At 72.9% G+C, this 55,636-nt stretch carries 49 protein-coding genes and 2 pseudogenes (1 of these 51 cut by a window edge); 34 read left to right on the top strand and 17 right to left on the bottom strand.

What is annotated here, in order from left to right; genetic code table 11:
• Nucleotides 1-240, top strand: the 3' portion of a protein-coding gene (locus tag ABTZ54_RS17520; protein WP_351663817.1) for a maleylpyruvate isomerase family mycothiol-dependent enzyme. The gene continues 423 nt to the left of window position 1, outside the view; 240 of the gene's 663 nt are visible here — the last part of the coding sequence; the start codon falls outside the window, past its left edge; it ends in the stop codon at nucleotides 238-240.
• 18 nt (nucleotides 241-258) lie between these two features.
• On the opposite strand, the gene cynS is transcribed toward ABTZ54_RS17520, so the two are convergent.
• Both cynS and ABTZ54_RS17510 read right to left on the bottom strand, forming a co-directional pair.
• Nucleotides 259-729 carry a cyanase gene (gene cynS, locus ABTZ54_RS17515; RefSeq protein WP_351663815.1) on the bottom strand — a complete coding sequence of 157 codons (471 nt, stop codon included), beginning with the start codon at nucleotides 727-729 and terminating at the stop codon, nucleotides 259-261.
• Nucleotides 730-815: 86 nt separating this feature from the next.
• Nucleotides 816-1,439, bottom strand: a complete 624-nt coding sequence (locus ABTZ54_RS17510; RefSeq protein ID WP_351663813.1) for a carbonic anhydrase — start codon at nucleotides 1,437-1,439, stop codon at nucleotides 816-818.
• A 139-nt stretch (nucleotides 1,440-1,578) separates the two neighbouring features.
• Here ABTZ54_RS17510 and cynR point away from each other — a divergent pair, with 139 nt between their 5' ends.
• The 3 genes from cynR (at nucleotide 1,579) to ABTZ54_RS17495 (ending at nucleotide 4,253) form a co-directional block, all read left to right on the top strand.
• The gene (cynR, locus tag ABTZ54_RS17505; protein ID WP_351663811.1) at nucleotides 1,579-2,505 is read left to right on the top strand and encodes a transcriptional regulator CynR; all 927 of its coding nucleotides are present in this window, start codon (nucleotides 1,579-1,581) and stop codon (nucleotides 2,503-2,505) included.
• A gap of 942 nt (nucleotides 2,506-3,447) precedes the next feature.
• Nucleotides 3,448-3,906 carry an SRPBCC domain-containing protein gene (locus tag ABTZ54_RS17500; protein ID WP_351663809.1) on the top strand — a complete coding sequence of 153 codons (459 nt, stop codon included), beginning with the start codon at nucleotides 3,448-3,450 and terminating at the stop codon, nucleotides 3,904-3,906.
• Nucleotides 3,903-4,253, top strand: a complete 351-nt coding sequence (locus tag ABTZ54_RS17495) for an ArsR/SmtB family transcription factor (protein WP_351663807.1) — start codon at nucleotides 3,903-3,905, stop codon at nucleotides 4,251-4,253. The genes ABTZ54_RS17500 and ABTZ54_RS17495 overlap by 4 nt, the downstream gene beginning before the upstream one ends.
• 221 nt (nucleotides 4,254-4,474) lie before the next feature.
• On the opposite strand, the gene ABTZ54_RS17490 is transcribed toward ABTZ54_RS17495, so the two are convergent.
• The 4 genes from ABTZ54_RS17490 to ABTZ54_RS17475 form a co-directional block, all read right to left on the bottom strand.
• Nucleotides 4,475-5,134, bottom strand: a complete 660-nt coding sequence (locus ABTZ54_RS17490) for a CBS domain-containing protein (protein ID WP_351663805.1) — start codon at nucleotides 5,132-5,134, stop codon at nucleotides 4,475-4,477.
• A 26-nt stretch (nucleotides 5,135-5,160) separates the two neighbouring features.
• Nucleotides 5,161-6,519: an MBL fold metallo-hydrolase RNA specificity domain-containing protein gene (locus ABTZ54_RS17485; protein WP_351663803.1), complete on the bottom strand. Its 1,359-nt coding sequence runs from the start codon at nucleotides 6,517-6,519 to the stop codon at nucleotides 5,161-5,163.
• A 139-nt stretch (nucleotides 6,520-6,658) separates the two neighbouring features.
• Nucleotides 6,659-7,663: a nitroreductase family protein gene (locus tag ABTZ54_RS17480; RefSeq protein ID WP_351664253.1), complete on the bottom strand. Its 1,005-nt coding sequence runs from the start codon at nucleotides 7,661-7,663 to the stop codon at nucleotides 6,659-6,661.
• Between the two features lie 118 nt (nucleotides 7,664-7,781).
• The gene (locus ABTZ54_RS17475) at nucleotides 7,782-8,432 is read right to left on the bottom strand and encodes a CBS domain-containing protein (protein WP_351663802.1); all 651 of its coding nucleotides are present in this window, start codon (nucleotides 8,430-8,432) and stop codon (nucleotides 7,782-7,784) included.
• Nucleotides 8,433-8,824: 392 nt separating this feature from the next.
• Here ABTZ54_RS17475 and ABTZ54_RS17470 point away from each other — a divergent pair, with 392 nt between their 5' ends.
• The 3 genes from ABTZ54_RS17470 (at nucleotide 8,825) to ABTZ54_RS17460 (ending at nucleotide 13,415) form a co-directional block, all read left to right on the top strand.
• The gene (locus ABTZ54_RS17470; RefSeq protein WP_351663800.1) at nucleotides 8,825-9,754 is read left to right on the top strand and encodes a universal stress protein; all 930 of its coding nucleotides are present in this window, start codon (nucleotides 8,825-8,827) and stop codon (nucleotides 9,752-9,754) included.
• A gap of 105 nt (nucleotides 9,755-9,859) precedes the next feature.
• Nucleotides 9,860-11,602, top strand: coding sequence for a sensor histidine kinase (locus ABTZ54_RS17465; protein ID WP_351663798.1), 1,743 nt, complete (start codon nucleotides 9,860-9,862; stop codon nucleotides 11,600-11,602).
• Nucleotides 11,603-12,011: 409 nt separating this feature from the next.
• Nucleotides 12,012-13,415, top strand: coding sequence for a CLIPPER-2 domain-containing protein (locus ABTZ54_RS17460; protein WP_351663796.1), 1,404 nt, complete (start codon nucleotides 12,012-12,014; stop codon nucleotides 13,413-13,415).
• A 32-nt stretch (nucleotides 13,416-13,447) separates the two neighbouring features.
• On the opposite strand, the gene ABTZ54_RS17455 is transcribed toward ABTZ54_RS17460, so the two are convergent.
• The gene (locus ABTZ54_RS17455) at nucleotides 13,448-14,152 is read right to left on the bottom strand and encodes a response regulator (protein WP_351663794.1); all 705 of its coding nucleotides are present in this window, start codon (nucleotides 14,150-14,152) and stop codon (nucleotides 13,448-13,450) included.
• Between the two features lie 90 nt (nucleotides 14,153-14,242).
• Here ABTZ54_RS17455 and ABTZ54_RS17450 point away from each other — a divergent pair, with 90 nt between their 5' ends.
• Nucleotides 14,243-14,782 (top strand): hypothetical protein, encoded by a 540-nt coding sequence (locus ABTZ54_RS17450; protein WP_351663792.1) that lies wholly within the window; start codon nucleotides 14,243-14,245, stop codon nucleotides 14,780-14,782.
• A gap of 28 nt (nucleotides 14,783-14,810) precedes the next feature.
• Here ABTZ54_RS17450 and ABTZ54_RS17445 read toward each other — a convergent pair whose 3' ends face one another.
• The 3 genes and pseudogenes from ABTZ54_RS17445 to ABTZ54_RS17440 all read right to left on the bottom strand — a co-directional run bounded on the left by ABTZ54_RS17445 (nucleotide 14,811) and on the right by ABTZ54_RS17440 (nucleotide 16,197).
• Nucleotides 14,811-15,557, bottom strand: a complete 747-nt coding sequence (locus tag ABTZ54_RS17445; RefSeq protein ID WP_502997256.1) for an aldo/keto reductase — start codon at nucleotides 15,555-15,557, stop codon at nucleotides 14,811-14,813.
• 56 nt (nucleotides 15,558-15,613) lie between these two features.
• Nucleotides 15,614-15,808 (bottom strand): annotated as a pseudogene (locus ABTZ54_RS35715) (aldo/keto reductase); the annotation flags it as partial.
• 74 nt (nucleotides 15,809-15,882) lie between these two features.
• Complete coding sequence (locus tag ABTZ54_RS17440) at nucleotides 15,883-16,197, bottom strand: hypothetical protein (protein WP_351663790.1); 315 nt, start codon at nucleotides 16,195-16,197, stop codon at nucleotides 15,883-15,885.
• Nucleotides 16,198-16,483: 286 nt separating this feature from the next.
• Between ABTZ54_RS17440 and ABTZ54_RS17435 the strand changes: the two genes are divergently transcribed.
• The gene (locus ABTZ54_RS17435; RefSeq protein ID WP_351663788.1) at nucleotides 16,484-16,969 is read left to right on the top strand and encodes a protein-tyrosine phosphatase family protein; all 486 of its coding nucleotides are present in this window, start codon (nucleotides 16,484-16,486) and stop codon (nucleotides 16,967-16,969) included.
• Between the two features lie 204 nt (nucleotides 16,970-17,173).
• Nucleotides 17,174-17,644, top strand: a complete 471-nt coding sequence (locus ABTZ54_RS17430) for a PH domain-containing protein (RefSeq protein ID WP_351663786.1) — start codon at nucleotides 17,174-17,176, stop codon at nucleotides 17,642-17,644.
• 17 nt (nucleotides 17,645-17,661) lie between these two features.
• On the opposite strand, the gene ABTZ54_RS17425 is transcribed toward ABTZ54_RS17430, so the two are convergent.
• Entirely contained in the window at nucleotides 17,662-18,621 is a 960-nt protein-coding gene (locus ABTZ54_RS17425) for a GlxA family transcriptional regulator (protein ID WP_351663784.1), read from the bottom strand.
• Nucleotides 18,622-18,737: 116 nt separating this feature from the next.
• On the opposite strand from ABTZ54_RS17425, the gene ABTZ54_RS17420 reads away from it, so the two are divergent.
• The 9 genes from ABTZ54_RS17420 (at nucleotide 18,738) to ABTZ54_RS17380 (ending at nucleotide 29,513) form a co-directional block, all read left to right on the top strand.
• Nucleotides 18,738-19,382, top strand: coding sequence for an MBL fold metallo-hydrolase (locus tag ABTZ54_RS17420; protein ID WP_351663782.1), 645 nt, complete (start codon nucleotides 18,738-18,740; stop codon nucleotides 19,380-19,382).
• Between the two features lie 81 nt (nucleotides 19,383-19,463).
• Nucleotides 19,464-20,729: a phage baseplate protein gene (locus ABTZ54_RS17415; protein ID WP_351663780.1), complete on the top strand. Its 1,266-nt coding sequence runs from the start codon at nucleotides 19,464-19,466 to the stop codon at nucleotides 20,727-20,729.
• Nucleotides 20,730-20,818: 89 nt separating this feature from the next.
• Nucleotides 20,819-21,283, top strand: coding sequence for a hypothetical protein (locus ABTZ54_RS17410; protein ID WP_351663778.1), 465 nt, complete (start codon nucleotides 20,819-20,821; stop codon nucleotides 21,281-21,283).
• 39 nt (nucleotides 21,284-21,322) lie between these two features.
• The gene (locus ABTZ54_RS17405) at nucleotides 21,323-22,243 is read left to right on the top strand and encodes an oxygenase MpaB family protein (protein ID WP_351663765.1); all 921 of its coding nucleotides are present in this window, start codon (nucleotides 21,323-21,325) and stop codon (nucleotides 22,241-22,243) included.
• On the top strand, nucleotides 22,225-24,531 hold the full coding sequence (locus tag ABTZ54_RS17400; protein WP_351663763.1) for a serine/threonine-protein kinase: 2,307 nt from the start codon (nucleotides 22,225-22,227) through the stop codon (nucleotides 24,529-24,531). Before ABTZ54_RS17405 ends, ABTZ54_RS17400 begins: the two co-directional genes overlap by 19 nt.
• A 65-nt stretch (nucleotides 24,532-24,596) precedes the next feature.
• Complete coding sequence (locus ABTZ54_RS17395) at nucleotides 24,597-26,162, top strand: phytoene desaturase family protein (protein WP_351663761.1); 1,566 nt, start codon at nucleotides 24,597-24,599, stop codon at nucleotides 26,160-26,162.
• A 168-nt stretch (nucleotides 26,163-26,330) separates the two neighbouring features.
• A complete protein-coding gene (gene tdh, locus ABTZ54_RS17390) occupies nucleotides 26,331-27,359 on the top strand; it encodes an L-threonine 3-dehydrogenase (RefSeq protein WP_351664251.1) in 1,029 nt (342 codons plus the stop codon).
• Between the two features lie 44 nt (nucleotides 27,360-27,403).
• The gene (locus tag ABTZ54_RS17385; protein ID WP_351663759.1) at nucleotides 27,404-28,603 is read left to right on the top strand and encodes a glycine C-acetyltransferase; all 1,200 of its coding nucleotides are present in this window, start codon (nucleotides 27,404-27,406) and stop codon (nucleotides 28,601-28,603) included.
• Between the two features lie 4 nt (nucleotides 28,604-28,607).
• Entirely contained in the window at nucleotides 28,608-29,513 is a 906-nt protein-coding gene (locus tag ABTZ54_RS17380; RefSeq protein WP_351663757.1) for a LysR family transcriptional regulator, read from the top strand.
• A 30-nt stretch (nucleotides 29,514-29,543) separates the two neighbouring features.
• Here the strand turns inward: ABTZ54_RS17380 and ABTZ54_RS17375 are convergent, their stop codons facing one another.
• Nucleotides 29,544-31,367 (bottom strand): serine hydrolase domain-containing protein, encoded by a 1,824-nt coding sequence (locus ABTZ54_RS17375; RefSeq protein ID WP_351663755.1) that lies wholly within the window; start codon nucleotides 31,365-31,367, stop codon nucleotides 29,544-29,546.
• A gap of 172 nt (nucleotides 31,368-31,539) precedes the next feature.
• Here ABTZ54_RS17375 and ABTZ54_RS17370 point away from each other — a divergent pair, with 172 nt between their 5' ends.
• The 3 genes from ABTZ54_RS17370 to ABTZ54_RS17360 all read left to right on the top strand — a co-directional run bounded on the left by ABTZ54_RS17370 (nucleotide 31,540) and on the right by ABTZ54_RS17360 (nucleotide 35,381).
• Nucleotides 31,540-32,649, top strand: coding sequence for an NAD(P)H-dependent flavin oxidoreductase (locus ABTZ54_RS17370; RefSeq protein ID WP_351663753.1), 1,110 nt, complete (start codon nucleotides 31,540-31,542; stop codon nucleotides 32,647-32,649).
• A gap of 5 nt (nucleotides 32,650-32,654) precedes the next feature.
• On the top strand, nucleotides 32,655-34,196 hold the full coding sequence (locus ABTZ54_RS17365; RefSeq protein ID WP_351664249.1) for an acyl-CoA synthetase: 1,542 nt from the start codon (nucleotides 32,655-32,657) through the stop codon (nucleotides 34,194-34,196).
• Between the two features lie 78 nt (nucleotides 34,197-34,274).
• The gene (locus ABTZ54_RS17360; RefSeq protein ID WP_351663751.1) at nucleotides 34,275-35,381 is read left to right on the top strand and encodes a calcium:cation antiporter; all 1,107 of its coding nucleotides are present in this window, start codon (nucleotides 34,275-34,277) and stop codon (nucleotides 35,379-35,381) included.
• Here ABTZ54_RS17360 and ABTZ54_RS17355 read toward each other — a convergent pair.
• A complete protein-coding gene (locus ABTZ54_RS17355) occupies nucleotides 35,371-37,875 on the bottom strand; it encodes a penicillin acylase family protein (RefSeq protein ID WP_351663749.1) in 2,505 nt (834 codons plus the stop codon). The two genes, ABTZ54_RS17360 and ABTZ54_RS17355, sit on opposite strands and share 11 nt — an antisense overlap.
• An 88-nt stretch (nucleotides 37,876-37,963) precedes the next feature.
• Here ABTZ54_RS17355 and ABTZ54_RS17350 point away from each other — a divergent pair, with 88 nt between their 5' ends.
• Complete coding sequence (locus ABTZ54_RS17350) at nucleotides 37,964-39,484, top strand: fatty acyl-CoA synthetase (protein WP_351663747.1); 1,521 nt, start codon at nucleotides 37,964-37,966, stop codon at nucleotides 39,482-39,484.
• 18 nt (nucleotides 39,485-39,502) lie between these two features.
• Here ABTZ54_RS17350 and ABTZ54_RS17345 read toward each other — a convergent pair whose 3' ends face one another.
• Complete coding sequence (locus ABTZ54_RS17345; protein WP_351663745.1) at nucleotides 39,503-39,883, bottom strand: VOC family protein; 381 nt, start codon at nucleotides 39,881-39,883, stop codon at nucleotides 39,503-39,505.
• Between the two features lie 23 nt (nucleotides 39,884-39,906).
• Complete coding sequence (gene paaK, locus ABTZ54_RS17340) at nucleotides 39,907-41,196, bottom strand: phenylacetate--CoA ligase PaaK (protein WP_351663743.1); 1,290 nt, start codon at nucleotides 41,194-41,196, stop codon at nucleotides 39,907-39,909.
• Nucleotides 41,197-41,501: 305 nt separating this feature from the next.
• Between paaK and ABTZ54_RS17335 the strand changes: the two genes are divergently transcribed.
• From ABTZ54_RS17335 to ABTZ54_RS17315, 5 genes are read left to right on the top strand one after another with little or no spacing between them, the layout of a single operon-like run.
• Nucleotides 41,502-42,608: a type III polyketide synthase gene (locus tag ABTZ54_RS17335; RefSeq protein WP_351663741.1), complete on the top strand. Its 1,107-nt coding sequence runs from the start codon at nucleotides 41,502-41,504 to the stop codon at nucleotides 42,606-42,608.
• Nucleotides 42,605-43,870: a cytochrome P450 gene (locus ABTZ54_RS17330; RefSeq protein WP_351663739.1), complete on the top strand. Its 1,266-nt coding sequence runs from the start codon at nucleotides 42,605-42,607 to the stop codon at nucleotides 43,868-43,870. The genes ABTZ54_RS17335 and ABTZ54_RS17330 overlap by 4 nt, the downstream gene beginning before the upstream one ends.
• A gap of 16 nt (nucleotides 43,871-43,886) precedes the next feature.
• Nucleotides 43,887-44,456 carry a cupin domain-containing protein gene (locus tag ABTZ54_RS17325; RefSeq protein ID WP_351663737.1) on the top strand — a complete coding sequence of 190 codons (570 nt, stop codon included), beginning with the start codon at nucleotides 43,887-43,889 and terminating at the stop codon, nucleotides 44,454-44,456.
• A complete protein-coding gene (locus tag ABTZ54_RS17320) occupies nucleotides 44,453-45,682 on the top strand; it encodes a cytochrome P450 (protein WP_351663736.1) in 1,230 nt (409 codons plus the stop codon). The genes ABTZ54_RS17325 and ABTZ54_RS17320 overlap by 4 nt, the downstream gene beginning before the upstream one ends.
• 42 nt (nucleotides 45,683-45,724) lie before the next feature.
• Nucleotides 45,725-46,501 (top strand): GNAT family N-acetyltransferase, encoded by a 777-nt coding sequence (locus ABTZ54_RS17315; protein WP_351663735.1) that lies wholly within the window; start codon nucleotides 45,725-45,727, stop codon nucleotides 46,499-46,501.
• A gap of 51 nt (nucleotides 46,502-46,552) precedes the next feature.
• Here the strand turns inward: ABTZ54_RS17315 and ABTZ54_RS35710 are convergent.
• Nucleotides 46,553-46,834, bottom strand: a pseudogene (locus ABTZ54_RS35710) (pentapeptide repeat-containing protein); the annotation flags it as partial.
• 636 nt (nucleotides 46,835-47,470) lie between these two features.
• Between ABTZ54_RS35710 and ABTZ54_RS17305 the strand changes: the two are divergent.
• A complete protein-coding gene (locus tag ABTZ54_RS17305) occupies nucleotides 47,471-49,003 on the top strand; it encodes an alpha/beta fold hydrolase (protein ID WP_351663733.1) in 1,533 nt (510 codons plus the stop codon).
• 4 nt (nucleotides 49,004-49,007) lie between these two features.
• Here the strand turns inward: ABTZ54_RS17305 and ABTZ54_RS17300 are convergent, their stop codons facing one another.
• Complete coding sequence (locus tag ABTZ54_RS17300) at nucleotides 49,008-50,642, bottom strand: acyl-CoA synthetase (protein WP_351663732.1); 1,635 nt, start codon at nucleotides 50,640-50,642, stop codon at nucleotides 49,008-49,010.
• 168 nt (nucleotides 50,643-50,810) lie between these two features.
• Here ABTZ54_RS17300 and ABTZ54_RS17295 point away from each other — a divergent pair, with 168 nt between their 5' ends.
• The 5 genes from ABTZ54_RS17295 to ABTZ54_RS17275 are packed head-to-tail and all read left to right on the top strand — an operon-like array spanning nucleotide 50,811 to nucleotide 55,275.
• On the top strand, nucleotides 50,811-51,614 hold the full coding sequence (locus ABTZ54_RS17295) for a crotonase/enoyl-CoA hydratase family protein (protein ID WP_351663730.1): 804 nt from the start codon (nucleotides 50,811-50,813) through the stop codon (nucleotides 51,612-51,614).
• A 52-nt stretch (nucleotides 51,615-51,666) separates the two neighbouring features.
• Entirely contained in the window at nucleotides 51,667-52,623 is a 957-nt protein-coding gene (locus ABTZ54_RS17290) for a Zn-ribbon domain-containing OB-fold protein (protein ID WP_351663728.1), read from the top strand.
• Entirely contained in the window at nucleotides 52,620-53,681 is a 1,062-nt protein-coding gene (locus ABTZ54_RS17285; protein WP_351663726.1) for a thiolase family protein, read from the top strand. The genes ABTZ54_RS17290 and ABTZ54_RS17285 overlap by 4 nt, the downstream gene beginning before the upstream one ends.
• Nucleotides 53,674-54,840, top strand: a complete 1,167-nt coding sequence (locus ABTZ54_RS17280) for a thiolase family protein (RefSeq protein WP_351663724.1) — start codon at nucleotides 53,674-53,676, stop codon at nucleotides 54,838-54,840. The genes ABTZ54_RS17285 and ABTZ54_RS17280 overlap by 8 nt, the downstream gene beginning before the upstream one ends.
• A gap of 24 nt (nucleotides 54,841-54,864) precedes the next feature.
• Nucleotides 54,865-55,275 (top strand): ACT domain-containing protein, encoded by a 411-nt coding sequence (locus ABTZ54_RS17275; RefSeq protein WP_351663722.1) that lies wholly within the window; start codon nucleotides 54,865-54,867, stop codon nucleotides 55,273-55,275.
• Nucleotides 55,276-55,636 lie beyond the last annotated feature (361 nt).

Raw genomic sequence — 55,636 nt, 5'->3', positions numbered from 1 at the left:
GAAGACCGGCTGCGCATCCTGCTGGACGAGATCCGGCCCAGCGGCCTGAGGTTCTTCGGCGTCGATCTCGACGGGGTGCGGCTGTGCGCCGAGGACCTCGACTGGGCGTACGGCTCGGGCGCCCCCCTGTCCGGTACCGCCCAGGACCTCCTCCTGCTGGCGTACGGCCGCAGGCTCCCGGCGGGCCGGCTCCGGGGGGAGCCCGGCAGCCGTTTCACGCACCCCGCCGAGGACCTGTGAACCCCGTGCGGGGCGGGATCAGAAGGGCTTGGTCGGCAGGTACTTGCCGTCCAGGGTGATGACGGCGCGCTCGCCGCCCTCGGGGTCGGCGACCTTCTTCACGTCCAGCTTGAAGTTGATCGCGGAGATGATGCCGTCCCCGAACTGCTCGTGGACCAGGGCCTTGAGGGTCGTGCCGTAGACCTGGAGCATCTCGTAGAAGCGGTAGATCGTCGGATCGGTGGGGATGCCGCCGGGGATCGAGCCGCGCGTCGGGACGGTCCGCAGCAGCAGCGCGGCGTCCTCGTCCAGGCCGAGGAGCTCGGCGACGGCCTTCGCCGAGGGCTCCGGCAGCGCGTGCTGGCCGAGGACGGCGGCGGTGACGAACGCGACGGACAGACCGGCGACGTCGGCGATCTCCTGCCAGGACAGGTCCTTACGGGTCTTGGCGTCGACGGCGGCGATGGCGAGGGCCTGGCGGGCGGTGGGGTCGAACTGTGCGTGCAGCATGGTGGTGTTTTTCTTCTTTCTCTGCTTGGTGAAGCCGCTGGAGGGGGTCGGGAGAATCAGGTTTCGGGGGGGGCGGGGACGGGCCGTCAGGCCGCGTCCCCGGCTACGGGTACGGCTACGGGTACGGCCGAGGCGGCGGTGGTCCCGGTGGCGGTCAGCTCCTCCACGCGCCCGGTGCCGATGTCGTAGACCCAGCCGCGCAGGGTGAGCCGGTGCTCGGCGAGCGCGCGGGCGACCGACGGGTGGGTGGCGAGGTTCGCCAGTTGCGCGAGGACGTTCTGGCGTACCAGGGCGGGTACGTCACCGGCGGCGGTACGGGCCTGGGAGGCGTCGGCGTGCCGCAGCCAGGCGGCGACGGCCGGGGCGCCGCTCAGGTCGTGCCCCTGGGCGAGCGCGGTCATCGCGCCGCAGGCGGAGTGGCCGCAGACGACGATGTCCCGCACGCCCAGCGCGGCGACGGCGTACTCGATGCTCGCCGCGACGCCGTCCGCGCCGGGGGTGTGGGCGGGCACGAGGTTCCCGGCGGTGCGGATGACGAACAGGTCGCCCGGCTCGGTGCCGGTGATCAGTTCGGGGACGACGCGGGCGTCGGAGCAGCTGATGAACAGGGTGTCTGGCGTGTGGTGGGTGGCGAGGCGGGCGAAGAGCTCCGCCTTGGCCGGGAAGACGTCCCGCTGGAAACGGGCGACGCCCTCGGCGAGGTCTTGCATGGGTCACTCCCTTCGGTAGCTCGCCGGCCCACTCGGTGCCGGCGAGATCCACCCTGCATGACCTGCCGCTATAGAGTCCAAGACTTGCTACCGATAAGACCTAGTGATGTGATCTATGGCGGCATTTACACTCGTCCACATGGCAGCCACTCCGGAACTACGTCACCTGCGCTATCTGCTCGCCGTCGCCGAGCACGGCAACTTCACCCGGGCGGCGGAGGAGCTGCACATCTCGCAGCCCACGCTGTCGCAGCAGGTCAGACAGCTGGAGCGCACCCTCGGTGTGCAGCTCCTCGACCGCACGGGGCGCACGGTGCGGCTGACCGACGCAGGTGCGGCCTACGCCGGGCACGCCCGGCGCGCGCTGCGCGACCTGGCCGCCGCCGAACGCGCCGTCCGCGACGTCCAGGACCTCTCCAGCGGACACCTGCGCCTGGGCGTCACGCCCACCTTCACGGCGTACCTGGCCGGCCCGCTCGCCGCCGAGCTGTACGCCCGCCACCCCGGCATCGCCCTGACCCTGACCGAGACGACCCAGGACCGCATCGAAGCGGCCCTGCTGGCCGACGAACTCGACCTGGGCATCGCCTTCGCCGGCCCACACGCGCCCGGCATCACGGCCACCCCTCTGTTCACCGAGACCCTGGGCCTGGTCACCGCCGCGGCCCCAGCCCCGACACCCGATCACCCACTACAGGCCAAAACCCTCTCGAACCTCCAACTTGCCCTCCTGACAAACGACTTCGCCACTCGAACGCACATCGACACCTACTTCGCCGCCCATCGCGTAACCCCCCGCATCGCTGTGGAGGCCAACTCCATCCAGGCCCTCACTGAAATCGTCCGCCGCAGCCCACTGGCCACCGTCCTCCCCGACGCCATCACCCACGACCACCCCCACCTCACCCCCGTCCCCCTGGACCCCCCTCTCCCCACCCGCACCGTCACCCTCCTGCACCGACAAAACGCCTACCGCACCACCGCCACCCACGCCTTCACCCAACTCACCCACGCCCTCGTCGAAACACGCGGCTACGAGAAGCCGCCGCAGCCGCCGAATCAGTGACCCCGCCCGTGGCCTGAGAGCCCTGGCCGAGGCGACGAACCTGGCGCAGGCGGCGCAGGCCGGCTCGCGGCTTGCCGACGGTGGAATCGTGCACAGTCGCTGCGCCGCCGTGATCCCTGCGGCTGTAGCTGCGACTCCGCTGCTTCTGGAGATGGCGTGGCAGGGTCATCCGGGGGCCCTGTCGTACGCTCCGCATGCCGGGTACGCGCGGGTGACGTCTCCTGATGGCATAGCGGTTCCCCTTCGCTGTGCCATCGCCCACCACCTGCGGACCCGCAGTGACTTTCTCGCCGGGTTGGGCGAACGGGGCGAGTCGTTGCTGGCCGACGCGGCCACGCACTGGCGCTTCGAGATGCGCGAGTGTGTCGCCGACGGCGGCGGCACAACAGCATTCGGCATCTTGGCGGGCCGCCTCCCCGGCGGCTGGCGTTCAGCGGAAGCGCATCTCGCGGGTGCCGCCACCGCACTGAGCGAAGTGCCCCTCGACTACCCGCCCGTGGATGGCTCTCCTACAGCATGCCTGCGGGTGACCACCCGCCATCGGGTCGAACTGCGGCCGGGAGCCGTGCTCCTTCCGTCGAAGTGCGGAGTCCGCGTGCACTGACTCTCCCCCACTGGGCATCGGTCAACACGCCCGATACAACGACGGGCTTCCCCCGCCCGCAACGACCTCAGAGCCCGGCCATGGACTTGTCGAGCACTCCACCCAGCGCACCGTAGACGCTGCAGCGAACCGAGTGCCCCGCCCTGCGGCGGAGCCCGAACCCCACGATGAACGACAACGTGAAGAGCCCACCGAGGGCCAGTCGGGAGCTTGCGCGGTGATCCGTAAGAAACCGCCTAGTTGAGCCCATGCCCACGCCCATGTGCAACCAATTGGTTGCACATGGGCTCTTGTGCGTGCAACCTTGGGGTAGCGCATCCGGATGAGATGAGGTTGCAGTGATTCCCAACGCGATCGAACGTGCCGTCCTGATCAACGCCTCCAGGGAACGTGTCTGGGCTGTGCTCAGCGAGCCCGCCTTCCTTGGCCGCTGGTTCGGTAGTGGAGAACCGGTCAAGATCGACCTGCGCCCGGGCGGCATTCTGGTTTTCGATCACGGCGTCCATGGCGTCATTCCCGCCCGCATTCAGACGGTCGAGCCGCTGCGTGTCCTGTCCTGGCGGTGGTCCCAAGGTGCCCCGGGGGAGGAGCCGGATGACTCCAATGCCACTCTGGTCGAGTTCACCCTGGCCGAGGACGACTCCACCGGAGGAACCCGGCTCACCATGGTCGAAAGCGGTTTCGCGTACCTCGGGCTGTCCGCCGACGAGGTTGCCGAACGGCACCGCGCCAATGGTCGGAACTGGCCCGGCAAGTTGGACCAACTGCGTGCGGACTGTGAGCAGACCGCGGCATGAGTCGTGATCGCACCGGCGAGGGTGAACAGGTGCCCGAGGACGTCCTGGTGGCGTTGGCCGACCCGATTCGCCGGGAGATCCTGGGCGTGCTTGCCCGCGAGACCGGTGTGACGTCGACATCCCTGGCGGCGGTCCTTCCCGTCAGCCGCCAGGCGGTGGCCAAGCACTTGGCCGTCCTCGACCGCGCCGGACTGGTGCGGGCCCACCGGGCCGGGCGCGAGGTCCGGTACGAAGCCGACCTGCGACCGCTGAGGCGGACGACCCTCTGGATGGACTCTCTCGCCACCCAGTGGGAACACCGCCTCCACGCGATCAAGGATCTGGCGGAGGGGGCCGATGGGCCCTGAAGCCGTGCCCTCGTCCGCTCGCGGCGACTTGTCTTCCTAGCCTGACAGCAGCGGAAGTCGGTGGTCCATCACCTGGCGCCGACGCCGGCGGTGGTCGGTGATCCAGTCGTCCGGTGGGACGAGCGGGACGACTACGGTGACCATGGGAGTAGTTCAGTGTCATCGGGGAGGCGCTGTTGAGTGAGTGACCATGCGGATTGACTTGTTTCAGGCCGGAGCGGTCAGTACGGCTCCTCCGCCCGTGCCGTGAGCTCGCACCGTACGTCCACCACTCCCTCGACCGCGCGGGCCAGGCGCGCCGCGACGGGGATCAGGGCGCTGTCGCGGACCGGGCCGGACAGGGTCGCGACGCCCGCTTCGACGTGGACGTCGATGCGGTGGGCGGAGAGGGGGAACAGGGGCTCGACGACGTCGTGGCGGATCTCGGTCGCCAGGTCCTCGTCCGGGCGGAGGAAGACCTTCAGCAGGTCCGACCGGCTCACGATGCCCTGGATGGTGCCGTGGGGGTCCACGACCGGGAGGCGTTTGACGCCGTGGACGGTCATGAGGCGGGCGGCGGCGGGCAGGGACGCGTCGGGGGCGACGGTCACCGGTGGCGAGGTCATCAGGTCCCCGGCCCGGCGGGAGCCGGCCTTCGCGGTGGCGTCCAGGTGCCGCATCTGCTCGACCAGGCCCAGGCGGTGGTCGTGGAACTCCTCCTTGAGCAGCAGGTCCGCCTCGGAGACGACACCGACCACCCGGCCCTCTCCCTCGACCACCGGCACCGCCGTCACCTTCCAGCGCCGCATGACGGTGACGATCTCCTTGAAGTCCGCGCCGGCGAGGACGGCGACGACCCGTCGGGTCATCACGTCGGCGACGGTGTACTGCTGCGAGGTCATGGTTCTCTGTTCCCTCTTCTCTCTCCTCAGCGGACCAGGACGGCCTCACCCGAACGCGGCACGACCGCCGTCCAGCCCAGCTCACGGTCGATGCGGTCGCGCAGCGCCTGGGAAGCCTCCGGTTCACCATGGACGAGGTACGTGGTGTGCGGGGGAGGGGCGCCGCGCAGCCAGTCCACGATCTGCCCGGCGTCGGCGTGCGCCGAGAAGTGCGGGACGTCGGCGACCTCGGCGCGCACCGGCACGTACTCGCCGAACATCTTCAGCGTCCGGACCCCGTCCACCAGGTCCCGCGCCCGCGTCCCCGCGGCGGCGAAGCCGACCACGACCACCGCGTTGCGCGGGTCGGGGAGCAGCCGGCGCAGATGGTGCAGTACCCGCCCGCCGGTGGCCATCCCGGCTGACGAGACGATGACGGCGGGCCCCCGCGAGTGGTTGATGTCGATGGACTCCTGGACGGTACGGGCGGCCAGGAACGGCTCCGGACTGAGCGCCGCCTCCCCCCGGGCCAGGATTTCGGGACGCAGCTCCGGCGACCGCTCGCGTACGGCGTCCCGGTACACGTCCAGGGCGGCCAGGGCCATCGGGCTGTCCACGTACACGGGGACCGACCGGGGCAGCACGCCCGTCTCGCGCAGCCGGCTCAGCTCGTGCAGGACGACCTCGGTGCGGTCGATCGCGAACGCCGGGATCACGACCGTGCCGCCACGGGCAACGGTCCGTTCCACGACGGCGCCGAACGCGGACCGCGCGGACGCCTGGTCGTGGCGCCGGTCCCCGTACGTCGACTCCACGAGCAGCACGTCCGCGCCGGAGAACGGTTCCGGCGGCAGCAGCAGCGGGTGACCGGGCCGCCCCAGGTCTCCCGAGACGGCCAGGGTGTGCCCGTCCTCCAGCGTGAGGCGGGCCCACGCCGATCCGAGGATGTGCCCGGCGTGACGCAGCGTCAGCCGCGTGCCCGCCGTGATCTCCACCTCGGCGCCGACCGGGACCGGGTCGAAGAACGCCAGGGTCTTCTCCACGTCGGAGTCGTCGTAGAGCGGCTTGGCCGGCCGGTGCTTCGACCAGCCGTGCTCGTCGGCGTGCCGGGCCGCCTCCATCTGGAGCCGCGCGCTGTCGCGCAGCACGATCGCGGCCAGCCGCGCGGTGGGGGCGCTCATGAGGATCGGGCCCCGGAAGCCCTGCCGCACCAGGCGCGGCAGATAGCCGCAGTGGTCCAGATGCGCGTGCGTGACGACCACGGCGTCGATGTCGGCGGCGTCCCGCCCGAACCGTTCCCAGTTACGGCGCCTCAGCCGCGCGAAGCCCTGGAACAGGCCGCAGTCCAGCAGGATCCGGGCCCGGTCGCTCTCGACCAGGAACTTGCTTCCGGTGACCGTCCCCACGCCCCCCAGGAAGCTGAGCAGGGCGGGGCGGGGGGTGGGGCCAGGGCTAGGACTAGGGCTGGGGCTAGGGGCGTGCGGGGCTGCCTCGGACATGGTCGTCCTCCTTGTGGTGGGTGCCGGTCCGGCCCGGCCGGGTGGCTCACGCGATGTCGAGCACCTCCGCGACGGGCCGCCGGGGCGTGGCGCGGCCACGGGGCCCGTATCCCAGGCGGAACACCATGTGGACGAAGCCCATCGTGGAAGCCGGATCCCGGGCGAGGGAGCGTAGTTCGGGCCACTCCAGGGGCTGCGACATGAGCGACGTGGACAGCCCGTCGAGGGTGGCCCTGAGCAGGATCCGCTGCATCGCCTGGCCGGCCATCAGCCACTCCCGAGGGGTGTCACCCGCCGTACCGAGGAGGGCGATCTGGGGCTTCTTCTCGAACGAGGCCGAGGCGCGGGCGGCGACCCGCCGCGCGGTGTCGAAGTCCCGGACGGGGGAGGTCACGTCGTACTGGCGCGGTCCGAAGGCGTACGAGGGGATGCCCTCGCTCATCCCCTCGCTCATCCCCTCGCTCATCCCCTCGCTCATCCCCTCGCTCATCCCCTCGCTCGTCCCGTCCAGCGTCGTGCCGTCCCCGGCCTTCCCCGTACGGGTCCACGCGGCGACCTCCTCCCGTACCGACGCGTTCGCGGCCTCGAACAGCTCGGAGGCGTGGACCAGGCCCAGGACCGCGTCGGTGTGCCACGCGCCGGGTACGACGAGCCGGCAGCCCTCCCGGACGGCCTCGGCGCTCAGCCCGTCGAGGAGCTCGGCGGGGATCCGTTCCTCGGTGAACGGGAAGCGGCTGGTGTGCCGCTCCCACAGCGCGGGGCGCAGCACGGCCAGGTCCCGGTCCTCGTCCCGGCCCTCGGCGGTGGGTCCCTGGAGGCGTACGTCGGCGAGGTGCCAGGGGTCTCCGGGCTCCGGCAGCAGCCGTACGTCGGCGTGCAGCCCGTGGTCGGCGGCGGCCACCCGCAGGCTGAACAGGGCGGCACCGCAGCCGAGATGGAGGGCGCGGTGGGCGGGGTCCTCGCGTGGCAGGGCGCGCGCCGGGTCGCCGTACAGCTCCACGGTGTCCGTCCCAGACCGGTGGACGAACCTCCAGGGCTGCGCGTTGTGCATCGAGGGCGCGGTGACGGCGTCCTCGACGAGAGCCGTCAGCAGCGGGCGGGTCAGGGGAGCGGTGGTGGACACGGTTCGTCCGTCCTGTCCTGTGTGAGGGGTGCCCCTGGAAATCGGGTCACCACGGGCTGTCGTGCATGTCCTGCGTGTGCCGCACGTCCTGCGTGGCTCGGGCGGCGGCGCCGGGGAAGGTGTCGTCCTCGGGGGTGGACAGCCGGTCCACGACGGCGACGACACCGTCCACCCGCTCGGCCAGCCTCACCAGCACCCGGGCCCGGCTCCGCCGCCGTACCCGCCCTTCCAGGGTCACCACACCGTCCACGACGTGCACGTCCACCGCGTCCCGGGGCAGGCCCATGGCCTCCGCCAGGACGTCCTCCCGTATGCGGTGCCGGATCTCCGCGTCCGGGCGGAGGAAGACGCACAGCAGATCGCGGCGGGTCACGATGCCCACCAGCCGTTCCTCCTCGTCGACGACGGGCAGGCGCTCCACCCCTCGGCGCACCATCAGCCGGGCCGCGTCGGCGGCCGTCTCTTCGGCGTGCACGGTGACGGCCGGGGCGGTCATGAGCTCCCGCGCGTCCGTCCGGCGGCGGGCCAGGAGGTCGGATTCGGAGACGACGCCGATGACGTGCTCGTCTTCGTCGAGGACGGGCAGCCCGCTGATGTCGTGCTCGGCGAGCAGCTTCGCCACGTGCTTGAAGGGCGTCGAGGGGACGGCGGAGATCACGTCGTCGGTCATCAGGCCGCCGACCTTGATGTGCTTCATCACCGCGCCTCCTGTTCGCGTCGCCCTGTCCCTCCCCGCTCCACCACCGTCCACCGCGCGCCGACGCGGCACGAGGGGCCGAATGGTCCCGCCTCCGGCCCGACCGGACCCGACCGGCCCCCTCCGGACCCACCGCACCCACCGGAACGGCAGGGACCTTTGGCCCCGCCCTTGCCCCCAGCGGCCCTCCGGCCGCGCGAAGGCCGGATGCCACGGTGGGAGCAGGCCCACGGATACGGACACGGACACGGACACGGACACGGACCGCCCGAGGAGGAGCCATGGACGGAAGCGACGGGAGGCAGGAGCGGAACGGCGCGGGCAGGGCAGGAGGGGCAGAAAGTGCGGACCGGGCGGGCAGCACGGACACGAGAGCCGGGAAGGCTGGAAGGGTGTACGAGCCCCCCACACCCCCCACACCCCCCGTCCCCGCCCCTGCCCCCACCCCCGGCCGGATCGTCGTCGGCGTCGACGGCTCGCCCTCCTCGCGTACGGCCGTGCGGTGGGCCGCCGCCGAGGCGGTGCTGCGGGGTGCCGGTCTCTGTCTCGTTCACGCGACGGACACCGACGCGGCGGCCGGGTTCCTCTCCCGCGCGGAGGCCGACCGCTGCCGCCGGACCGGACAGGAGCTGCTCGACGCCGCCGTCGAGGAGGTGGCGGCGCTCCACCCCGGCCTCGCGGTCGTCACGGAGCTCGGTACCGGCCCGCCCGCCGCCGGGCTCCGTACCGCCGCCGGTCTGAGCGGCACGATCGTCGTCGGGCACCGGGGCGCCGGCGGGTTCTCCTCGCTCCTGCTCGGCTCGGTCGGCCTCGACGTCGCCGCGAGCGCCACCAGACCGGTGGTCGTGGTGCGCGGCTCCGCCGACCCCGCCGAGGCGGCCGCCGTCCTCGTCGCCGTCCGTGACGGGAACGACCTGGGCTGCGCCCGGGAGGCGGCCCGCGAGGCCCGGCTGCGCGAGGTGCCCCTGCGGCTCCTGCACGTATGGGCCCTGGCCTCGTACGACGGCGTACGGACGGCGCTGCGCGACGGTACGGGGAACGGTGTCCGCGAGCACGTGCGCGTGCCGAACGAGGTCGCCGAGCGCCTGCACGGGGAGTTCCCGGACGTCACCCTGCTCGCCGACGGCGAGAAGAGCCACAGCGTGCCCGGCGCCCTCGTCGACGCGTCCCGCCACGTCGGCCTCCTCGTCGCGGGCGGGCGGCGCGCGCCCGGGTACCTCGGCCCGACCATCGGGCGCACCACGCTCGGCCTGCTCCAGCACGCCCACTGCCCCGTGGAGCTGATCCCCCGGAGCGGGCCGGGGCACGGGACCACCGCCTGAGGGGGGCGGGGACCGGGCCGCCCGGATACGGTGAAGGGGGGCCGGGCGCGTGCCATCGCGCGTGCGGTACGGCCGGAGGGCGGGGGCCGGAAGCCGGAGGCGGCGATGGGGCGTGACGACCCGGAGCGGGCCCACAGCGGGCTCCCTCGACTGCGGCTGGACGAGCTGCTCGACGAGCTCCAGGTGCGCATCGACGAGGTGCGGGGCACCCGGGACCGGCTCAACGGGCTGCTCGAAGCCGTCATGTCCGTCGGCCGGGAACTGGACCTGCCCCAGGTGCTGCGCGGCATCGTGGAGGCCGCCGTGACCCTCGTGGACGCCGAGTACGGCGCGCTGGGCGTCATCGGCGAGGACCGGCGGCTCTCGGAGTTCCTGCCCGTCGGCATCGACGACGAGCGGCGCGAGCGGATCGGCGCCCTCCCGTCCGGTCACGGTCTGCTCGGCGAGCTGATCCGCAACCCCAAGCCGCTGCGCCTCGGCGAGCTCTCCGAGCATCCCGCCTCGTACGGGTTCCCCGCCCACCATCCGCCGATGCGCTCGTTCCTCGGGGTGCCCCTGCGGGTCCGCGACGAGGTGTTCGGCAACCTCTACCTGACCGAGAAGCGGGGCGGCGCCGACTTCGACGCGGAGGACGAGGCCGTCGTCACGACGCTGGCGGTCGCCGCCGGCATCGCCATCGAGAACGCCCGCCTGTACGAGGAGGGGCGGCTGCGGCAGCGCTGGCTGACCGCGAGCTCCGCGCTGACCAGCGCCCTGCTGTCCGGTGCGGCGGAGACCGAGGTCCTCGACGGCATGCTGGAGCAGGCGGTGGACATCGCGGGCGCCGAGATGGGCGTGTTCTACCTGGTGGGGCCGGGCGGCGAGCTGCGCGGCTCGCTGGCCCGCGGCGAGGGCGCCGACGAGCACCGGGGCGTCGTGCTGCCCAGCAGCGAGGGCACCCTGGCGGCGGCGGCCCTCGCCGAGGACGGTCTGGTCACGGTGGCGGACGTCGAGCGCGACGAGCGGGTGACGGTGCAGCCGGAGCGGTGGAAGGGCTTCGGCCCCGCGGTGGCCGTCACGGTCGGTACGAAGGAACGCCTGAGCGGTGTGCTGATCCTGGCGCGGAGCAGGGGCCGGCCGCCGTTCACCGGAGCCGAGATCGCCGCCCTCCCCGGATTCGCCGACCAGGCGGCCCTCGCCCTCGAACTGGCCGACCGCCGCCGCGACTCCGAGCAGGTCAGCCTCCTGGAGGACCGCGACCGGATCGCCCGTGACCTGCACGACCTGGCGATCCAGCGGCTCTTCGCGACGGGGATGACCCTGCAGAGCGCCCGCCGGCTCGTCGAGCACCCGGAGGCCTCGGACCGGCTGAACCGGGCGATCGACGACCTCGACGCCACCATCAAGATCATCCGGGCGACCATTTTCGGCCTCCGCGAGCACCCGCCTCCGGGAACGGCGCCCAAGCTGAGGAACCGTATCGTCAAGGCGGTCGACTCGGCCGCCTCCACCCTCGGCTTCGCCCCCGCCCTGCGCATGGAGGGCCTGCTCGACACGGATGTGCCGCCCGAGGCCGCCGACGAGGTCGTCGCGGTCATCGGCGAGGCGCTCACCAACGTGGCCCGGCACGCGGGCGCCCGGCGCGTGGAGGTGGCGGTCGTCGCCGAGGACGGCGTCCTGGCGGTGGCCGTGAGCGACGACGGCGTGGGCATCGCCCCGGGCGGCGCCCGCAGCGGCCTGCGGAACCTGGCCGAGCGGGCGGAACGCCTGGACGGCGACCTGTCGGTTGCCGCCCGCCCGGAGCCGCCGGGCGGCACGGTCCTGGAGTGGCGGATCCCGCTGCGTACGGACCTGGGGAGCGGGGACTAGGAGCGACCGCGGCCGAGGGCGCCGCTTCCGTCACCCCCTCCTCCGTCACCCCTCCGCCGCAGCCTCCGAACGTACGCACGTCAACTGCGCACCCTCCAATTCACCTCCCCATGTGGCGCAGGCTCGTCACGAGGCGGTCGTATCCGGTCAGCGCCCAAGGTGCGTGAGGGAGCGGTGTGGCCAGGGTGGGGGACGGGGTGCGGTGGAGGGGGCGGGGAGGAGCGGCAGGGCTGTGGCGTCGGGGCCCGCGCGCGCAAACCTCCAGGTCCGCGGTGGCCGGGACGCCTTCGCCGCGACTGTACGTGACCCTGGGCCCTGCGCTGAGCTACGGAGCGCTCCCGATCCCCGCCGCCCGTGGTGCGCGGGGCGCGGGGCAACGGTCCACCGTCGACAGAATGGAGACGTCAGCATGAGCACACCTCCGCCCGTCCCGTTGCGGGTCGCCCTCGTCAACGGCAGCTTCGAGCAGCCGTCCGTCCCCGACATGGCGTTCCTGCCGGACGCCTCCCAGACGCAGGCCCCGCGGAACGTCCCGGGCTGGCTCACGACCGCCACGGACCACATGATCGAGTTGTGGCACTCCGGCTTCAACGGGGTGCCGTCGGCGGACGGCGAGCAGTTCGCCGAGCTCAACGCCAACCAGGTCTCGACGCTCTACCAGGACCTGCCGACCACCCCCGGCACCAAGCTGTACTGGCGGCTCTACCACCGCGGCCGGCAGGGCCAGGACACGATGGCCCTGGACATCGGGGCGCCGGGCGGCGTGGTCGAGCAGCGCAGGTTCACCGACGGCAACACGGCGTGGGGCTACTACACCGGGACCTACACCGTCCCGGCCGGGCAGACCACCACCCGCTTCGCCTTCCGCTCCGTCTCGGCCGCCGGCGGCAACCAGGGGATCGGCAACTTCCTCGACGGGATCTTCTTCGGCACCGCACCGTACGTGGTGCTCACCAAGAGAGCGTTCCCGGCGGGCCCGCTGGACGTCGGTGACGTCGTCACGTACCGGATCACCGCGAAGAACGAGGGCGGTGGCGCCGCCGATCGGCTCACCCTGACCGACGTGGTGCCCGCGGGCACCACGTACGTGCCCGGTTCCCTGCGGGTGATCGACGGTCCGAACAGCGGGGTGAAGACCGACCGGGCCGGGGACGACCAGGCCTCCTACGACGCCGCGGCGGGCGCGGTCGTCTTCCGGCTCGGCACCGACGCCTCCGCCACGCAGGGCGGGAGCCTTGCCAACACCGCGGCCCTGCCGGGCGGCACGACCGTCGAGTACCGCGTGGTGCTCGGCCTGGAGACGGCCGGGACGCACGTCACCAACACGGCGACCGCCACCTACGAGAACCGGCTCGGCCCCACGCCCCAGTCGCTCACGGCCACCTCCGACGAGGCCGTCACGGAGGTCCGGCCGGCCGCCGACCTGGACGTGACGAAGGCGGCGGACGACACCACCGTGACCGTCGGGCAGACGGTGAGCTACCGCGTGACCGTCCACAACGCCGGCCCCAGCCCGGCGACCGGCGTCACCGTGACCGACCGGCTCCCGAGCGGCCTCGCGTTCCTTTCCGCGGAGGCGTCGCGAGGGGCGTACGACGCCGGGACCGGACTGTGGACGGTCGGCGACCTGGCCGTCGGGGCCCGGGCGACGCTCACCCTGAGGGCGAAGGCGACCAAGACTGGCCTGGTCACGAACACCGCGTCGGTCACCGCCGTCGAGAAGGACCCGGACCCGTCCGACAACACCGACTCGGTACGCGTCTGCGTCGAACCGGCGCCGGCCTGCTGCGACCCCTGCGTGCCGCGCGGCTAGCCGCTCCACGGGCCTGAGCGCGCGGCGCGCGGTCAGGCCTCCCGGTGCTCGTGCTCGTGCTCGTGCTCGTGCTCGTGTTCGTGGGCCTGGGCGGCGATCACGGCCGCCTGGACCCGGCGCTCGACGCCCAGCTTGCCCAGGAGCCGTGAGATGTGGTTCTTGACCGTCTTCTCGGACAGATAGAGCCGCTTGGCGATCTGCCGGTTGGTGAGACCCTCGCCGATCAGGTCGAGCACGGACCGTTCCCGCTCGGACAGCACGGCCAGTCGCTCGTCCTCGGGGGGCTTCGCCGTCTCGGGGGCCCGGAGCGAGCGCATCAGGCGGGCGGTGGTCGCCGGGTCGAGCATCGACTGGCCGGTGGCCACGGTCCGTACCGCGGCCACCAGGTCCGAGCCCTTGATCTGCTTCAGCACGTAACCGGCCGCGCCCGCCATGATCGCGTCGATGAGGGCGTCCTCGTCGTCGAACGAGGTCAGCATCAGACAGGCCAGGTCGGGCAGGCGGGAGCGGAGCTCGCGGCACACGGAGATCCCGTCGCCGTCGGGCAGGCGCACGTCCAGCACGGCGACGTCCGGCCGCAGCGCGGGCCCCCTGGCCAGCGCCTGCTCCGCCGTCGACGCCTCGCCGACCACCACCATGTCGGCCTCGTCGTCGACCAGGTCGCGCAGCCCCCGGCGGACCACCTCGTGGTCGTCCACGAGGAAGACCCGGGTGACGGCGGGGGAGACCTCGGCCATGCCTGGATTGTCCCAGTTTCCGCCCGCGAATGAGGCGGTAGTGCGACAACTAGGGTTTCCATATCCCGATCCGGAAACTATAGTTGTCGCATGACGGTCTCTGAGATCCCCCCGGAAGAGCAGACAGAACTTGAGAAGGCGCTGTACGACGCCTTGAATCCGCTCGCCTCGGCGATCCGCTCCCGGCAGACCGGGCTGTCCGTGGAGCGGATGTGGGACGCGGATCCCGTCGACGTGGCCCTGTCCGTCCTGGCCGCGTGGAAGGTGATGGACGCCGAGGTCCGGCGGCTGACCGCGCACGCGGCGGCGACCGCGGGCTCCTACGGCGCCAATTACGAGCAGATGGGGGCCGTCTGGGGCATCACCCGACAGGGCGCCCGCAAGAAGTGGCCCGACGCCATCAGCCGCCCGGCGCCCGCGACACCGGGCCGGAGCACGCTCGCGCTGTTCGGGGGCGCCGCCGAACTGCTCCAGGCGCCTTCCGGTGACTGGAGCTGGACGGGCGTGGGCGCTGACGGGACATCCGTCGCGGCCGCCGAGGGGACGGGCTACGCGACCGTGGAAGAAGCGGCGGCCCATGCGGGCGGCTTCCTCAGAGAACACGCCCTCGACGCCGACGAGCGCTCCTAGCGCCGGGCGACGTTCCTCGTCCGCCGGCTCAGCGGCGCTTGATCCCCTCCTGGGCGTTCGGGGCCAGGGCCGGCTCGGTCAGCGGGGCGTCGCCGAGGGCGCGGTCGACGGCGGCCAGCAGGTCGGGGGAGAGCTCGACCCCGGAGGCGGCGGCGTTGGCGTGGACCTGCTCGGGGCGGGAGGCGCCGGTGATGGCGGAGGCGACCTCCGGACGGCGCAGGACCCAGGCCAGGGCGAGGGTGGGCAGGGAGAGCCCGGCCTCCTCGGCGATCGGGACCAGGCGCTGGACGGCGTCGAGGTTCGCCTCGGTGTAGACGAGGTCGCGGGCGCCGGCCATCGCGTCGTTGGCGAAGCGGCTGCCCTCGGGGACGGGCTGCCCGGGGAGGTACTTGCCGGTCAGGACGCCCTGGGCGAGCGGGGACCAGACGATGTTGGAGATGCGGTGGGCCTCGGTGAGGTCGAAGAGCCCGGCCTCGGGCGCCTGCCAGAGCATGGAGTACTGCGGCTGGGAGGAGACGAAGAGCTCGGGTCCCGCGAGGTCGATCGCCGCCTGGATCTGCTCGTTCGTCCACTCGCTGAAGCCGAGGTAGCGGGCCTTGCCCTGCTCGACGACCTTCTGGAACGCCTCGATCGTCTCCTCGATCGGTACGGACGGGTCGAAGCTGTGCGCCTGGTAGAGATCCACGTGATCGGTCCGCAGCCGGGTGAGGGAGGCGTCGATCTGCTTCGCGATCTGTGCGGCGGACAGCCCCCTGTCGGCCGGGTCGTCCGACATGGCCCCCACACCTTGGTGGCCAGGACGTAGGAGTCACGAGGATGCGCCGAAAGCACCTCGCCCCAGGCTTCCTCCGCCGCCCCCCGGCCGTACACATTGGCCGTGTCGAAGAAGTTGATCCCGGCGTCGAACGCCGCCTCCGTACAGGCCCGGGTCGCGTCCGCCTCGACGCCGCCGGAGTAGGTGAGCCAGGAACCGAGCGAGATCTCGGAGACCTCCAGGCCCGAGTCGCCCAGCTTGCGGAACCGCATGGGGTACTTCCTTTCGCAACGGAAGAAACGCACACATCCTCAAGCGCCCAACCTAGGCGGTGCCTTGCGAGGGATCAGGTATTCGCGCGAGCCGGGCTCGTGCGAGGCACCGGCGTCTGCCCGAGGGCGATGAGGAGGAGCCCGGCGAGCAGCAGCGCGTTCCCACCGAAGAAGCGGACCTCCCAGGAGACGCCCGGCAGGTTCCAGAAGTAGAGGAGACCCTGAAGCGACAGGGACGCGCCGACGAGGACGGCACCGAGCCCGTGCCGCCGAGGCCTGGTGACCCGCCGCCGCGCCACGGGCAGGACCCACCCCACCCGAAGCGTCACGACCCCCGCTCCGATCGCGAGAAGCCCCAGGAACACGTTCACTCCCACCAGCCACACCATGCGTCTCTCCACTCCGATCGACCAGAACCCCGGAACGGGAACACGACCCCGCTCCGACGACACCCCATCGTCACCGACCCGTCGACCACCCGACCATGCCGATACCCGGCAGCGTCCGGGCCTTCCCGCTGCCGTCCGTGCTCTGCACGATGGTTTCGGCGTACGGGCATGGGCAACGTCCATGCGACCGTGTTTCAAAGCCGCGTACTGGGTGCTGCGGCGGTGCTCGGCCAGCAGCGTCAAGCAGAGAGGGGCGCAAGTGAAGACACGTCAGAGGGGCCGTGGCGTGCCAGAGCCGCATGCCCCCTGGAACGAGGTCGTGCCAGGTCTGTGGATGGGCGGTCACCACTGGACCGATGCCTCGGGTGAAATTCGTCCGGCGGTCGTTGGTGACGAGTTCGGCCTGGTCATCAGCCTGTACACCCGCCCCGGTCACGGACCCGCCCCGGGCATCGACCACCTGGTCGCCGAGATTCCTGACGGTCCGCTCGTCGCCGCACAGATCCGCACGGTCCAGCAGCTCGCCCGCACCGCAGCCAGGGCTGTCCAGGACGGGCACACGGTTCTGGTTCGTTGCAACGCCGGCTACAACCGCTCCGGCCTTGTCATCGCGCAGACGCTCGTCGACCTCGGTCACGAAGTGCCGACGGCCATCGACGTCGTCCGACAGAAACGATCCCCGTCGGCCTTGAACAACAGGCTCTTCGAGGAGTACCTCAACGCCGGCCTCGGCGTCGCCTGTCTGCTCGCGGACCTGGACACGCTCACCTGACCCGAGCAACCTTCTGGGCGCCGGACGAGTCTGTGGAGGAAACGGAGTTCGTGGAGAGTGGGGCGTGGTGGACGAGTTGCTGGTGAAGGCAGTGGCGTGGGCTGCTCGTGGGGTGGGGCTGGCTCTCGACTACGTCAATCTGCGCGCCGGCGTCGATGGATTCCGCCGGGATGCCCGGCGGAAGCACCGCTGATGGTCCCGGTCATGGAACCCGCCTCCGCTCGGCCGGTGCCTGCCCGCACGTTCTACAGTGCGGGGCAGCGCGTCGCGCTCATCGTTGGGGGCAGCGTGTTCGCCCTCATGGGAGCCCTGGCGTGGTTCAACGACGTCGACGCCGTCGGCATGGTGCTGTACACCGTGGCCGCCGCGATGGGTGTCTGGCTAGCCGTCCGTGGTGGCATGGTCGGAGTGAGGGTCGACGCGAAGGGTGTCACCGAGCGGGGGCTCGGGCGCTCGCGTACCGTCGGGTGGTGTTCGGTGCGTGATGTCGTCGCCGCTGGTCAGGGTGCCGGGCCGCTCGCGACCAGCTTCCCCGTGCTCGTGCTCGACGACGGCGCCGAGCTCTCGTTGCAGGCCGTCGCGACCTACTCGTCCTCCACCGCCCAGGAATATCTGCGCTACATCACCACCGCGCGCGCCGCTCACCGCGCTGCCTGCCGGAACTGCTCCGCCTGACGCGAGCTGGAGCGAGGCTACCGCGTCCGCGTGAACGAGCGCCGGTACGTGCGTGGGGGGACGCCGCGGCGGCGGACGAAATGGTCGCGGAGGACGGAGGCGCTGCCGTAGCCGACGCGGCGGGCTATCTCCTCCACCGGGAGGTCCGTGGTCTCCAGGAGCTCCTCCGCGCCGCTCAGGCGCAGTTCGCGCAGCCAGGCGTGCGGGGTCGTGCCCGTGGCGGCGGTGAAGCGGCGGGCGAAGGAGCGCTTGCTCATCATGGCGCGCCGGGCCAGCTCCGCGACCGGCATCGGCTCGTGCAGATGGGCCCGGGCCCAGCCGAGGACCTCGGCGAGCCGCTCGTCCTCGCCGTCCTCGGGGACGGGCGCCGCCAGGAACTGCGCCTGCCCGCCGTCGCGGTGCGAGGGCAGCACCATGTCCCGCGACACCGCGTTGGCGAGGGCGGCACCGTGCTCCCGCCGCAGCAGGTGCAGACACAGGTCGAACCCGGCCGCCGCCCCCGCGCCCGTGACGATCCGCCCCTCGTCCACGTACAGGGCGTCCGGTTCGACGTCGACCAGCGGGTGCCGGCTCGCCAGCAGGTCGGCGAACCGCCAGTGCGTGGTGGCCCGGTGGCCGTCCAACAGCCCCGCCGCGGCCAGCGCGAACGTGCCGACGCAGTGCGCCGCCACCACCGCGCCCCGCTCGTACGCCGCCGACAGCGCCTCCAGCACGGCGGGCCCCGGCGGCGTGCGGAACCCGGCCCCGGGCAGCGCGATCACGAGATCCGCGGCCGCCAGCCGGTCCAGGCCGCCCGCGACCGTCAACGGCACTCCGAAGTCGGTCGGCACCGGCCGGTCGGGGCGGTCCGCGCACAGCGTGAAGTCGAAGCCCGGGACGTCCTTCCCGTGCGGACCGAACACCTCGGCCACGATGCCGACGGCCAACATGCCGACGCCGGGCGGGGCATAGGCGGCGACGGTACGGAACGGGGGCATCCGCGCAGTCTGGCACAGGGGGCGCGGGGCGGCGCCGAGAGCTTTGGCAGATTTCCTGCGGTCAGTGGCATCCGTGCCACTCGTGGGCGTTCCGTGTGGTCGGAATGATCGTGGTCATGACGAACAGCACGCAGATCACCCCCGCCGCGCTCCCCACCCCCGCCCCCAACGAGGCCGCCACCCTCTCCCGTACCGCCGTCTACACCGTCCTCACCACCGGCTACACCCTCTCCACCGGACCCGGCGTCGCCGCCACCGTCTCCTACGTCTCCGACGGCGACCGGCATGTCGTCGTCGACCCCGGCATGGTCGCGAGCCGCGACCGGATCCTCGGCCCGCTCGCCCGGCTCGGGCTCGGGCCCGACGACATCACCGACGTCGTGCTCAGCCACCACCACCCGGACAACACCATGAACGTGGGCCTGTTCGGGCGGGCCCGGGTGCACGATCACAAGGCGATCTACGCGGCCGACCAGTGGACCGACCGGGACGCCGAGGGGCATGAGATCAGCCCGGCCCTCCGGCTGATCCGCACCCCGGGCCACAGCCCCGAGGACATCACCCTCCTCGCGGGCACCGCCGACGGCGTCGTGGCCTTCGTCGGCGACCTGTGGTGGCGCCCCAACGGCCCCGTCGAGGACCCGGTCGCCCCCGACCACGACCTCCTGCGCAGCTCCCGCCTGCGCGTCCTGGCCGCCACCGACGTGATCGTCCCCGGCCACGGCGCCCCGTTCGCGGCCGACGAGAGCGCCCCGCTCTGAACGGCCCCGCTGCGAAGGTTTGACAGACTGACGCGGTTCCGATCACCAGGAACACCCGAACCAGCCCGAGGAGCCGTGCCGTTGAGCGTCACCATCGCAGGACAGATAGACATCGCGGGCCCGGTGGGCAAGCTGCTCCACCGCCGCCCGCTCTGGAACGGCACGGTCATGCAGTCGTTCGGCATCGACCCCGTGTCCGGTGACATCTTCGTGCTCCAGGTCATGGAGGACAGGGTCCAACTGCCCGGCGAGTCCGCGCCCGTTCCGTACGACACCCGCAAGACCAACGGCGACCTGTGCCTCACCCGCCTCACCGAAGCCGGTGAGCTGTCCGGGCACATGTACCTGCGCGGCTTCGGCCACGGTGTCAGCCTCGGCGTGGAGAACCGCGACGGGACCATCTGGCTCTGGACCGAGACCGCGTCCCTTCCCAACTCGAAGAACGAGGGCTACGGCAGCGCCGTCACCAGCTTCACCTACGCCGACGGGGACGTCGTCACCTACGGCACCACCCGGCACACCACGCCGTACACGCCCGACCCGGCGGCCCGCTTCATCACCCCCACCATCGACCGCGGCACGGGCGAACTCGTCCTTCGCTTCTCCCTGAACGGGACCCACTGGCAGCGCTACGACCTCGCCAAGGCCGCGGCCGGAGTGTGGGAGCCGGTCCAGCGGCTCACCCCCGCCCTGCCGAGCGCCGTGTTCCAGGGCTATGCCTCCCACGCCGGCGTCCTGTACACGCTCCAGGGCGAGGCCTACTCGGCCACCAACCCGCTGCCGGGCAACACGTACCTCACCGCCTTCGACTGGGCCACCGGCAACCTGCTCGACCGGCAGTTCAGCGTGGCGGCGCCCGGCCTGGAGTACCGCGAGCCCGAGGGCATGGCCGTCTCCGTCCGCGGCGGCGTCCCGCAGCTCCACTTCGGCTTCGCCTGCGAGGACCCCGGCCCGCGCACCTGCACCATCGTGACGCTCTCCGGGGCCCCCGAGACCGACGGCGTCAAGGTGCTCACCGACTGGCAGCCGATCACCCTCGCGGCCGGGGTGAGCGTCGACCAGAACGCCCCCCGGGGCCGCCTGATCAGCATCGCGGGCACCACCACGCTCCAGCTGAGCGGCGGGGTCAAGGGCAGCTTCGACGCCGACACGGTCATCGGGCACCTGCCCGACTCCCTCACCCCGAGCGTGACCGCCCGCGCCAACGTGCCGCGCAACAACGACGGCGGCTACTGCGTCGCCCGCGTCGAGGCCGGGACCGACCGCGAACTGCGCCTGTTCGGCGGGCGTACGGGCAACGCCATCACCTGGGCCCAGCTCGACAGCTTCAGCGCCGCCTGGCGCTAGAGCCGGGCCAGGCCGTCACCCAGGCCCAGCCCCGCCACTCAGCCCCGCCGTCCCGCCCGCCCCGCCCCGTCACCCACAGGAGCACTCACATGTCCCAGACCTCCCAGAACCGCCGCAGTATCCTCGGCGCCGCCCTCGCCCTGCCCGCCGCGCTCACCGTCGGCGGGCTCGTCACCGCCGCCCCCGCGGCCGCCGCCCCCGGTGGCGTCGAGGCCGGCGAGTGGACCGATCTCGTCCTGGAGCCCACCGTCACCGCGACCGCCGGGGCGACCCCGCAGGTCCGCCTCGTCACGATCGCGGGCACCACCTTCCTCCAGGCCCGCGGCCAGGTCACCGGCTCCTTCACCGCAGACATGAAGATCGCCACGCTGCCGGCCGCCCTCGCCCGCCCGACCTGGTACGTGCGCGCCACCGCGCCCCGCAACAACAGCCAGGGCATCAACTCCTGCCGCTTCGAGATCAACCCGGCGGGCTCGGTCACGGTCTACGGCGGCAACGCGGGCAACCCGATCACCTGGGTCCAGTTCGACTCCGTCCAGGCGATCTGGCGCTGACCCGTCGACCCCGGGGGCCGGCCCGCCTAGCCTGAATCCATGCGAGCCACCGGTACGACTCCGGGCGCCGACCCCGGACTCTTCGGCCCCCGGTCGGTCACCTGGCAGCTGCACGGCGACCCCGTGATGTGGATCGGCGGGGTGCGCGCCCTGTACCTCCAGGCGCTGCACCCCGCCGCCATCCGCGGCGTGATGGCCCACAGCGACTTCCGCGAGGACGCCTGGGGCCGCCTGCTGCGCACCGCCCGCTTCGTCGGCACGCTCAGCTACGGCACCACGGAGGCGGCCGAGGCCGCCGGGGCCCGGGTGCGGAAGATCCACCGGCTGCTCGGCGTGGACGCCCCCGAGCTGCTGCTCTGGGTGCACTGCGCCGAGATCGACTCGTACCTCCACGTCGTACGCCGCTCCGGCATCCCCCTCACCGACGCCCAGGCCGACCGGTACGTGGACGAGCAGCGCGTCGCCGCCCGGCTCGTGGGGCTCGACCCGGACACCGTGCCCGGGACGGTCGACGGGCTACGGCGCTACTTCGACGGCGTCCGCCCCGCGCTGGCCGCGGGCGAGGACGCGCGGGTGGTCGACGACTTCCTGCGCGCGCCGCCCGTCACGCCCGCGCTCGTGCCCGCGCGCGAGGCGGTCTGGCGGCGCGTGGCAGCACTCGCGTACGACTCCCTGCCTCCGTACGCCCATGAGCTGTACGGGCGGCCCGCGCCGCCCCCGGAGACCGTCACGCACCGGCTCACCGCCACGGCCAATCTGCTGCGCTGCCTGCCGGACAGGCTCCGCTGGCGGCTGCCCCCGCGGCACATCCTGCGGGCGATGGAGCGGCTCGGCGAGGACACCCGACCCGCGCCGTACAGTCTGCGCGCCGAGGCCGCCATACTGGACCGGCCGGGCCCGGAGGGGCACGGCCACGGGGCAAACGGGGGCGACAGCACGCGATGGCGGAGACCAGGCTGATCCAGGGCCGGTACCGGCTGCACGAGGTGATCGGCCGCGGCGGCATGGGCGAGGTCTGGCGGGCGACCGACGAGGCGCTCGGCCGGCGCGTCGCGGTCAAGTGCCTCCGGCCGCTCGGCCCGCAGCGCGACCCGGCGGCGCTCACGGTGCTGCGCGAGCGCTTCCGCCGCGAGGCGCGGGTCGCCGCCGCGCTCCAGCACCGGGGGATCACCGTCGTGCACGACTTCGGCGAGTCCGACGGCGTGCTCTTCCTCGTCATGGAGCTGCTCGACGGGCGCAATCTGAGCCAGCTGCTCGGCGACAACGGCAAGGACCCGCTCCCCGTCGACGAGGTCGTCGAGATCGCCGGGCAGGTCGCCGACGCGCTCGCCTACACCCACCGCCAGGGCGTGGTGCACCGCGACCTGAAGCCCGCCAACATCGTGCGGCTCGGCGACGGGGCCGTGAAGATCTGCGACTTCGGGATAGCGCGATTCGCCGCCGAGACGGGCATCACCTCGCGCCTCACCGGCACCGGCATCGCCATGGGCACCCCGCACTACATGTCGCCCGAACAGATCGGCGGCGGAGGCGAGATCGACCACCGCAGCGACCTGTACTCGCTGGGCTGTGTGCTGTACGAGATCGCCACCGGCGTCCCGCCCTTCGACCTGGAGGACACCTGGGCCGTCCTGGTCGGCCACCGGGACACCACGCCCGCGCCCCTGCGCAGTCACCGCCCCGAACTGCCGGCCGCCCTCGACCTGCTTGTCCTCGACCTGCTGGCCAAGGCACCGGAGGCCCGCCCGTCGGACGCCACCGAGATCCGCGCCCGGCTCGCCCCGGGCCGCACCGCCCCGCCCCCGCCGCGCGCCCTCCCCGGCTGGGCGGGCGGGATCACCACCGGCCGCCGGGCGACCACCACCTTCGTGGCGGCGCCCACGGCCGCGTACGACCCGGCGTCGGCGCTGACGGGGGAGTGGACCCGGGCCACCACGGCGATGCCCGGACCGCTGGGGAGCCCGGCGACGGGCACGGTCGTGCCCCCGCGCCCGCACCTTCCCGGGGCCGTGTCCGCGTCCGCGTCCGTCGAGAGTCCGCCCCCGGCCTCCGCGCAGACCTCCGCCCCCGGCCACGACCACAGCACCCTGCCGGGCACCGGCCCCCTCCCCTTCCCCCTGCCCGCCTCCGCCCCCGCCCCCGTCCCCGCGTCCGAGCTCCTCGCCGTCCTCGCCGGGCGGCACCGCGCCGGGCTCGGGCTCGGGCGGCTCGGGCGCTGGGACGAGGCCGCCGAGGTGCACCGGACGGTGGTACGGGACCGGGGCCGGGTCCTGGGCGCCGACCACCCCGACACTCTGGCCAGCCGCTACGAACTGGCCTTCGCCCTCGCCCGCTCGGCCCGTCACGCCGACGCGCTGCGCGAGTTCGGCGGGGTCTCCGAGGGGCGCGCCCGCACCCTCGGCACCGACCACGCCGACACCCTCGCCGCGCGCCAGGAGACGGCGTACGTCCTCGGCGGGCTCGGCCGCCACGCCGAGGCGCACTCCGTGTACGCGGCGGTGCTCGACGCGCGCGAGCGCACCATGGGCCAGGAGCACCCCGACACCCTGCGCTGCCGGCACAACCTGGCCTTCACGCTCGGCCGTCTCGGCCGGCTGCCGGAGGCGTACGCGACGGCCCGCGAGGTCGCCGACGCCCGCGCCCGGCTCCTGGGCGCCGCCCACCCCGACACGCTCGCCACCCGGCACGAGGTGGCCCACCTCCTCGGCCGGCTCGGGCGCTGGGCGGACGCGCTGACCCAGTACCGCGAGGTGGCCGACGCCCGTGCCGCCGCTCTCGGCGCGGACCACGCCGACACGCTCGCCGCCCGTTACGAGGCGGGCATCTGCCTCGGGCGGCTCGGGCGCGCGGAGGAGGCCGCCGGGCTCTACCGGGAGCTCGCCGGGGCCCGCGCCCGGGCGGTCGGGCCCGAGCACCCGGAGACGCTGCGGGCCCGGCACGGCCTCGGCGTGAGCCTGGGCCGGCTCGGCCGGTGGGAGGAGGCCCTGGCCGAGGCCCGCGCGGTGTGCGGGCTGCGCGCCCAGGTGCTGGGGCCCGACCATCCCGACACGCTCGTCAGCCGCCGCGAGATCGCCATCGGCCTGGGCTGGCTGGGCCGCCACGACGAGGCCCTGGACGAGTACCGCCACGTCGCGGAGACCCGCACCCGCACCCTGGGCGCCGCCCACCCCGACACCCTCGCGGCCCGCGCGGACGAGGCCCATTGCCGGGAGCGCGGGGACCGCAGGGGGCGCGGCGACCACCGGTAGCGCAGAGGGCGGTCACCGGCGGCCGCCCTCTGTTCGCACCGCCCCCGGAGGTGCTAGCAAGGGGCATGACCGCACAGCGCTCGTACGACGCCGTCATCGTGGGCGGCGGGCACAACGGCCTCGTCGCCGCCGCCTACCTCGCCCGCGCGGGACGCCGCGTCCTCGTCCTCGAACGGCTCGGCTCCACGGGCGGGGCCGCCGTCTCCACCCGGCCGTTCGCCGGGGTGGACGTCCGCCTGTCCCGCTACTCGTACCTCGTCTCGCTCCTGCCGGAGAAGATCGTCCGTGAGCTCGGGCTGCGCTTCGCCGTCCGGAAGCGGTCCGTCTCCTCGTACACCCCGTACGGCGACTCCGGTCTGCTCGTCGGCGGCGACGGGGACCGCACCCGGGCCTCCTTCGCGGCGCTCACCGGCTCGGACCGGGAGTACGAGGCGTGGCGCGCGTTCTACGGGCGCACGGAGCGGGCCGCGCGGCGGATCTTCCCGACGCTCACCGAGCCGCTGCCCGACCGGGCGGGGCTGCGCGCCCGGGTCGACGACGACGCGACCTGGGAGATGCTCTTCGAGCAGCCGATCGGCGCCGCCGTGGAGCGGGCCTTCGCGGACGACCTGGTGCGCGGGGTGGTCCTCACCGACGCCCTGATCGGCACCTTCGCCGACGCCCACGACCCCTCCCTCCTCCAGAACCGCTGCTTCCTCTACCACGTCATCGGCGGCGGCACCGGCGACTGGGACGTGCCCGTCGGCGGCATGGGCGCCCTCACCGACGCCCTCGCCGACGCGGCCCGTTCGGCCGGGGCCACGATCCTCACGGGGCACGAGGCCACCCGGATCGACACCGACGGCGCCCGCGCCGAGGTCTCGTACCGCACCGCCGACGGCGAGGGCGTCGTCGGGGCCGGGCACGTCCTCGTGAACGCCTCCCCGCAGGCCCTCGCCGCGCTCCTCGGCGACCCGGCCCCGCCACCGGCCGAGGGCGCCCAGCTCAAGGTCAACATGGTGCTCACCCGGCTTCCGAGGCTCCGCGACCGCGCCGTCGACCCCCGCGAGGCGTTCGCCGGCACCTTCCACATCGCCGAGGGCTACCGGCAGTTGGCGACCGCGTACGCCGAGGCCGCGAGCGGCCGGCTGCCCGCCGCCCCGCCCGCCGAGATCTACTGCCACACCCTGACGGACCCGAGCATCCTCGGCCCGGAGGCCGCCGCCCGCGGCTACCAGACGCTCACCCTGTTCGGACTCCACGCGCCCGCCCGGCTGTTCGCGGCCGATCCCGACGGCGCCCGCGAGACGCTCCTGAAGGCCACCCTGGACCAGCTCGACGCCTGCCTCGACGAGCCGCTCGCCGACTGCCTGGCCCGCGACGCCGACGGCCGCCCCTGCATCGAGGCGAAGAGCCCGCTCGACCTCGAACGGGAGCTGCGGCTGCCCGGCGGGCACATCTTCCACCGCGATCTCTCCTTCCCGTACGGGGTGGAGGGCGACGGCCGCTGGGGGGTGGAGACCGCGCACGCCAACGTCCTGCTGTGCGGCGCGGGCGCGGTCCGCGGCGGCGGGGTGAGCGGGGTGCCAGGACACAACGCGGCGATGGCGGTACTGGAGGGGCCGGGGGGTCGCGCGGGCGCGCGGGGTTGACGCGGAGGCGGCCTCCACCGGCGGCGTGAAGCTGATCTGCGAGTGCGCTTAAGAAATCCTCGATGGACCATGGGCTCCAGGTACGGAAGATTCTCTTCCAGGGATCTTGGGTGCTTCGCCGCGCCCGGACCCGCACATCACAGGACGCGTACGTCGGGAGCCGTGACATTGAAGGCGCTGGTCAAGCAGAAGGCGGAGCCGGGACTCTGGCTCATGGACGTTCCCGAGCCCGAGATCGGTCCGGGTGACGTACTGATCAAGGTCAAGCGGACCGGGATCTGCGGGACCGACCTGCACATCCGCTCCTGGGACGGCTGGGCGCAGAAGACCATCGCCACGCCGCTGACCCTCGGGCACGAGTTCGTCGGCGAGGTCGTCGAGACCGGCCGCGACGTCGCGGACATCGCCGTCGGCGACCTGGTCAGCGGCGAGGGCCACCTGGTCTGCGGCAAGTGCCGCAACTGTCTGGCCGGCCGCCGTCACCTGTGCCGCGCCACCGTCGGCCTCGGCGTCGGCCGGGACGGCGCGTTCGCCGAGTACGTGGCCCTGCCCGCGTCCAACGTCTGGGTGCACCGCGTCGACGTCGACCTCGACGTGGCCGCGATCTTCGACCCCTTCGGCAACGCCGTCCACACCGCGCTGTCCTTCCCGCTCGTGGGCGAGGACGTGCTGGTCACCGGCGCGGGCCCGATCGGCATCATGGCCGCCGCGGTCGCCAAGCACGCCGGCGCGCGCCATGTGGTCATCACCGACGTGAGCGAGGAGCGCCTCGCCCTGGCCCGCAAGACGGGCGTCTCGCTCGCCCTGAACGTCGCCGAGCAGACCATCGCCGACGGCCAGCGCATCCTCGGCCTCAAGGAGGGCTTCGACGTCGGCCTGGAGATGTCCGGCAACCCGCGCGCGATGCGCGACATGGTCGCCAACATGACCAACGGCGGCAAGATCGCCATGCTCGGGCTGCCCAGCGAGGACTTCTCCGTCGACTGGGCGAAGATCGTCACGTCCATGATCACCATCAAGGGGATCTACGGCCGCGAGATGTTCGAGACCTGGTACGCCATGTCCGTGCTGCTGGAGGGCGGTCTGGACCTCGCCCCGGTGATCACCGGCCGCTACGCCTACACCGACTTCGAGGCCGCGTTCGACGACGCCGCCTCCGGCAAGGGCGGCAAGATCATCCTCGACTGGACCGTCTGACCCCGGACCGACGTCCTCCCGTAGACCTTCAGGAGCTGCACTCCATGTTCGATTCCGTACGCGACGACCTCCTCGCCACCCTCGAAGAGATCAAGCAGGCCGGCCTCCACAAGCCCGAGCGGGTCATCGGCACCCCCCAGAACGCGACCGTCGCGGTCACCTCGGGCGGCCGCCCCGGCGAGGTGCTCAACTTCTGCGCCAACAACTACCTGGGCCTCGCCGACCACCCCGAGGTGATCGCCGCCGCCCACGAGGCGCTGGACCGCTGGGGCTACGGCATGGCCTCCGTCCGCTTCATCTGCGGCACCCAGGAGGTGCACAAGGAGCTGGAGGCGCGGCTGTCCTCCTTCCTGGGCCAGGAGGACACGATCCTCTACTCGTCCTGCTTCGACGCCAACGGCGGCGTCTTCGAGACGATCCTCGGCCCCGAGGACGCCGTCATCTCCGACGCCCTCAACCACGCCTCGATCATCGACGGCATCCGCCTCTCCAAGGCCCGCCGCTTCCGTTACGCCAACCGCGACATGGCCGACCTGGAGCAGCAGCTGAAGGCGGCGGACGAGGGCGGCGCGCGGCGCAAGCTGATCGTCACCGACGGCGTCTTCTCCATGGACGGCTACGTCGCCCCGCTCGACGAGATCTGCGACCTGGCCGAGCGCTACGACGCCATGGTCATGGTCGACGACTCGCACGCCGTCGGCTTCGTCGGCCCCGGCGGCCGCGGCACCCCCGAGCTGCACGGCGTGATGGACCGCGTCGACATCATCACCGGCACCCTCGGCAAGGCACTCGGCGGCGCCTCCGGCGGCTACGTCGCGGCCCGCGCCGAGATCGTCGCCCTGCTGCGCCAGCGTTCGCGCCCGTACCTGTTCTCCAACACCCTCGCCCCGGTCATCGCCGCCGCCTCCCTCAAGGTCCTCGACCTGCTGGAGTCCGCCGGAGACCTGCGCGAGCGCCTCAACGCCAACACGGCGCTGTTCCGCTCCCGTATGACCGAGGCGGGCTTCGACATCCTCCCCGGCGACCACGCCATCGCCCCGGTCATGATCGGCGACGCCGCCGAGGCGGGCCGGATGGCCGAGCTCCTCCTGGAGCGCGGGGTGTACGTGATCGGCTTCTCGTACCCGGTCGTACCGCAGGGCGCCGCCCGTATCCGCGTGCAGCTGTCGGCCGCCCACTCCACGGACGACGTGCACCGCGCGGTGGACGCGTTCGTCGAGGCCCGGGACGCCCTGCGAAACTAGGGGCATGATCGAAGCGCGGCGGCTGCACATCCTCCGGGCGGTGGCCGACCACCGTACCGTCACGGCGGCTGCCGCCGCGCTCTACCTCACCCCCTCCGCGGTCTCCCAGCAGCTCGCCGCCCTGGAGCAGGAGACCGGCCACCGGCTGGTGGACCGCAACGCCCGGGGCGCCCGGCTCACCCCGGCCGGCGAGATCCTGCTGAGCCACGCCAACGCCGTCCTGGCCCAGCTGGAACGGGCCGAGGCCGAGCTCGCCGCGTACGGCTCTGGCGAGGCCGGTACGGTGACGGTGGCCGCGTTCGCCACCGGCATCGGCCTGGTCGTCGCCCCCGCCATCGGCTCCCTCGCCGCCACCTCGCCCGGCATCCGGGTCCGGGTCCAGGACGCCGAGGGCGACGAGAGCCTGCTGATGGTCCTGGACCGGCAGGTGGACGTGGCGGTCGCCGTCGAGTACCGCGGCGCGCCCGGCGAGGACGACGCCCGCCTGACCCGCGTCCCGCTCTACGCGGAACCCTTCGACGCGGTCCTCCCCCCGCTCCACCCGCTCGCCGGCCACGATCTGATCGCCCTCGCCGACCTGGCCAAGGCCTCCTGGATCGGCCAGTCCGCCGGCAACCCCTGCCACGACGTCACCGTCCTGGCCTGCGAATACGCCGGCTTCGCCCCGGCCTTCGCGCATGTCTCCGACGACTTCCGCGCGGTCGTCGCCCTCGCCGCGGCGGGCGCGGGCGTCGCCCTGGTCCCCCGCTCGGCCCTGCGCGGCACCGACCTCACCGGCGTGGTCGTCCGCCCGGTGGACGGCGTGGCCCCCACCCGCCGCGTCTTCGCCGCGGTCCGCCGGGGCGCCGAGGACCACCCGCTGATCCACCCGGTGCTCATGGCCCTGCGCGAGGCGGCGGGGCGGCCGTAGGCCTGATCCGGCGCGCGGGCCGGACCCGCTCTAGTCCTCCGCCCGCACCCACCCCGCCGCCTCGATCCGCGCCCCGTCCGCCGGGCGCGCCTCGTCGAAGAGGGGGCGCCCGGAGGTGTCCAGGAGGCGGAGGGTGTCCACGTACACGCCCCGGCCGACGTAGCGGCGGTCCGTCGTGTAGCGCCAGCGGAGGTGGACGGGGGGCTGCGGCGTGGCGAGGTCCGCTGTGACGGTGTGCCAGGTGCGGCCGGACCAGCCGGTCGCCGTGCCCGTGGGGTGGGGGCCGGCCGTGGTGGTGAAGGGCAGGGGGTGCCAGGTGGTGCCGCCGTCGGGGGAGGTCTCCAGGTGGGCGGCGTCGGTGCCGGGCTCGGTGTCCCACCAGAGCGCGCAGGTGAGGCGGGCGGCGCCCGGGACGGCGGGCAGGGTGAGGGTGGCGGTGGTGTCGCTCGCCATGCCGGAGAACCACGCCGTGCGCCCGCGCGCCGGGCGGACCGGTACGGCGCGCGCCAGGTGGTCGGCGGCGGCGACGCGCGGGGCGGAGCCGGAGCGCCAGGTGCGCACGGGGTGGACGGAGTTGCCGAGGACGATGAGGAAGGAGTCCGTGGTGGGGTCCAGGACCAGACTGGTGCCCGTGAAGCCGGTGTGGCCCGCGGTGCGCGGGGTGGCCAGCGCGCCCATGTACCAGTGCTGGTAGAGCTCGAAGCCGAGGCCGTGCTCGTCGCCGGGGAACGCGGTGTTGAAGTCCGTGAACATCAGCTCCACCGATGCCGGGGAGAGGATGCGCGCGTCGCCGTACGCCCCGCCGTTGAGCAGGGTGCGGGCGAGGACGGCGAGGTCCCAGGCGGTGGAGAACACCCCGGCGTGACCGGCGACCCCGCCCATGCCGTACGCGTTCTCGTCGTGGACCTCGCCCCACACCATCCCGCGGTCGAGCCCGGACCAGGGCGCCCGGGCGTCCTCCGTGGCGGCGATCGAGGGGCGCCAGGAGAGCGGGGGATTGAAACGAGTGCGGTGCATCCCGAGTGGAGCGGTGATCTCGGTTTGGAGCAGTGCGTCCAGAGTGTGACCGGTGATCTCCTCCAGGATGAGCTGGAGCGTGATCAGGTTGAGGTCGGAGTAGAGATAGACCGTGCCCGGCGGATTCGCCGGCACCTCGTTCCACAGCAGCCGCAGCCGCCCCTCCCGCGTCGGCTCCTTGTAGAGCGGGATCCAGGCGCGGAAGCCGGAGGTGTGGGTCAGCAGCTGACGGACCGTGATGTCCCGCTTCCCGCCGCCCCCGAACTCCGGGAGGTACGCCGTGACCCGCTCCTCCAGGACCAGCGCGCCCCGCTCGATCTGCCGCACCGCCAGGATCGAGGTGAACAGCTTGGAGACCGAGGCCAGGTCGAAGACGGTGTCCTCGGCCATCGGGATCTGCCGGTCGGCCGGCAGCTCGACGCCGGTGTCGGTCTTCTCGTCGTACGCCGCATAGCGCACCGCCATCCCGATCGGCCGGTGCAGCGCGACCGTCCCGCCCCGCCCGGCCAGCAGCACCGCGCCCGCGTACCAGGGGTGCTTGGGGGAGGGGCGGAGGTACGACTCGGCGTCGGTGACCAGCCGGTCCAGGTGGTCGGGGAGGAGCCCGGCGCGTTCGGCGGAGCCGTGCCGCAGGGTGGTGCGCCGGGCGCGACCGGCCTCGGGGCCCCCGTCGCCCGCACCCCCGTCGCCCACGCCCCAGCCGCCCGACCCCGGGCCGGGCGTGGCCGACGCCCCCGGCACCGTACCGATCATCAGCGCACCTCCCAGGGCGAGGGCTCCGCCGCCGAACGCGCGACGGCTCGGACCCCGGCTCCCTCGACTCGACTCCTCCGTCATGCCCACCCTCTCCTACCGCACCCTGAAAGAAAACTTCGGCCACTCCGGCAAGATCTGAAACTTTCCTACCGGAGGTGGGGCGCGCACGGGAAGGACGCGGCATCCCAAAGAATCTGACACTGCATCAGAAAATCTCTTCCCTCGGCGGGACCACTGCGGCATCCTGCCGCCCATGCAGACGGAGCTGAGTCGCACCCTGGGGATCGAGCACGCCATCTTCGGCTTCACGCCCTTCCCCGCGGTGGCCGCCGCCATCACCAGAGCCGGCGGGTTCGGCGTCCTCGGCGCGGTCCGCTACACCGCCCCCGAGGACCTCGCCCGCGATCTCGACTGGATGCAGGAGCACACCGACGGGCTGCCCTACGGCCTCGACGTCGTCATGCCCGCGAAGAAGGTCGACGGGGTCAGCGAGGCCGACGTCGAGGCGATGATCCCCGAGGGGCATCGCGCGTTCGTCCGCGACACCCTCGCCAAACACGGCGTCCCCGAACTCGCCGAGGGCGAGGCCTCCGGCTGGCGCATCACCGGCTGGATGGAACAGGTCGCCCGCAGCCAGCTGGACGTCGCCTTCGACTACCCCATCAAACTCCTGGCCAACGCCCTCGGCTCGCCGCCCGCCGACGTCGTCGAGCGCGCCCACTCCCACGGCGTCCTCGTCGCCGCCCTCGCCGGCAGCGCCCGGCACGCCCGCCACCACGCCGACGCCGGCATCGACGTCGTCGTCGCCCAGGGGTACGAGGCGGGCGGCCACACCGGCGAGATCGCCTCCATGGTCCTCACCCCCGAGGTCGTCGAGGCCGTCTCCCCGCTGCCCGTCCTCGCCGCCGGCGGCATCGGCAGCGGCGAGCAGATCGCCGCCGGGCTCGCCCTCGGCGCCCAGGGCGTCTGGCTCGGCTCCCTCTGGCTCACCACCACCGAGGCCGAGATGCACTCCCGCGCCCTCACCGCCAAGCTGCTCGCCGCGGGCTCCGGCGACACCGTCCGCTCCCGCGCCCTGACCGGCAAGCCCGCCCGCCAGCTCCGTACCGAGTGGACCGACGCCTGGGACGACCCCGCCGGACCCGGCACGCTGCCCATGCCGCTCCAGGGGCTGCTCGTCGCCGAGGCCGTCTCCCGGATCCAGAAGTACGAGGTGGCGCCGCTGCTCGGCACGCCCGTCGGCCAGATCGTCGGCCGGATGAACACCGAGCGCAGCGTCCAGCAGGTCTTCGACGAGCTGACCAGCGGCTTCGAGAAGGCCATCGACCGGATCAACCGCATCGCCGGAAGGAGCGCGCAGTGACGGAGATGCCGAACGGATTTTGGTCCCAGGCCGCCGCCGAACCCGATCGCACGGTCCTGATCGCCCCCGACGGCGAGAAATGGACCGCGGGACGCCTGCTCGCCGACGCCAACCGGCTCGTCCACGGGCTGCGCGCGGCCGGGATGGAGCGCGGCGACGCCTTCGCCGTCGTCCTGCCCAACGGGGTCCCCTTCCTCACCGCCTACCTCGCCGCCGCCCAGGCCGGCTTCTACCTCGTGCCGGTCAACCACCACCTGGTCGGCCCCGAGATCGCCTGGATCGTCTCCGACTCCGGCGCCAAGGTCCTGATCGCCCACGAGCGCTTCGCCGAGGCCGCCGGCCAGGCCGCCGACGAGGCGGGGCTGCCCGCGAGCCACCGGTACGGGGTCGGCGAGCTCCCCGGCTTCCGCCCGTACGCCGAACTCCTCGACGGGCGGCCCGAGTCGGCGCCCGCCGACCGCACCCTCGGCTGGGTGATGAACTACACCTCGGGCACCACCGGAAGGCCCCGCGGCATCCGCCGCCCGCTGCCCGGCAAGCTGCCCGAGGAGACCTACCTCGGCGGCTTCCTCGGCATCTTCGGCATCCGCCCCTTCGACGGCAACGTCCACCTGGTCTGCTCGCCGCTCTACCACACGGCCGTGCTCCAGTTCGCGGGCGCCGCCCTGCACATCGGGCACCCGCTCGTCCTCATGGACAAGTGGACCCCCGAGGAGATGCTGCGGCTCATCGACGCCCACCGCTGCACCCACACCCACATGGTGCCCACCCAGTTCCACCGGCTGCTCGCGCTGCCCGAGGAGACCAGGAACCGCTACGACGTCTCCTCCATGCGGCACGCCATCCACGGCGCCGCGCCCTGCCCCGATCACGTCAAGCGGGCGATGATCGCCTGGTGGGGCCAGTGCGTCGAGGAGTACTACGCGGCCAGCGAGGGCGGCGGCGCCTTCGCGACCGCCGAGGACTGGCTGAAGAAGCCCGGCACCGTCGGCCGGGCCTGGCCGATCAGCGAACTCGCGATCTTCGACGACGACGGCGTCAGGCTGCCGCCGGGGCAGCTCGGCACCGTCTACATGAAGATGAGCACCGGCGCCTTCCGCTACCACGGCGACGAGGCCAAGACGGCGTCGAGCCGCATCGGGGACTTCTTCACCGTCGGCGACCTCGGCGTCCTCGACGAGGACGGCTACCTCTTCCTCCGCGACCGCAAGATCGACATGATCATCTCGGGCGGTGTGAACATCTACCCCGCCGAGATCGAGGCCGCGCTCCTCGCCCACCCGGCCGTCGCCGACGCCGCCGCCTTCGGCATCCCGCACGCCGACTGGGGCGAGGAGGTCAAGGCGGTCGTCGAGGCGGCGGAGGGCCACGAGCCGGGACCGGAGCTCGCCGCCGAGATCCTGGCCCACTGCGAGAGCCGTCTCGCCGGATACAAACGTCCCAAGTCCGTGGACTTCATCACGGTCATGCCCCGCGATCCCAACGGCAAGCTGTACAAGCGCCGGCTCCGCGATCCGTACTGGGAGGGCCACGACCGCGCGCTGTGACGGAGCCTGACCTCCTGTCAGATGTGCGAGCACGCGGCGCACGGAGGACGATCCTCCCTTTATGGCAGGATTCAGGGCATGAGTTCGAGCACGGCAGCACTGACACGACAATGGACCACCTGGGGGCCGATCGTCGCCGCGGTGGGTCTCGCCCTCGGCTGGGGACGCGACCTGCCCGGCTTCGCGGTGGCCCTCATCACGGCCTGCCTCTTCGCCGCGGTGCTCGCCGCCGTCCACCACGCCGAGGTGATCGCCCACCGGGTCGGCGAGCCCTACGGGTCACTCGTCCTCGCGGTCGCCGTCACCGTCATCGAGGTCGGACTGATCGTCGCCCTGATGGCCGGCGGCGGCGAGAAGACCTCCACGTACGCCCGGGACACGGTCTTCGCCGCCGTGATGATCACCTGCAACGGCATCGTCGGCGTGTCGCTGCTGGTCGGCGCGCTGCGCAACCGCGTCGCCGTCTTCAACGCCGAGGGATCCGGCGGCGCGCTCGCCACCGTCTGCACCCTCGCGACGATGACGCTGGTCCTGCCGACCTTCACCACCAGCCAGCCCGGCCCGGAGTTCTCCTCCGCCCAGCTGGCCTTCGCCGCCGTCTCCTCGCTCTGCCTGTACGCGGTGTTCGTCGGCGTGCAGACGGTCCGGCACCGCGACTACTTCCTGCCGGTGCCCAGGCCCGGCCAGGACGGCAAGGAGTCCGAGGACGACCACGCCGACCCGCCGAGCTCCCGCGAGATGTGGATCAGCCTCGGACTGCTCGTGGTCGCCCTCGTCGCCGTCGTCGGCAACGCCAAACTGATCTCGCCCACCATCGAGGACGGCGTCCAGTCCGCCGGCCTGCCGAAGGCCGTCGTGGGCGTCGTCATCGCCATGATGGTGCTGCTCCCCGAGACCCTCGCCGCCGTGCGCGCGGCCCGCCGGGACCGGATGCAGACCAGCCTGAACCTGGCCTACGGCTCCGCCATCGCCAGCATCGGCCTGACCATCCCGGCCATCGCGCTGGCCTCCATCTGGCTCTCCGGCCCCCTCGTCCTCGGCCTGGGCCCCCTCCACATGGTGCTGCTCGTGCTCACCGCCGTGGTGAGCGGTCTGACCGTGGTGCCCGGACGGGCCACGCTGCTCCAGGGCGGCGTCCATCTCTCGATCTTCGCCGCCTTCGTGTTCCTGTCGTTCAGTCCCTGACGACCACGATCCTCAGCTCCGGCGAGCGCAGGATGTCCCGCTCGCAGAAGCGGGAGGTCACCCAGCGCTCGCCGGAGTACAGCGCCGTCTGGTCGCTGTAGTGCGGCGAGCGCGGGTTCGAGGACTGGGAGTACGTCAGCAGGGTGCGGGCCACCGGGCAGCGCCCGCCGTCCCAGCCCACCGCCTGGACATGGCTGGTGCCGTGCGCGACTTCTGTGTAACCGCCGCCCGCCGGATTCCACACGGGCTCCGTCTTGTTCCAGACGCCCAGCGACTCGGTGCCGCCGCCCACCGGGATCCGCACCCCGTTCCGTACCACGAACTGGTGCTGTCCCAGCGGCGCGTCCAGGGCGATCCCCGCCGTCCGCAGCTCGGCCACCGCGTCCGTGAGCGCCTTGGCGAAGGCGGGCGTGGCGGTGTTCAGGGTGTTCGGGGTGGCGACCGGATCGGCCGCCGAGAACGGCACCTTCCACTGCTCGGCCTGCGGAGCCGTGGCGGTGAACCTCCGCCAGAAGCGGTCGAAGAGCAGCGCGCCCCGGCTGCCCGCGTCCATCGTGCGGTCCCAGGCGCCGAGCACCCGGCACGGCTCCGGGTCGTCGGGCAGGACCGCCGCGCAGGCCCGCGCCATGTCGGCCGCCGCCAGATCGCCGGCGGGCGCGCGGTCCGCGAACTGCTGGCGCTGGAGGTCGGCCACGGTCAGACCGCCGCGCTCCGCCATGGCCGCCACGTCCTCGACGGCGCCTCGGGTGCGCAGCGAGCGCGGGGTCCCGACGGTCCCGAAGATCCGCTCGTAGCCGGTGACCGGACGCTCGGCGTTGGCCAGCCAGGCGCTGTCGTTGGAGTTCTCCACGTACGGGGCGTCCCGCAGCACCGGCATCCGCGCGGGCCCGAAGACCCCGGGCTGCACCGCGTCCGGGTCCGAGCCGAGCGCGCAGTCGGCGCGCGAACCGTCGAGGACCGCCACCCCGGAGGCCGGGTAGGTGGCGCGGCCGAGCGGGGTGGAGCAGCGCTGGGCCAGCTCGTCGGTGATCCTCGGCAGCAGTTGCGCCTGGGTGAACAGGGTGTGGCCCGAGGAGTCCGCGGCGATCGTGTTCACCCACGGCAGGCCCTGTGTGCGCCGCAGCGTGTCGGCCAGGCCCTGAGTGGAGCGGGACCGGGCGAAGCCGAGCGCGGTGTCGGAGGCGCGCAGATTGGCCGCGTTGGGGTCGTTGAGGGCGAAGGCCGTCGTCGCCGTCCACGGGAGCGGCAGTTGCGGGCCGAGCCCGGAGACGACCGGCCCGTACCGGGTCCACCACTGGGTACGGGTGACGGGGGCGCCGTCCTTGACCGGGACCGTGACCGTGCGCGGCGTCATCCGCTCGGGCCTGCCGTCCACCAGGTACGCGGTGGGGTCGGCCGGGTCGAGGGTGAGCTGGTGCAGGCTGAGCGGCACGCCGGTGGCGACGGTGTGGCTCCAGGCCACCTTGTCGTTGAAGCCGATGCTGACCGGGACGGTGCCGAGCAGGGAGGCGCCGGAGACATTGAGCTCGCCGGGGATCGTCTGCTGGGACTGCCAGAAGCGCCGGCCGCCCTGCCAGGGGTAGTGCGGGTTGCCGAGCAGCAGCCCGCGCCCGTTCGCCGTGGTGGAGCCCTGGAAGGCGACGGCGTTCGAGCCCATGGTGGCGTTCTCGGCCGCGAACAGGGCACGGGCCGCCTCGGCCGTGTGCTCCGGGTCCGGGGTGGCGGAGGCGGTGGCCCCCACGACGGCCCCAGCGGTGGCTCCAGCGGTGGCCCCCGCGACGGCCCCCGCGACGGCCCCCGGCGCGGCGGCGGGCGGCTTGGCGGCGGTGATGCCGTCCGCCGCACGTCCCTGGCCGCCGAGCACGGAGACCGCCCAGCCGCGCCGCGCCACGTCGAGCTCCGTGACCGGACGGACCCAGTCGGCGCCGGCGCAGGCCGGGTCGGTGACCCGGTTCTTGCGCAGCCACGCGTTGTACCCGGCGGCCCAGCCGCGCATCAGTTCCCGGGACTGCCGGCTGGGACCGGCCGGCGCGGGTGTGGCGAGCAGCGCCTCGACGGTGCCCGCGTCCTTGGCGCCCTGGAAGAACAGGTCGCTGGAGAGGTTCCGCGCCGCCGACGAAAGGGACCCGTCGGGCGCGCCGTCGGCGCCGAAGAAGCGCGAGCGCTCGCCCGCCACGGTCACGAAGCCGTCGGCGAGGACGCAGACCTGGTCCGCGGCCTGCGCCCAGCCGGTGCCGAAGCCGAGGTTCGCGTAGTCCTTGGCCACGATGTGCGGGATGCCGTACTCGGTGTAGCGGATGACGGCCGACAGGCCCCGGTCCGAGGGGTGGTGGCCCCGGTCGTCGCTGTCGGCGACGGCCGCGGCGGGCAGCGAGGCGGTGACGGTGGCGAACGCCGCGCCGACCAGCGCCAGGCGTCTCAACCGGGCGGGGAACAAAGTGCGGAAGTGCAAGGTGCCTCCCAACGGGCGTGAACAGCATGCGGGTTGGGCCATGCACTCAGCTGAGCGCTTGCTTTGTCAACATCCTGTTCGGTATCCGGGTACTTGACCGAAGGCCGCGCCCCGCCCAGGATCTGCCTCCATGGAACGAGGACCCGACCGCGACCTGCTCACCCTCACCGTCGACGGCGTGCTGCGCGAGAGCGCCCGCCGCGTCCCCGACCGGACCGCGCTGCGCTACGCGGACCGGACCTGGACCTACGCCGCGCTCGACGCCGCCGTCTCCACGGCCGCCGCCGTCCTGCGGGACCCCGACGGCGCCGCCCTAGCGGCGGGCGACCGGGTGGCGACCTACGCCCACAACTCGGACGCCTATCTGATCGCGTTCCTCGCCTGCGCCCGGGCGGGCCTCGTCCATGTGCCGGTCAACCACCACCTCACCGGCGAGGACCTCGACTACGTCCTGCACCAGTCGGGCAGCGCGCTGGTGCTCGCCGACCCGGCGCTCGCCGGGCGCGTCCCTGAGGACTTCCCCGTACGGCCCCTACGGGACGCGCCGGACTCGCTGCTCGGGTGGCTCGCCGACCCGCGGCCGTACGACGCCGACCGCGACCCCGGCGACCTCGTACAGCTGCTCTACACCTCGGGCACCACCGCCCTGCCCAAGGGCGCGATGATGACGCACCGGGCCCTGGTCCACGAGTACGCCAGCGCGATCGACGCCCTCGATCTGGGCCCCGACGACCGGCCGGTGCACTCGCTGCCGCTCTACCACTCGGCGCAGATGCACGTGTTCCTGCTGCCCTACCTCGCCGTGGGCGCCGAGAACACCATCGTCGACGGACCCGACCCGGCGGTCCTGTTCGACCTGGTCGAATCCGGCCGCTGCGACAGCCTGTTCGCCCCGCCGACCGTCTGGATCGGGCTCGCCAACCACCCCGGCTTCGCCACCCGTGACCTCGCCGCCCTCGCCAAGGCCTACTACGGCGCCTCGATCATGCCCGTACCCGTCCTGGAGCGGCTCCGCGACCGGCTGCCCGGGCTGCGCTTCTACAACTGCTTCGGCCAGTCCGAGATCGGCCCGCTCGCCACCGTCCTCGGCCCCGACGAGCACGAGGGCCGGATGGACTCCTGCGGCCGCCCGGTCCGGCACGTCGAGGCGCGGGTCGTCGACGAGGAGGGCGAGGACGCACCCGACGGAACCCCCGGCGAAGTCGTCTACCGCTCACCGCAGTTGTGCAGCGGCTACTGGGACAAGCCCGAGGAGAGCGCGGCGGCGTTCCGCGGCGGCTGGTTCCACTCGGGCGACCTGGCCGTGCGCGACGCCGAGGGCTATCTCACCGTGGTCGACCGGGTGAAGGACGTCATCAACTCCGGGGGCGTCCTCGTCGCCTCCCGGCAGGTCGAGGACGTCCTCTACACGCACCCGTCGGTCGCCGAGACCGCCGTCGTCGGCCTCCCGGACGAGCGCTGGATCGAGGCCGTCACCGCCTTCGTCGTCCCGCGCGGCCAGGTCACCGAGGCCGAACTCCTCGCGCACGCGCGGGAGAGGCTCGCCCACTTCAAGGCACCCAAGAGGGTGCTGTTCGTGGACGAGCTGCCCCGCAACGCCAGCGGAAAGATCCTCAAGCGCGAGCTGCGCGACCGCTTCGGGGCCGCGTGACGGACGGACCGGCCGGCGTCAGCCCCCGCGGGTCTCCAGGACACAGAGGATGTTGCCCTCGCTGTCCTTGAACCAGGCACCCCGCATGTCGTCCGACTCGACCACGCCGTCGACCGTCTTGATGCCGGGCAGGTCGTAGTCCTCGAAGGCCACGCCCTTGGAGCGCAGCTCCTTCATCTCGGCATCGAGGTCGGCCACCTTCCAGCTCGCCAGGGTGTGCTGCGCCTGGCCGCCGTAGGGGGTCTCGTACAGGCCGATCATCGTCCCGCCGGTCTCCAGCATCACGTCCTGCGGCGAATCCTTGGTGACGGTGAGGCCGAGGGTCTCGGTGTAGAAGCGCTTCGCGCGGGCCATGTCGTTGACCGGAATGATCGCGGCTATGGGGGAGTCCGACAGCATCGCAACCACCTCCTCCCTCCAGGCTACGCGCCGTTCCGGAGGTCCACGATCCGCCTGATCTTCCCCACCGAGCGCTCCAGCGTCTCCGGGTCGACCACCTCCACGCCCACCGAGACCCCGATGCCGTCCTTGACCGCCGCCGCGATGGCGCGGGCCGCCTCCCGGCGCTGGTCGGGGGTGGCCTCGGGGCGCGCCTCGGCCCGTACGGTCAGGGCGTCGAGCCGCCCCTCGCGGGTGAGCCGGAGCTGGAAGTGGGGGGCGACGGCGGGGGTGCGCAGGACGATCTCCTCGATCTGGGTGGGGAAGAGATTGACCCCGCGCAGGATCACCATGTCGTCGCTGCGTCCGGTGATCTTCTCCATGCGGCGGAAGACCCGCGCGGTGCCCGGCAGCAGCCGGGTGAGGTCCCGGGTGCGGTAGCGGATCACCGGCATCGCCTCCTTGGTCAGGGAGGTGAAGACCAGCTCGCCCTCCTCCCCGTCCGGCAGCACCTCGCCGGTGATCGGGTCGACGACTTCCGGAAGAAAATGGTCCTCCCAGATGTGGAGGCCGTCCTTGGTCTCCACGCATTCCTGCGCCACGCCGGGGCCCATCACCTCCGAGAGCCCGTAGATGTCGACGGCGTCGAGGGCGAAGCGCTCCTCGATCTCCCGGCGCATCTCCTCGGTCCAGGGCTCCGCGCCGAAGATGCCGATCTTCAGCGAGGTGGTCCGCGGGTCGATGCCCTGGCGCTCGAACTCGTCGAGCAGGGTGAGCATGTACGAGGGCGTGACCATGATGATCTCGGGCCGGAAGTCCTGGATCAGCTGGACCTGGCGGGCGGTCATGCCGCCGGAGGCGGGGATCACCGTACAGCCGAGCCGCTCGGCCCCGTAGTGGGCGCCGAGGCCGCCGGTGAACAGGCCGTACCCGTAGGCCACGTGCACCTTGTGCCCGGGGCGGCCGCCGGCGGCGCGGATGGAGCGGGCGACGACGTCGGCCCAGGTGTCCAGGTCCCGCTCGGTGTAGCCGACCACGGTGGGCCGGCCGGTCGTCCCGCTGGAGGCGTGGATGCGGCGGATCCGCGACTGCTCCACGGCGAACATGCCGAAGGGGTAGTGCTCGCGCAGATCGGTCTTGGCGGTGAACGGGAAGCGGGCCAGGTCGGCGAGGGTGCGGCAGTCCTCGGGGCGCACCCCGGCCTGGTCGAAGGCCTGCCGGTAGAACGCCACGTTCTCGTAGGCGTGCCGCAGGGTCGCGCGCAGCCGTTCCAGCTGGAGCGCCTCCAGCTCGTCGCGTCCGAGTCGCTCGCCCGCGTCCAGCAGCTCGCTCATGTGCGCCACTCCCTCGCCCTCGCGTACCAACCGCCATCCGTAGTAAAACGGACGACCGATCATTCGGTTGATCTTCCGGGTTCAGTAAATCCGGCGGCCCCCGGGGGTTGGCAAGGGGTGCGGACGGATTTTCTCCACTCGCACCGGGGGCGTCTTCCCGCAGGTCACGGACGTCTGCCGAAGATCACACATTCGGGTGTGATTGTCCGCGAGAGCGCAGGAACGGTGCTGCGCCGGGGAAACCGGAACGGAAGATGATCCCCGTCCGGCTCACCCTCCCCACCCCCCGGACGAAATGGACCCCCATGCCTGTCCTGTGCCGTCCCGCCGTCGCCGTGCCCGAGCACACGATCACCCGGGAAGAGACCCTCGATCTGGCCCGCACCCTGCACGCGGGACACGAGCAGCTGCCGCTCGTGCTGCGCCTGATCGCGAACACCGGCGTCGCCCGACGGCATCTCGTGCAGCCCATCGAGCGCACCCTCGCCCACCCGGGCTTCGAGGCGCGCAACGCGACGTACGAGACCGAGGCCAAGGCCCGCGTCCCCGCCGTCGTCGCCGAGGCGCTCGCCAACGCCGGGCTCCAGGCGCGCGACATCGACGTCATCGTCTACGTCTCGTGCACCGGCTTCATGATGCCCTCGCTCACGGCCTGGATGATCAACAACCTGGGCTTCCGCAGCGACACCCGCCAGCTCCCCATCGCCCAGCTGGGCTGCGCGGCCGGCGGCGCGGCGATCAACCGGGCGCACGACTTCTGCGCCGCCTACCCCGGCGCCAACGCCCTGATCGTCGCCTGCGAGTTCTGCTCCCTGTGCTACCAGCCCACCGACCTCACCGTGGGCAACCTCCTCTCCAACGGCCTCTTCGGCGACGCCGTCGCCGCCGCCGTGATCCGCGGCTCCGGCGGCACCGGCGTCCTCCTGGAACGCAACGGCTCCCACCTCGTCCCCGACACCGAGGACTGGATCGCCTACCAGGTCCGCGAGACCGGCTTCCACTTCATGCTCGACAAACGGGTCCCCGGCACCATGGAGCAGCTCGCCCCCGCCCTCGTCGACCTCGCCGCCCGCTACGACCGGGACGCCGGCCGGCAGGACTTCTACATCATCCACGCCGGCGGCCCCCGCATCCTCGACGACCTCTGCAAGCACCTGGACGTAGTCCCCGACATGTTCCGCTTCAGCCGGGCCACCCTCACCGAGTACGGGAACATCGCCAGCGCCGTCGTCCTCGACGCCCTGCGCCGCCTCTTCGACGAGGGCGGGGCGGCACCCGGCGCCACCGGACTCATCGCCGGCTTCGGACCGGGCATCACCGCGGAGATCTCCCTCGGCAGCTGGACCCTCGACACCCCTCGCCCCACCCCCCTCGACCCCCCACTCGGCACGACAGCGGCGGTGACCCGATGACCACGACCACGACACCCCAACCTCCAGAGAGCACCGAGAGCACCGAGAGCACGGACGGCACGGACGGCGCGGACCCCCAGGTGCACTTCTGGGCCGTCCCCGACCTCACCGGGCTCGAATTCGACCCGCTCCTCGCCAAGTTGCTCCACGAGGACCCCGTCACCCGGGTACGCCTCCCCAACGGCGAGGGCCACGCCTGGCTCGTCACCCGCTACGAGGACGTCAAGTTCGTCTCCGTGGACCCCCGCTTCAGCCGCCAGGCCGTCTACGGGCGCCCCATCACCCGGGTCGCCCCCCACTTCATCCCCATGGAAGGCGCCGTCGGCTTCGCCGACCCGCCGGACCACACCCGCATGCGCCGGGTCGTCGCCCGCGCCTTCAGCGCCCGCGCCCTGCGCTCCCTGCGCGACCACGCCCAGGACGTCATGGACGGCCTCCTCGACCGCCTCGAACGGCACGGCCCGCCGGCCGACCTGATGGAGCTGGTCAACCGGCCCTTCCCGCTCGCCATGGTCAGCGAACTCATGGGCGTCCCCGAGGGCGACCAGCCCCTCCTGGCGAAGTGGACCGACTCCGTCCTCACGGCGGGCGCCGGACGCGAGGCCAGCGAGCGCGCCAAGGGCGAGATGGGCCGCTACTTCACCGAGCTCATCGGCCGCAGCCACGGCACCGGCAAGGAGACCCTCGCCGCCGTCCTCGCCGACGCCGTCGACGAGGCCACCCTGGACGAGCACGAGGCCGTCGGCCTCGCCGTCCTCATCCAGCTCGGCGGCGCCCACGCCGTCCGCAACAACAGCGCCAACATGGTCTACGCGCTGCTCACCCACCCCGGACACCTGGCCCGGCTGCGCGCCGAACCCGGGCTGCTGCCGCAGGCCGTCGACGAGCTGCTGCGCTACATCCCGCACCGCAACGCCGTCGGCCTCTCCCGGATCGCCATGGAGGACATCGAGGTCGGCGGCGTCCGCATCCCCGAGGGCGACCCGGTCTACGTCTCGTACCTCACCGCCAACCGCGACCCCTCGGTCTTCCCCGACCCGGACAAGCTGGACTTCGACCGGGGCTACAACCCGCATGTCGCCTTCGGCCACGGCCCGCACTACTGCCCGGGCTCCGCCCTCGCCCGCATCGAGTCCGAGATCCTCCTCGACTCCCTGTGGACCCGCTTCCCCGACCTGCGTCTCGCGGTCCCCGAGGAGGAGCTCCGCTGGCAGCGCGGCGCCCTCATCCGAGGCCCCGAGACCCTGCCGGTCACCTGGTGAGAGGACCCACCGCCCCATGACCGCGACCGCCATCGGAACGGGCGGCGGCCTCATCGTGCCGCCCGGCCACGGCAAGACCCTCACCACCGCAGCCCAGCGCGTCACCTTCAAGGTGACCGGCGAGCACACCCCGACCTCCTCCACCTTCGAGGTCCTGGTCCCGCCCGGCTTCGACGTCGGCGCGCACGCCCACGGCCACAGCGAGGAGCTCTTCTACATCCTGGAGGGCGAGCTCGACGTCCTCGCCTTCGAGCCGCTCGTACGCACCCGCGACAGCTGGCGGGACTGGGAGTCCGCCTCCGGACAGCGCGCCGTCCGGGCCACCGCAGGCACCCTGATCCTCGTGCCGCCCGGCTGCCCGCACGCCTTCGCCAACCCCACCGGGGAACCCGTACGCATGCTGTTCCAGGCCTCGCCGCCGCCCGACCACGAACGCTACTTCGAGGAACTCATGGACATCCTCGGCTCCGGCGGCCCCGTCGATCACGACGCGATCGAGCAGTTGCGGATCCGCTACGACATCGATCAGATCACCCCGCTCCGGCACGACGCCGGACGCCCGCGAAGAACGGCCGCCACGCCATGAACGCCTCCGACGCCGCCGACGCCTCCGAGAGACCCGACGGGGTCGTCCACGACTGGGTCCTGTCCCCGCTGCGCGACACCGTCTTCGACCCCCTCCCGCACCGGCTCCTCCATGAGGAGCCGGTCGCCCGGGTGCGCCTCCCGTACGGCGAGGGCCACGCCTGGCTCGTGACCCGCTACGAGGACGTCAAGCTGATCTCCTCCGACCCCCGGATGAGCCGCGCCCGCACCGTCGGCCGGCCCGTCACCAGCATGACCCCGCACACCCTCGCCCCGGCCGGCGGCGTCGGCCGGGCCGACCCGCCCGACCACACCCGGCTGCGCAAGCTGGTCGCCCCCACCTTCGGCCGCCGCCGGATGAGCGCCCTGCGCGAGCACACCGAGCGGATGGCCGGGACCCTCGCCCTGCGCACCCTGGAGACCGGCCCGCCCGCCGACCTCGCCGAGAGCTTCGTCGGCCCGCTCTCCGCCACCGTCATCGCCGAACTCCTCGGCGTCCCCGCCGCCGACCTGGACCGCGTCCAGGCCTGGCGGGCCGGGATCCTGTCGAACGCCACCACCGCCGCCGCGGGCGAAGCCGTCAAGAAGGAGATCGCCGGCTACTTCGCCGACCTCGCCCGGCACCGCGCCCGGCACCCCGGCGACGACCTGGTCAGCGAACTCGCCGCCGCCCGCGAGACCGGCGGCATCAGCACCCCCGAACTGGTGTCGATGGCCGTGATGCTCACCCTCAACGGGCTCGACGCCGTCCGGAACATCGTCTCCACCATGGTGTACGTCCTCCTCGTCCACCCCCGGCAGACGGCGAAGCTGCGCGAGGACCTGGACCGCCTGCCCCGGGCCGTCGACGAACTCCTCCGCTACATCCCCCAGCGCGACGGCGTCGGCATGCCCAGGATCGCCACCGCCGACATCGAGGTCGGCGGAGTCACCGTCCGCGAGGGGGAGGCGGTCTACGTCTTCTACCCGGCCGCCAACCGCGACCCGTCCGTCTACACCGACCCCGACCGGCTCGACCTCGACCGGGACGAGGCCCCGCACCTCGCCTTCGGCCACGGCGCCCACTACTGCGCGGGCGCCCAACTCGCCCGTATGGAGGCCGAGGTGATGCTCGGCACCCTGCTCACCCGCTTCCCCTCCCTCGCGCTCGCCGTCCCGGCCGAAGAGATCGCCTGGCGCGCCGGAACGGTCAACCGAGGACCCCGGACCCTGCCCGTGACCTGGTAATCCAGTGGCGCGCGAGCCGCCGCGGGTGTTGAGGTGGCGGCCATGGACATCACCGCACTGCGCACCCACTACGACCGCCAGCGCCGCATGGGCGCCCGCCCCGACGGCCCCGGCTGCCGGGTCGAACGGGACGGCCTCGTCGTCCGCCACGAAGGCCCCTCCTACGCCTGGAACGGCGTCCTGTGGTCCGGCCTCGGCCCCCAGGACGCCGACGCGGCCATCGCCGCCCAGATCGCCCACTTCCGCGCCGCCGGACAGTCCTTCGAATGGACGCTGTACGGCCACGACGGCCCCGCCGACCTCGCCGACCGGCTGCTCGCCGCCGGGTTCACCGCCGAGGAGCCCGAGACCCTGATGGTCGCCGAGGCCGCCGCCCTGCCCGCCTCGGTGGAGCTCCCGGACGGCGTCGAGCTCCGCCCGGTCACCGACGAGGCCGGGGTACGGATGATGGCCGAGGTGCACGAGCGGGCCTTCGGCACCGACAGCTCGCAGTACGTCAGCCGCATGCTCGACCAGCTCGCCGCCGCCCCCGACTCGGTCGCCGCGGTCGTCGCCCTCGCCGACGGCGTCCCCGTCAGCTCCGCCCGCCTCGACCTGCCCGAGGAGAGCGACTTCGCCGGTCTCTACGGCGGCGGCACCGCCCCGGAATGGCGGGGCAAGGGCCTCTACCGCGCCCTCGTCTCGCACCGCGCCCGCACCGCCATCGCCCGCGGCTACCGCTACGTCCAGGTCGACGCGGCTCCCACGAGCCGGCCCATCCTCAACCGCCTGGGCTTCGTCGAACTGACCACGATGACCCCGTACGTGTACGAGATCTGATACGTGTACGAGATCTGATACGTGTACGGGATCTGAGCGGACCGGGAGGCGTCAGCGGGACCAGTGCGCCGGGCGCTCGAAGCCCGCCGGCAGACGGGTGGCGGCATCGCCGCGCGCCGCGTTCAGCTGCGGCTGGGTGAGGAAGAGCGCGCCGGTCAGGTCCGCCCCCGACAGGTCGGCGTCCCGCAGGTCCGCGCCGATCAGGTCCGTGAGCGTCAGGTCCGCCCCCGACAGGTCGGCGGCGATGAGCAGCGCCCCGCGCAGATCGGCCCCGCGCAGCTTCGCCCCGCGCAGCCGGGCGCCGATCAGGTCGGCCCCGCGACGGCTCTTCGGCTTGCCGCCGGCGGCCGCGCGGACCAGGGAGCTGCTCTTCAGGAGCAGGGGATTCACCTCGGCCCGCACCGGGCCGACGTCGAGCCCCTCAAGGTCGGCCGGGGCGCCCTCGGCCAGCGCGGTCACCCGGGCCAGCGCCCGGTCGAGCTCGCCGTGCAGGGTGCGGGTCGCGGCCAGGGCGCGGGCCTCGGCCAGGTAGCGCAGCAGCTCGTGCAGCTGGCGCACGACAGGGAAGACCTCGTACATCTGCCGCGCGGTCTCCGGGGCCTCGCGCCAGGAGACGCCGCCGAAGGTCACCTGGGAGACCCGCTGACCGGCGCCGAAGCAGTCGTACACGGTGCAGCCGCGGAAACCGGTGTCCCGCAGCCGGGTGTGGATGCCGCAGCGGAAGTCCTCCTGGAGGTTCCGGCACGGGTCGCCCGAGGACTTGTCCACGGCGAAGTCCGCCGACTTGGCGAAGGGGAGGGCCACACAGCACAGCCCGAAGCAGTTCGCGCAGTCGCCGCGCAGCTCGGCCTGACGGGTCTCGGACACGGGGAAACGGCTTCCTTCGCAGGTGGGGCGGACATCCCACCGTATCGCGCTGTCGGTGAACACGGTTGCCGCGACCGGGCCCGCGTGGACATGATCGGCCGCATGCCTCGACAGCCGCACGTGTTCACGACGTACGACGGAACCGAACTCGCCTACCGCACAGAGGGCCGGGGCGAACCCCTGGTCGTCCTGCCCGGCGGCCCCATGCGCGACCCGGTCTACCTCGGCGACCTCGGGGGACTGCCCGCCCACCGCACCCTGATCGTGCTCCACGCGCGCGGCACCGGGGACAGCCAGGTCCCCGCCGACCCGGCGACGTCCCGCTGCGACCGGCAGGTCGCCGACGTCGAGGCGCTCCGCGCCCACCTGGGGCTCGACCGGATCGACCTGCTCGGCCACTCCGCGGGCGGCAACCTGGCCACCCTGTACGCGGCCGCGCACCCCGAACGCGTGCGCTCGCTCGTCCTGGTCACCCCTGGCACCCGCGCCGTCGGGGTCGAGACCAGCGACGAGGAGTGGGACGCGGCCGCCGAGGTATTCGCCGACCGCCCCTGGTACCCGGAGGCGCGCGCGGCCCTGGACGCGACCGACGGGACGACCCCGATGGAGCGGGTCGCCGAACTGGCCATGCCCTTCGCGTACGGCCGCTGGGACGAGGCCGCGCGGGCCCACGCCGCCGGGGTGCGCACCGAGATGAACTGGGCCGCGGCCGCCGCCTACTACGGGCCCGGCGCCTTCACCCCCGAGGCCACCCGGGACGCCCTGCGCGCGGTGACCGCCCCGGTGCTCGTCCTCGCCGGCGGCCACGACAGCGGCCCCACCCCCGCCAAGTCCGCCGAGCTGGCCGCCTGCTTCCCGAACGCCGAGCTGGTCGTCCAGGCGGCCGCCGGGCACTTCCCCTGGGTGGACGACCCCGGCGCCTTCCTCCGCCCGGTCGCGGCCTTCCTCGACCCGGGGGTGCGTACGGTCATCGTCGACGGGGTCCGCCTCGCCTACCGGGTGAGCGGCCCCGAGGGCGCCCCGCCCGTGGTCCTGGTGCACGGCCGCGGCGGCGACTCCACCGAGTGGACGCGGATCGCGGCCGAGCTCGCGGCCGACCGCCGGGTGTACGCGCTCGACCTGCGCGGCCACGGGCTGAGCGACCACCCGGGGGAGTACGGCTTCGCCGCGCTCCGCGACGAGATCGGCGGCTTCCTGAAGGCGCTCGGCCTCGCCGGGGCCACCGTCGTCGGGCACTCGATGGGCGGGGCGGCGGCCTGTCTGCTCGCCCAGCGCGAGCCGGCCCTGATCGGACGGCTCGTCCTGGAGGACGCCCCGGTCTTCTTCCCCGTCCTCCCGCCGCGCGGCCCCTCGGGCCTCCAGGAGGAGCCGGTCGCCTTCGACTGGGCGGTGCTCGACGCGACCAACGCCGACCTGAACGACCCGGACCCGGCCTGGCGCGAGGAGCTGGCGGCGATCACCGCGCCCACCCTGATCGTGGGCGGCGGCCCGACCAGCCATCTGCCGCAGTCGCACCTCGCCTGGATGGCCGAGCGGGTCCCGGACGCCCGGCTGGTCACGATCGAGGCCGGGCACCTGGTGCACAGTGCCCGGCCCCGCGAATTCCTCACCGCACTACGGGAGTTCGGCGTGTGAGCGGTCAGGTCCCGTCGGTGGCGGCATCGGCGTCCACCGCCACCGAGCGCGCCCAGCGGTAGTCCGCCTTGCCGCTGGGCGAGCGCTGGATCCGGTCGGCGAGCACGAGCTGGCGCGGCACCTTGTACCCGGCCAGGCGGGTGCGGCAGTGGGCCTGGACGGCCGCCAGGTCCAGCGGGGCGACCCCGGCGCGCAACTGGACCACGGCGGCCACGTGGTTGCCCCAGCGGGCGTCGGGCACTCCGGCGACCAGCGCGTCGTACACGTCCGGATGGGACTTGAGCGCCTGCTCGACCTCCTCCGGATAGACCTTCTCGCCGCCGGTGTTGATGCACTGCGAGCCCCGGCCGAGGACGGTGACGATGCCCTCCTCGTCGACGGTGGCCATGTCGCCGAGCAGCACCCAGCGCTCCTCGCCCTTTTGGAAGAAGGTCTCGGCGGTCTTGGCGGGGTCGTTGTAGTAGCCGAGCGGCACGTGTCCGCGCTGGGCGAGCCGGCCGATCTCGCCGACGCCGACGATCTCGTGCGTGGCCGGGTCGACGACCTGGGTGCGCTCGTTGACGTGCAGCCGGAAGCCCTTCTCGGGCCCGGAGTCGTCGGTGGCCCGCCCGTTGGAACCGGACTCCGAGGAGCCGAAGTTGTTGAGCAGCAGCACGTTCGGCGCGAGGGCCTGGAACTGGGCGCGGACGGTGTCGGACATGATGGCGCCCGAGGAGGAGAGGCTGAAGAGCGCCGACAGGTCAGTGCCCTTGAGCGGTCCGGTGAGGGCGTCGACCAGCGGGCGCAGCATCGCGTCGCCGACCAGCGAGACGCTGGACACCTTCTCCTTCTCGATGGTCCGCAGCACCTCCTCGGGCACGTACTTGCGGTGGATCACCACCCGCTGCCCGTAGTTGAAGGCGACGAACGAGGTGAGCGTCGAGGTGCCGTGCATCAGCGGGGGAGTCGGGAAGAAGGTGATCCCGGCGCCGCCCGCGGCGACCCGATCGGCCAGTTCCTCGGGCCGCTTCACGGGCTCGCCGGACGGGTCGCCGCCGAAGAGCCCCGCGAAGAACAGGTCCTCCTGGCGCCACATCACGCCCTTGGGCATGCCGGTGGTGCCGCCGGTGTAGATGATGAAGAGGTCGTCGGCCGAGCGGGGGCCGAAGCCGCGCCCGGGCGACGCGGCCGCCTCCGCCTCCGTGAAGTCCACGCAGTCGAGCGCCGGCGCGCCCTCGGGCGGGGTCCCCACCCGCACGAGGTGCCGCAGCTTCTCCGTCTGCGGCAGCGCGGCCGCCACCCGCTCGGTGAACTCCGCGTCGAAGACGAGCGCGGCCAGATCGGCGTCCCGGTAGAGGTAGACCAACTCCTCTTCCACGTACCGGTAGTTGACGTTCACCGGCACGATCCGGGCCTTGAGGCAGGCGAGCACGGTCTGGAGGTACTCGATGCCGTTGTACAGGTGGATGCCGAGCTGTTCGCCCGGCCGCAGGCCCGCGTCGATCAGGTGATGGGCGATGCGGTTGGCGGCGGCGTCGAGTCCGGCGTAGGTCAGCCGGCGCTCGGCCCCGGTGCCGGGGTGATCCACGTAGACCAGCGCCTCGCGGTCCGGGACCACGTCGACGACCGATTCGAACAGGTCGGCAAGGTTGTACTCCACCGTTCCTCCTGATCCCGGGACCCGACGGTCACTGGCGCGGTCATCAGAGCACCGAAGCGCGGAGGTGGGAAGGGGGTGCGCAGAAGAATCTGACTGGGTGTCAGAAAACTATTGAACTGGACCCGTCACTCCTGCAACCTGTTCCAGAACTGGAGACGGGAGACGCCCATGGGCGGCAGCACCGAGCACCTCACCGTGCGGCGCGAAGGCGCCACGCTCGTACTCACCCTCAATCGGCCCGAGGCCAAGAACGCCCTCTCGCTGCCGATGCTGGTCGGCCTCTACGACGGCTGGCTGGAAGCCGACGCCGACGACACGATCCGCTCCGTCGTCCTCACCGGCGCAGGCGGCAGCTTCTGCGCCGGCATGGACCTCAAGGCCCTGGCCGGAAAGGGCATGGAGGGCGAGGCCTACCGGGACCGCATGACCGCCGATCCCGACCTGCACTGGAAGGCGATGCTGCGCCACCATCGCCCCCGCAAACCCGTGATCGCCGCCGTCGAGGGCCACTGCGTCGCGGGCGGCACCGAGATCCTTCAGGGCACCGACATCCGCGTCGCGGGACGGTCCGCCACCTTCGGCCTCTTCGAGGTCCGCCGCGGCCTCTTCCCGATCGGCGGCTCCACGGTCCGCCTGCCCCGGCAGATCCCGCGCACCCACGCCCTGGAGATGCTCCTCACCGGCCGCCCCTACTCCGCCGAGGAGGCCCAGCGGATCGGCCTCATCGGCAGCGTCGTCCCCGACGGCACGGCCCTCGAAGCGGCCCTGGAGATCGCCGAACGCATCAACGCGTGCGGACCGCTGGCCGTCGAGGCCGTCAAGGCCTCCGTCTACGAGACGGCGGAGATGACGGAGGAGGAGGGCCTGGCCGCCGAACTCAAGCGCGGCTGGCCGATCTTCGCCACCGCGGACGCCAAGGAGGGGGCGAAGGCCTTCGCGGAGAAGCGCGCGCCGGTCTACCGGCGCGAGTGAGAACGCCGGGACCCGCAGGCCCACCGCGCCCCACCCACCAAGGAGCCGCCCCATGACAGCCACCCCCGGGACACTCTCGGCGCCCCTCGTCGTCGAGTTCCCCTTCACCCGCTCCCTCGGCCCCGTGCAGTCCGCCTTCCTCACCGGCTTGCGCGAACGCACCCTGCTGGGCGTGCGCACCGAGGCGGGCCGGATCCTCGTACCGCCCGTCGAGTACGACCCGGAGACCGCGGCCGAACTCCACGAACTCGTCGAAGTCCCCACCACAGGCACCGTCACCACCTGGGCCTGGAATGAGCACCCCCGCCCCGGACAGCCCCTGGCGACCCCCTTCGCCTGGGTCCTGGTCCGCCCCGACGGCGCCGACACGGCCCTCCTCCACGCCCTAGACGCGCCAGGCCCCGAGGCAGTCCACACCGGGATGCGGGTCCGCGTCCGCTGGGCCGCCGACCGCCACGGCGCCCTCACCGACATCGCCTGCTTCGAGCCGCACGAGGCCACGGAACCGACCGGCGAGGCGGCACCCCACACCGACACCTTCGCCGACCCCGTCACGGGCATCGTCGCCCCCGCCCGCCTCGACTACACGTACAGCCCCGGCCGCGCCCAGACCCGCTACCTCCAGGGCCTCGCCGAACGCCGCACCGTTGGCGAACGCTGCCCGTCCTGCGCCAAGGTGTACGTCCCGCCGCGAGGCGCCTGCCCCACCTGCGGCGTCGCCACCACCGACCGAGTCGAGGTCGGCCCGCGCGGCACGGTCACCACGTACTGCATCGTGAACATCAAGGCCAAGAACCTCGACATCGAAGTCCCCTACGTCTACGCCCACATCGCGCTCGACGGCGCCGGACTCGCCCTCCACGGCCGGATCGGCGGCATCCCCTACGACCAGGTCCGCATGGGCCTGCGCGTCGAACCGGTGTGGAGCGAGGGCGGCCGCTACCCCGACCACTACCGCCCCACCGGGGAGCCGGACGCCGACTACGACACGTACAAGGAGCTGCTGTGAGCCGAGACGTGGCGATCGTCGCCTTCGCCCAGACCGACCACACCCGGCGCACCGACGAGGTCTCCGAAGTCGAGATGGTCATGCCGGTCCTGCACGACGTGCTGCGGCAGACCGGCCTGAAGACCTCCGACATCGGCTTCACCTGCTCGGGCTCCTCCGACTACCTGGCCGGCCGCGCCTTCTCCTTCACCATGGCCCTGGACGGCGTCGGCGCCTGGCCGCCGATCTCCGAGTCGCACGTCGAGATGGACGGCGCCTGGGCCCTGTACGAGGCCTGGGTGAAGCTGCTCACCGGCGAGGCCGACACGGCGCTCGTCTACGCGTACGGCAAATCCTCGCCCGGCTCCGTGCGCGACGTCCTGACCCGCCAGCTCGACCCGTACTACGTGGCACCCCTGTGGCCCGACTCCGTCGCCCTCGCCGCCCTCCAGGCCCGCGCCCTCATCGACGCCGGGGACACCGACGAACCCGCGCTCGCCAGGATCGCCACCCGCAGCCGCGAGGACGCCACCGCCAACCCGCACGCCCAGCTGCCCGGGGCCCGCCCCCAGGGCGAGTACGTCGTCGCACCCCTGCGCACCGGCGACTGCCCGCCCATCGGCGACGGCGCCGCGGCGGTGATCCTGGCCGCCGGGGACCGGGCCCGCGAACTGTGCGCGCGGCCCGCCTGGATCACCGGCATGGACCACCGCATCGAGGCCCACTCCCTCGGGGTACGCGACCTCACCGACTCGCCCTCCACCCGGCTCGCCGCCGAACGGGCGGGCGCCTTCGACCCGGCCCGCCCGCCCCTCGACACGGCCGAACTCCACGCGCCCTTCACCTCCCAGGAGGTCGTCCTGCGCAAGGCCCTCGGCCTCGGGGACGAGGTCCGGGTCAACCCGTCGGGCGGCCCGCTCGCCGCCAACCCCGTGATGGCCGCGGGCCTCATCCGCCTCGGCGAGGCCGCCGCCCGCATCCACCGCGGCGCCTCGCACCGCGCCCTCGCCCACGCCACCTCCGGGCCCTGCCTCCAGCAGAACCTGGTCGCCGTCCTGGAAGGGGACTCGCATGAGTAAGGAGCCCGTGGCCGTCGTCGGCATCGGCCAGACCAAGCACGTGGCCGCCCGCCGGGACGTCTCCCTCGCCGGACTGGTCCGGGAGGCCGCCCTGCGCGCCCTGGCGGACGCCGAACTGACCTGGTCGGACATCGACGCGGTCGTCATCGGCAAGGCCCCCGACTTCTTCGAGGGCGTCATGATGCCGGAGCTCTACCTAGCCGACGCCCTCGGCGCCGTGGGCAAGCCGATGCTCCGCGTCCACACCGCGGGCTCGGTCGGCGGCTCCACCGCCCTGGTCGCGGCCAACCTCGTAGCGGCTCGCGTCCACGGCACCGTCCTGACCCTGGCCTTCGAAAAGCAGTCCGAGTCCAACGCCATGTGGGGCCTGTCCCTCCCCGTCCCCTTCCAGCAGCCACTCCTCGCCGGCGCCGGCGGCTTCTTCGCCCCGCACGTACGCGCCTACATGCGCCGCACCGGCGCCCCCGACACGATCGGCTCCCTCGTCGCGTACAAGGACCGCCGCAACGCGCTCAAGAACCCCTACGCGCACCTCCACGAGCACGACATCACGCTGGAGAAGGTCCAGGCGTCCCCCATGCTGTGGGACCCGATCCGCTACTCGGAGACCTGCCCGTCCTCCGACGGCGCCTGCGCGATGATCCTCACCGACCGGGCGGGCGCGGCCCGTTCGCCCCGCCCGCCGGCCTGGGTGCACGGCGGCGCGATGCGCAGCGAGCCGACCCTCTTCGCGGGCAAGGACTTCGTCTCCCCACAAGCCGGCAGGGACTGCGCGGCCGACGTCTACCGCCAGGCCGGCATCACCGACCCGCGCCGCGAGATCGACGCGGTGGAGATGTACGTGCCGTTCTCCTGGTACGAGCCGATGTGGCTGGAGAACCTGGGCTTCGCCGAGGAGGGCGAAGGCTGGAAACTCACGGAAGCGGGCGCGACAGAACTGGACGGCGACCTCCCGGTCAACCCATCCGGCGGCGTCCTCTCCACCAACCCCATCGGAGCGTCCGGCATGATCCGCTTCGCCGAGGCGGCCCTACAGGTCCGAGGCCAGGCGGGCGAACACCAGATAGAAGGCGCGACCAGAGCCCTGGGCCACGCCTACGGAGGCGGCGCCCAGTTCTTCTCGATGTGGCTGGTGGGAGGGGCGCGACCCACCACCTGACAGGATCGTCCTAACCTGGCGATCATGAGTGCAGAGCGCGACCTGACCCGGCTGGTGGCCGGGATGCGACCGGAGCTCCACCCCGGCCGCTATGTCTTCACCACCGTGGACGGCCCCGCGCCCGCGGGCGTCGCCCCGGTGGCCACCGTGGCCGAACGTGAGGGGCTGACGATGGTCGTACGCCAGGAGGACGCCGACGCGGCCTCGCTGGCGTACGACTACGTGGCGGGCTGGATCACCCTGCGCGTCCACTCGGCCCTGGACGCGGTGGGCCTGACCGCGGCGGTGGCGCGCGAGCTCGCCGAAGCGGGCCTGAGCTGCAACGTGGTGGCAGGCTTCCACCACGACCACCTGTTCGTGGAACACGCCCGGGCACACGAGGCCCTGGCCACCCTGAACGACCTGTCGGAACGCGCGGGGACCTCGTTCACATGATCCTCACAATCCCCCTCCCGGAGGGCGCGTCCCGGCGTACGCTGAGGTTTTCGCGGGGCCACCACCCCGGCCGCATCCGAAGTGCGCCGGGTATGCGCCCCCAGCGTGGGGGTGGACGATGGCAGCACACACCGGCAGGCCCGGAGGCCGAGCCCTGTTCGAACGCGAAGCCGAACTGGCAGCGGCGGAAGAGGCCTTGAACCTCCTGACAGGCCAAGAACCGACAAGGCCACCCCTCCGGCTCGTACGGGAGGCCGAAGACGGCGAGGAGGGTGCCGGGGGCGGAGCGGGGGTGGGGGTGTCCGGACGTGGCGGCGCCCGTAACGAGCGAAGCGAAGTGAAGGTCGCAGTCCGGACACCC

It is taken from the genome of Streptomyces sp. NPDC094032 (assembly GCF_040303965.1).
GTDB lineage: Bacteria > Actinomycetota > Actinomycetes > Streptomycetales > Streptomycetaceae > Streptomyces.
Note: the sequence above shows the minus strand (reverse complement) of the source record. Positions and strands in the feature narration are given on the sequence as shown.

What these genes read in the sequence shown, in the direction of transcription:
- cynS (WP_351663815.1), bottom strand. Translation starts at nt 729, where the DNA reads ATGCTGCACGCACAGTTCGACCCCACCGCCCGCCAGGCCCTCGCCATC.
- ABTZ54_RS17510 (WP_351663813.1), bottom strand. Translation starts at nt 1,439, where the DNA reads ATGCAAGACCTCGCCGAGGGCGTCGCCCGTTTCCAGCGGGACGTCTTC.
- cynR (WP_351663811.1), top strand. Translation starts at nt 1,579, where the DNA reads ATGGCAGCCACTCCGGAACTACGTCACCTGCGCTATCTGCTCGCCGTC.
- ABTZ54_RS17495 (WP_351663807.1), top strand. Translation starts at nt 3,903, where the DNA reads ATGAGTCGTGATCGCACCGGCGAGGGTGAACAGGTGCCCGAGGACGTC.
- ABTZ54_RS17490 (WP_351663805.1), bottom strand. Translation starts at nt 5,134, where the DNA reads ATGACCTCGCAGCAGTACACCGTCGCCGACGTGATGACCCGACGGGTC.
- ABTZ54_RS17480 (WP_351664253.1), bottom strand. Translation starts at nt 7,663, where the DNA reads ATGCACAACGCGCAGCCCTGGAGGTTCGTCCACCGGTCTGGGACGGAC.
- ABTZ54_RS17475 (WP_351663802.1), bottom strand. Translation starts at nt 8,432, where the DNA reads ATGAAGCACATCAAGGTCGGCGGCCTGATGACCGACGACGTGATCTCC.
- ABTZ54_RS17465 (WP_351663798.1), top strand. Translation starts at nt 9,860, where the DNA reads ATGGGGCGTGACGACCCGGAGCGGGCCCACAGCGGGCTCCCTCGACTG.
- ABTZ54_RS17460 (WP_351663796.1), top strand. Translation starts at nt 12,012, where the DNA reads ATGAGCACACCTCCGCCCGTCCCGTTGCGGGTCGCCCTCGTCAACGGC.
- ABTZ54_RS17455 (WP_351663794.1), bottom strand. Translation starts at nt 14,152, where the DNA reads ATGGCCGAGGTCTCCCCCGCCGTCACCCGGGTCTTCCTCGTGGACGAC.
- ABTZ54_RS17450 (WP_351663792.1), top strand. Translation starts at nt 14,243, where the DNA reads ATGACGGTCTCTGAGATCCCCCCGGAAGAGCAGACAGAACTTGAGAAG.
- ABTZ54_RS17445 (WP_502997256.1), bottom strand. Translation starts at nt 15,557, where the DNA reads ATGTCGGACGACCCGGCCGACAGGGGGCTGTCCGCCGCACAGATCGCG.
- ABTZ54_RS17440 (WP_351663790.1), bottom strand. Translation starts at nt 16,197, where the DNA reads ATGGTGTGGCTGGTGGGAGTGAACGTGTTCCTGGGGCTTCTCGCGATC.
- ABTZ54_RS17430 (WP_351663786.1), top strand. Translation starts at nt 17,174, where the DNA reads ATGGAACCCGCCTCCGCTCGGCCGGTGCCTGCCCGCACGTTCTACAGT.
- ABTZ54_RS17425 (WP_351663784.1), bottom strand. Translation starts at nt 18,621, where the DNA reads ATGCCCCCGTTCCGTACCGTCGCCGCCTATGCCCCGCCCGGCGTCGGC.
- ABTZ54_RS17420 (WP_351663782.1), top strand. Translation starts at nt 18,738, where the DNA reads ATGACGAACAGCACGCAGATCACCCCCGCCGCGCTCCCCACCCCCGCC.
- ABTZ54_RS17410 (WP_351663778.1), top strand. Translation starts at nt 20,819, where the DNA reads ATGTCCCAGACCTCCCAGAACCGCCGCAGTATCCTCGGCGCCGCCCTC.
- ABTZ54_RS17405 (WP_351663765.1), top strand. Translation starts at nt 21,323, where the DNA reads ATGCGAGCCACCGGTACGACTCCGGGCGCCGACCCCGGACTCTTCGGC.
- ABTZ54_RS17400 (WP_351663763.1), top strand. Translation starts at nt 22,225, where the DNA reads ATGGCGGAGACCAGGCTGATCCAGGGCCGGTACCGGCTGCACGAGGTG.
- ABTZ54_RS17395 (WP_351663761.1), top strand. Translation starts at nt 24,597, where the DNA reads ATGACCGCACAGCGCTCGTACGACGCCGTCATCGTGGGCGGCGGGCAC.
- ABTZ54_RS17385 (WP_351663759.1), top strand. Translation starts at nt 27,404, where the DNA reads ATGTTCGATTCCGTACGCGACGACCTCCTCGCCACCCTCGAAGAGATC.
- ABTZ54_RS17380 (WP_351663757.1), top strand. Translation starts at nt 28,608, where the DNA reads ATGATCGAAGCGCGGCGGCTGCACATCCTCCGGGCGGTGGCCGACCAC.
- ABTZ54_RS17375 (WP_351663755.1), bottom strand. Translation starts at nt 31,367, where the DNA reads ATGACGGAGGAGTCGAGTCGAGGGAGCCGGGGTCCGAGCCGTCGCGCG.
- ABTZ54_RS17370 (WP_351663753.1), top strand. Translation starts at nt 31,540, where the DNA reads ATGCAGACGGAGCTGAGTCGCACCCTGGGGATCGAGCACGCCATCTTC.
- ABTZ54_RS17365 (WP_351664249.1), top strand. Translation starts at nt 32,655, where the DNA reads ATGCCGAACGGATTTTGGTCCCAGGCCGCCGCCGAACCCGATCGCACG.
- ABTZ54_RS17360 (WP_351663751.1), top strand. Translation starts at nt 34,275, where the DNA reads ATGAGTTCGAGCACGGCAGCACTGACACGACAATGGACCACCTGGGGG.
- ABTZ54_RS17355 (WP_351663749.1), bottom strand. Translation starts at nt 37,875, where the DNA reads ATGGCCCAACCCGCATGCTGTTCACGCCCGTTGGGAGGCACCTTGCAC.
- ABTZ54_RS17350 (WP_351663747.1), top strand. Translation starts at nt 37,964, where the DNA reads ATGGAACGAGGACCCGACCGCGACCTGCTCACCCTCACCGTCGACGGC.
- ABTZ54_RS17345 (WP_351663745.1), bottom strand. Translation starts at nt 39,883, where the DNA reads ATGCTGTCGGACTCCCCCATAGCCGCGATCATTCCGGTCAACGACATG.
- paaK (WP_351663743.1), bottom strand. Translation starts at nt 41,196, where the DNA reads ATGAGCGAGCTGCTGGACGCGGGCGAGCGACTCGGACGCGACGAGCTG.
- ABTZ54_RS17335 (WP_351663741.1), top strand. Translation starts at nt 41,502, where the DNA reads ATGCCTGTCCTGTGCCGTCCCGCCGTCGCCGTGCCCGAGCACACGATC.
- ABTZ54_RS17330 (WP_351663739.1), top strand. Translation starts at nt 42,605, where the DNA reads ATGACCACGACCACGACACCCCAACCTCCAGAGAGCACCGAGAGCACC.
- ABTZ54_RS17325 (WP_351663737.1), top strand. Translation starts at nt 43,887, where the DNA reads ATGACCGCGACCGCCATCGGAACGGGCGGCGGCCTCATCGTGCCGCCC.
- ABTZ54_RS17320 (WP_351663736.1), top strand. Translation starts at nt 44,453, where the DNA reads ATGAACGCCTCCGACGCCGCCGACGCCTCCGAGAGACCCGACGGGGTC.
- ABTZ54_RS17315 (WP_351663735.1), top strand. Translation starts at nt 45,725, where the DNA reads ATGGACATCACCGCACTGCGCACCCACTACGACCGCCAGCGCCGCATG.
- ABTZ54_RS17305 (WP_351663733.1), top strand. Translation starts at nt 47,471, where the DNA reads ATGCCTCGACAGCCGCACGTGTTCACGACGTACGACGGAACCGAACTC.
- ABTZ54_RS17295 (WP_351663730.1), top strand. Translation starts at nt 50,811, where the DNA reads ATGGGCGGCAGCACCGAGCACCTCACCGTGCGGCGCGAAGGCGCCACG.
- ABTZ54_RS17290 (WP_351663728.1), top strand. Translation starts at nt 51,667, where the DNA reads ATGACAGCCACCCCCGGGACACTCTCGGCGCCCCTCGTCGTCGAGTTC.
- ABTZ54_RS17280 (WP_351663724.1), top strand. Translation starts at nt 53,674, where the DNA reads ATGAGTAAGGAGCCCGTGGCCGTCGTCGGCATCGGCCAGACCAAGCAC.
- ABTZ54_RS17275 (WP_351663722.1), top strand. Translation starts at nt 54,865, where the DNA reads ATGAGTGCAGAGCGCGACCTGACCCGGCTGGTGGCCGGGATGCGACCG.